The following is a 55,748-nucleotide window of genomic DNA, read 5'->3' on the forward strand; positions in this document are numbered from 1 at the left end:
CCAGGCTGTGCCTGCCCGGGGGATGACCCCCGGACCCCCAGCAGAGGCGTGTGTGAGCTGGGATCATGAGCGCAACTCCTTGCCGGTCAGCTCCAGGCTGTGCCTGCCCGGGGGATGACCCCCGGCCCCCCAGCAGAGGTGTGTGTGAGCTGGGATCATGAACGCAACTCCTTGCCGGTCAGCTCCAGGCTGTGCCTGCCCGGGGGATGACCCCCGGACCCCCAGCAGAGGCGTGTGTGAGCTGGGATCATGAGCGCAACTCCTTGCCGGTCAGCTCCAGAAAGACGTCTTCGAGGGTGTGCCGTTCCACTGAGATGCGGTCCGGCATCACCCCGTGCTGTGCGCACCACGAGGTGACCGTCGCCAGCAGTTGCGGGTCGATCTTGCCCATGACCCGGTAGGAGCCCGGGGTCAGCTCGGCGGCGGAGCTGTCGGCGGGCAGGGCCTTGAGCAGGGACTGCACGTCGAGGCCGGGGCGGCCGGTGAAGCGCAGCGTGTTCTCGGCGCCGCCGCGGCACAGCTCATCGGGGGAGCCCTGGGCGATGACCCGGCCCGCGTCGATGATCGCGACGTCGTCGGCGAGCTGCTCGGCCTCGTCCATGTAGTGGGTGGTCAGGATGACCGAGACGCCGTCCGCGCGCAGGTCCCGGACGAGGTCCCAGGTGGCGCGGCGGGCCTGCGGGTCGAGGCCGGCCGTCGGCTCGTCCAGGAAGACCAGTTCCGGGCGGCCGACGACGGCCATCGCCAGCGCGAGCCGCTGCTGCTGGCCGCCGGACAGGCGCCGGTACGTCGTCCGGCCGCAGGAGCCGAGGCCGAGGCGTTCGACGAGGGCGTCGACGTCCAGCGGATGCGCGTGCAGCTTCGCCACGTGCCGGAGCATCTCGTCGGCCCGGGCGCCGGAGTAGACACCGCCCGACTGGAGCATCACGCCGATGCGGGGGCGCAGGTCGGAGGCCTGTCTCACCGGGTCGAGGCCGAGGACGCGCACGGTGCCGGAGTCCGGCCTGCGGTACCCCTCGCAGGTCTCGATCGTGGTCGTCTTGCCGGCGCCGTTGGGTCCGAGGACGGCGGTGACGCCCGGACGGGCGCTCAGGTCGAGGCCGGCCACCGCCGTCTTCGTCCCGTACCGCTTCACCAGGGCCTGGACCCGGACGACAGGCTCAGTTCGCATGGCTCAAGAGTCTAGGTTCGTGGACGGGCGACCAGACCGGGGGGTACGGGAAGTGGCCATGTGCGACGGGTTCCGGGCCGCAAGGGTTCAGATCTCGCTCTCGCGGGACCGGTGCAGCGGCAGCCAGCGCTCGGCGTAGGCCACGGCCTCAGCGACCGGAAACAGCCGTGCGTCGGCCCCGCCCACCGCGCCCCGCACGACGTCACGATCGCGTTCGAAATCATGGCCGAGCTCGTCGAACCGGTCGGAGTCGATCGACACCTCGGTCACTCGCTCCCAGCCGTCAGCGCCGGGCCGGCCCACGTTCACGAGCGGGGCGGGTATCCGGTATTCGGCGAGGTGGAAGCTGGTGCACGCGTCGTATCCGGCGCCGAGGAGCAGCACCCGCGCGCCCAGTTGCTCCAGCCGGGCCAGCGGGCTGTGCTCTCCGAGCCGGCAGTTCGGCGCGTGCCCGTCCACGACCTCGGCCGCCCGGGCTCCCACGGCAGCGAAGGACGTCTGCGGGTGCGCGCTGCGCAGCGCGCCGGGCCAGGTGCGGACCGTTTCCGGGATCACGCCGACGCCGAGGCTGGGGGTGACGAGGGGGTCGTAGGCGGGCATGGTGGCCCGGATCGTCTCCCACCACTCCTCGGGCACGGGCGGATTGCGCCACACCGCCGGATCGGACAGGTCCCCGGTCTGGGTCGGGACCACCAGAGTGCCGTCCGGGCCGAGTACGTCCAGCAGCGCGCGCACGACCGTGACGGCGCCTCCGCTGACCCATCCGAGTGCGCTGAGCGAGGAGTGGACGAGGAGGATTTCTCCGGGTTCGGCACCCAGCGCGCGCAGATCTGCTGTGAGGGTGGTCCGGGTGACAAGTGGGCCGGTGGGAGGGGGTGTGGGCATGGTCCGGCAGTGTCCCCGAAGGGGTCTTGGGGAGCCAGTGATTTAATCGGCCGGCCGCCTCGCTTTGATCGATCAAAGATCGTTTCCCCAGGTCAGATTAGGTATGCCTAAGTGACGCAGGGCACCGTCCGGCCGTCCGGGCGCGGCTTGCCTGCCTCTGAGGAATTACGCAACAATGGCGTTGTGAAAAACGTCGGCGAGGTTCGGGAGGCCCCCACGGGCACCTCTCAGGAGGAGCTCGCGACCGGGGAGCGTTCCACACGCAACCGGGTCGCGCGATCCATCCTGGACCACGGGCCGTCGACCGTGACCGAGCTGGCCGGACGGCTGGGGCTCACCCCCGCCGCCGTCCGCCGCCACCTCGACGCGCTGGTCGCCGACGACGTCGTTCAGGCCCGCGAGCAGCGGGTGTACGGGGCTCGGACCCGCGGTCGCCCCGCCAAGGTCTTCGTCCTCACCGACTGCGGCCGTGACGCCTTCGACCAGTCCTACGACAAGCTCGCCGCGGACGCCCTGCGCTGGATCCAGGAGCGGTTCGGCGGGGACGAGGCGGTCGTCGCCTTCGCCCGCGCCAGGATCGCCGAGCAGGCCTCCGCGTACCGCAAGGCCATCGAGGCCGCCGCCCCCGAGGAGCGGACCGAAGCCCTGGCCAAGGCCCTGAGTGCGGACGGGTACGCTGCTACGGCGCGTAGCGCACCGGTCGGCGAGCAGCTGTGCCAGCACCACTGCCCCGTCGCCCACGTCGCGGAAAAGTTCCCGCAGCTCTGCGAGGCGGAGACCGAGATCTTCTCCCAGCTGCTCGGCACGCACGTCCAGCGACTGGCGACCATCGCCCACGGCGACGGCGTGTGCACGACGTTCATCCCCAAAGTTTCCACAGCCACCCACAACGCATCTGCAAGCACGGCCGGGAGGAACCCCGCATGACTCTCCCCACGGAGACTGCTCACCCCGAACTCGAGGGCCTGGGCAAGTACGAATACGGCTGGGCCGACTCCGACACGGCCGGCGCCTCTGCCAAGCGCGGCATCAACGAGGACGTCGTCAAGGACATCTCCGACAAGAAGTCCGAGCCGGAGTGGATGACGAAGCTGCGCCTCAAGGGCCTGAAGCTCTTCGAGAGGAAGCCCATGCCCAACTGGGGCTCGGACCTCTCGGGCATCGACTTCGACAACATCAAGTACTTCGTGCGCTCCACGGAGAAGCAGGCGGAGTCCTGGGAGGACCTGCCCGAGGACATCAAGAACACGTACGACAAGCTCGGCATCCCGGAGGCGGAGAAGCAGCGCCTCGTCGCCGGTGTCGCGGCCCAGTACGAGTCCGAGGTCGTCTACCACCAGATCCGCGAGGACCTGGAGGAGCAGGGCGTCATCTTCCTCGACACGGACACCGCTCTGAAGGAGCACCCGGAGCTCTTCAAGGAGTACTTCGGGACCGTCATCCCGGTCGGTGACAACAAGTTCGCGTCGCTGAACACGGCCGTGTGGTCCGGCGGCTCCTTCATCTACGTGCCGAAGGGCGTGCACGTGGAGATCCCGCTCCAGGCCTACTTCCGCATCAACACGGAGAACATGGGCCAGTTCGAGCGCACCCTGATCATCGTCGACGAGGGCGCCTACGTGCACTACGTCGAGGGTTGTACGGCCCCGATCTACAAGTCGGACTCGCTGCACAGCGCGGTCGTCGAGATCATCGTCAAGAAGAACGCCCGCTGCCGCTACACGACCATCCAGAACTGGTCGAACAACGTCTACAACCTGGTCACCAAGCGCGCCGTGGCGTACGAGGGCGCGACCATGGAGTGGATCGACGGCAACATCGGCTCCAAGGTGACGATGAAGTACCCGGCCGTCTACCTGATGGGCGAGCACGCCAAGGGCGAGACCCTCTCCATCGCCTTCGCGGGCGAGGGGCAGCACCAGGACGCCGGCTCCAAGATGGTCCACATGGCGCCGAACACCTCCTCCAACATCGTGTCGAAGTCCGTGGCGCGCGGTGGCGGTCGTACGTCCTACCGTGGTCTCGTCGAGATCGGCGAGGGCGCCCACGGCTCCAAGTCCAACGTGCTGTGCGACGCGCTGCTCGTCGACACCGTCTCCCGCTCCGACACGTACCCCTACGTGGACGTCCGCGAGGACGACGTGTCCATGGGCCACGAGGCCACCGTCTCCAAGGTCTCCGAGGACCAGCTCTTCTACCTGATGAGCCGTGGTCTGAGCGAGTTCGAGGCGATGGCGATGATCGTGCGCGGCTTCGTCGAGCCCATCGCGAAGGAGCTGCCCATGGAGTACGCCCTCGAGCTCAACCGGCTGATCGAGCTGCAGATGGAAGGCGCGGTCGGCTAAGCCCCGCCCCCACAGCAGCCAGCAATTTCTGACGTAGGAAGAGAGCAGACCGACAGCCATGGCTGAGGCTCAGAACATCCCCGTGGGCTCCACCACCGCGGGCCAGATCGCGGTGGCCGCCGAGTCGACCGTCGCCACGCGCATGAGCGCGCCCCCGTCCTACGACGTGGCGGACTTCCCGGTCCCGCACGGCCGCGAGGAGGAATGGCGGTTCACGCCGCTGGAGCGGCTGCGCGGGCTGCACGACGGCACCGCCGTCGCGACCGGCGAGGGCGTGAAGGTCGCCGTCGAGGCCCCCGAGGGCGTCACCGTCGAACTCGTGGACCGTGACGACCAGCGGCTCGGCAAGGCCGGCGCCCCCGTGGACCGGGTCGCCGCCCAGGCGTACTCCGCGTTCGAGAAGGCCGGCGTGGTCACCGTCCCCAAGGAGACGGTGCTCACCGAGCCGATCCGCGTCGCGGTGCACGGCGAGGGCGGGGTGGCCTACGGCCATCAGGTCATCGAGCTGGGCGCCTTCGCCGAGGCCGTCGTCGTCATCGACCACACCGGTGACGCCGTGCTCGCCGCCAACGTCGACTACATCCTCGGGGACGGCGCGAAGCTGACCGTCGTCTCCGTCCAGGACTGGGACGACAAGGCCGTGCACGTGGCCCAGCACAACGCGCTCATCGGGCGGGACGCGAGCTTCAAGTCGGTCGTGGTGACCTTCGGCGGCGACGTCGTACGGCTGCACCCGCGGGTCTCCTACGCCGGCACCGGCGGCGAGGCCGAGCTGCTCGGTCTGTACTTCACGGACGCCGGTCAGCACCAGGAGCACCGCCTCCTGGTCGACCACAACGTCCCGCACTGCAAGTCCAACGTCGTCTACAAGGGCGCCCTGCAGGGCGACAACGCCCACGCGGTGTGGATCGGCGACGTGCTCATCGAGGCCAAGGCCGAGGGCACGGACACCTACGAGATGAACCGCAACCTGGTGCTGACCGACGGCGCCCGGGTCGACTCCGTGCCGAACCTGGAGATCGAGACCGGCGAGATCGTCGGCGCCGGGCACGCCTCCGCCACCGGCCGGTTCGACGACGAGCAGCTCTTCTACCTGATGGCCCGCGGCATCCCGGCCGACGAGGCCCGTCGCCTGGTGGTCCGCGGCTTCTTCGCCGAACTGGTCCAGCAGATCGGTGTCGACGACATCGAGGAGCGCCTGCTCGCCAGGATCGAGACCGAGCTGGAGGCCACGGTCTGATGACGGCCTTCGTACGCGCCTGCGGACTGAGCGAGCTGGAGGAGGACACCCCGAAGCGGGTGGAACTCGACGGCACGCCGGTCTCGGTCGTCCGCACGGAGGGGGAGGTGTTCGCCATCCACGACGTCTGCTCGCACGCGAACGTCTCGCTCTCGGAGGGCGAGGTGGAGGACTGCCAGATCGAGTGCTGGCTGCACGGCTCCAGTTTCGACCTCCGCACCGGCAAGCCGTCCGGCCTCCCCGCGACGCGCCCCGTCCCCGTATACCCCGTAAAGATCGAAGGGGACGACGTGCTCGTCTCCCTCACCCAGGAGTCCTGAGGCACCCATGGCAACGCTTGAAATCCGAGACCTGCACGTCACCGTCGAGGCCGACAACGCCACGAAGGAGATCCTCAAGGGTGTCGACCTGACCGTGAAGCAGGGCGAGACGCACGCCATCATGGGCCCCAACGGCTCCGGCAAGTCGACCCTCGCCTACTCGCTCGCGGGTCACCCGAAGTACACGATCACCGGCGGCACCGTGCTGCTCGACGGCGAGGACGTCCTGGAGATGTCCGTCGACGAGCGCGCCCGCGCGGGCCTGTTCCTGGCGATGCAGTACCCGGTCGAGGTCCCCGGCGTCTCGGTCTCCAACTTCCTCCGTACGTCCGCCACGGCCATCCGCGGCGAGGCCCCCAAGCTGCGTACCTGGGTGAAGGAGGTCAAGGAGACCATGGAGCGCCTCTCCATGGACCCGTCCTTCGCCGAGCGCAACGTCAACGAGGGCTTCTCCGGCGGTGAGAAGAAGCGCCACGAGATCCTCCAGCTGGAGCTGCTCAAGCCGAAGGTCGCGATCCTCGACGAGACGGACTCCGGTCTGGACGTCGACGCCCTGCGGGTCGTCTCCGAGGGCGTCAACCGCGTCCGCGAGACCGGCGAGGTCGGCACCCTGCTGATCACGCACTACACGCGCATCCTGCGCTACATCAAGCCCGACTTCGTCCACGTCTTCTCCGCGGGCCGGATCGTCGAGTCCGGCGGCGCCGAACTCGCCGACAAGCTGGAGGAAGAGGGCTACGAGGCATACACGAAGGGTGGCGTATCAGCGTGACGCAGCTGCCGGGTCTCCTCGACACCGAGGCGCTCCGCAAGGACTTCCCCATCCTGGACCGACAGATCCACGACGGTAAGAAGCTCGTGTACCTGGACAACGCGGCGACCTCGCAGAAGCCGCGCCAGGTGCTGGACGCCCTGAACGAGTACTACGAGCGCTACAACGCCAACGTCCACCGCGGTGTGCATGTGCTCGCCGAGGAGGCCACGGCGCTGTACGAGGGCGCGCGTGACAAGGTCGCGTCGTTCATCAACGCGCCGAGCCGCGACGAGGTGATCTTCACCAAGAACGCCTCCGAGTCGCTCAACCTCGTGGCGAACATGCTGGGCTGGGCCGACGAGCCCTACCGCGTGGACTCCGAGACCGAGATCGTCATCACCGAGATGGAGCACCACTCCAACATCGTGCCGTGGCAGCTGCTGTCGCAGCGCACGGGTGCGAAGCTGAAGTGGTTCGGCCTCACCGACGACGGCCGCCTCGACCTGTCTGACATCGACGAGATCATCACGGAGAAGACGAAGATCGTCTCCTTCGTGCTGGTGTCGAACATCCTGGGCACGGTGAACCCGGTGGAGGCGATAGTGCGCCGGGCGCAGGAGGTCGGCGCGCTCGTCTGCATCGACGCCTCGCAGGCCGCGCCGCACATGCCGCTGGACGTGCAGGCGCTGCAGGCCGACTTCGTGGCCTTCACCGGCCACAAGATGTGCGCCCCGACCGGCATCGGCGTCCTGTGGGGCCGCCAGGAGCTGCTGGAGGACCTTCCTCCGTTCCTCGGCGGCGGCGAGATGATCGAGACCGTGTCGATGCACTCCTCGACCTACGCGCCGGCCCCGCACAAGTTCGAGGCGGGCACCCCGCCGGTCGCGCAGGCGGTCGGGCTGGGCGCGGCCATCGACTACCTGTCCGCGATCGGCATGGACAAGATCCTCGCCCATGAGCACGCGCTCACCGAGTACGCGGTGAAGCGGCTCGGCGAGGTCCCCGACCTGCGGATCATCGGCCCGACCACGGCCGAGGACCGGGGCGCGGCGATCTCCTTCACGCTCGGCGACATCCACCCGCACGACGTGGGCCAGGTGCTGGACGAGCAGGGCATCGCGGTCCGGGTGGGCCACCACTGCGCCCGCCCCGTGTGCCTGCGCTACGGAATTCCGGCGACCACGCGAGCGTCGTTCTATCTGTACTCCACGCCGGCCGAGATCGATGCTCTGGTCGACGGTCTGGAGCACGTACGGAACTTCTTCGGCTGAGGGGTTGGCGAGGGATCGCATGAAGCTGGACTCGATGTACCAGGAAGTCATCCTGGACCACTACAAGCACCCGCACGGGCGTGGTCTGCGCGATGGCGATGCCGAGGTGCACCACGTGAACCCGACCTGCGGCGACGAGATCACCCTGCGCGTGAAGTACGACGGCACGACGATCGAGGACGTCAGCTACGAGGGCCAGGGCTGTTCCATCAGCCAGGCGAGCGCGTCCGTCCTGAACGACCTCCTGGTCGGCAAGGACCTGGCCGAGGCGCAGCGGATCCAGGAGACGTTCCTGGAGCTGATGCAGTCCAAGGGCCGGATCGAGCCCGACGACGCGATGGAGGAGGTGCTGGAGGACGCGGTCGCGTTCGCCGGCGTCTCCAAGTACCCGGCCCGGGTCAAGTGCGCCCTCCTCGGCTGGATGGCATGGAAGGACGCGACGGCCCAGGCCCTGGGCGGAGCCGACGCCGAAAGGAAGACGGCATGAGCGAGACCGTTGAGATGAAGCCGGCCTCGGAGGAAGAACTCCGCGAGGCGCTGTACGACGTCGTCGACCCCGAACTGGGCATCGACGTGGTCAACCTCGGGCTGATCTACGGCATTCACATCGACGACGCGAACATCGCGACGATCGACATGACCCTGACCTCCGCGGCCTGCCCGTTGACGGACGTCATCGAGGACCAGGCGAAGTCCGCCACCGACGGCCTGGTCAACGAGCTGCGCATCAACTGGGTCTGGATGCCGCCGTGGGGCCCGGACAAGATCACGGACGACGGGCGCGAGCAGCTGCGCGCGCTCGGCTTCAACGTCTGACGAACGTCTGACGGCCTGACAGGTGTGGCCCCCCGGCAGCTGCCGGGGGGCCACACCTGTATGCGGCGCGGACCGCGCTCAGCCGAGGCCGTCGACGAGGCGGAACACGAAGTCCTGCCGGTTGGTCGTGTTGTAGCCGTACGGGTCCAGGCGCAGCTGGAAGTTCTTGTGACGCAGCGCGTAGTTGGGGTAGTTCACCGACTGGAGCAGCATCCCGCCCGAATACCCCGAGTACCCCGCGCAGAAGGTGGCGTCCTGCTTGAACAGCGTGGAGCCGTCGTTGCGTTCGGCGCGCAGGATGAAGTCGCGGTGGCGCAGGTACCTGCCGTCGTGCGTCTTGAACGTGTAACAGGAGCTGTTGTACAGCCCCTTGACCACGGTGAAGGTGGAGTCCTCGCGGGACTCCGAGCCGCCCGGCGCGTCGAGTCGCACCAGACCGTCGCTCACATGCCAGTAGCGGTCGGGGTAGTTGACCGCCTGTACCGACCGCTCGTAGCCGGACGACGCCGGGCTGGACGGCTTCGGCGCCGGCGGCGCCGGCGGCTTGGCCGAGGCGTGCGGAGACGAACTGCCCTGCGGCCTGGGGGAGGACGAGGACGAGGGCGTCGGCGACGTGGTCGCGGACGTGCTCGGCTTGCTCCCCGTCGGGCTCGCCGACCCGCTCGCGGAGGGCGTGGCGAAGGAGATCAGCCCGCCCGCCGTCTCGCCGTCCGACAGTGTCTGTCCCTCGCGAGCTTCCGTGTTCTTCTCGTCGACAGGCTTGTCGTTCAAGGCGATTGCGGTCACGCACGCCACGATGGTGGCCACGGCGAGAGCGCCGGCCAACCACAGACGTCGTGTTCCGGGTGCCCGGGAGGTGTCCGGGGCCCAGCCGTTCTCCCAGGGTTGGTCCTGGGACGGCCGGGACTTGTTTTCTGGCATGCGCTGTTCCTCCAGCGGCACTTCCCTGACGGTGGCCGCGGCTGCGATGGCCCGGTGTGTGAACGGTGAAACAGTAGTGGAACCTGTGGCTCGCGTTCAGCCGTTTGGTGGAGCGCTTTCTATAACGCTTTCAAATCATGGAGGCTCATGTGTACGGGTGTACGCATCGTTGTGTACGATCGTACACATGGGATATGTGACGTTGGTCGGCGCCATAGCCGCCGAGGTGGCGGCGACGACCGCCATGAAGTACAGCGAGGGATTCAGCAGGCTCTGGCCCTCGCTGATCACGGCCGTCGGCTACGTCGTCTCCTTCCTTCTCCTCGCCCAGACGCTGAAGACCGTGGGGATCGGTACGGCGTACGCGATCTGGGCCGGGGTCGGCACCGCGGCCATCGCCGTCCTGGGCCTGGCCCTGTTCAGGGAGGCCCTGACGCCCACCAAGGCCGTCGGCATCCTGCTGATCGTCGGGGGAGTCGTCGTGCTGAACCTCGGGGGCGCGCACTGATGCCCCGCCGCTACGACCCCGAACGGCGCCAGCGGATCATCGACGCGGCGATCCGGGTCGTCGGGGAGAAGGGGCTCGCCGGGCTGAGTCACCGCTCGGCCGCCGCCGAGGCGGACGTGCCGCTCGGCTCCACCACCTACCACTTCGCCACCCTCGACGAGTTGATGACGGCGGCCCTGCGGCAGGCGGGCGAGGGATTCACCAAGGCCGTCGCCTCGCGCGGCGGACTGACGGACCCGCGCGTCGACCTGCCCGCCGAACTGGCCGGGCTGCTCGGCGAATGGCTGGCGGGCGACCGCACCGGCGTCGAGCTGGAGTACGAGCTCTACCTGGCCGCCCTGCGCCGCCCGGCGCTGCGCCCCGTCGCCGCCGAGTGGGCCGACGACCTCGCCGCCCTCCTCGCCCCCCGCACCGACCCCCTCACCGCACGCGCGCTGGTCGCGCTGATGGACGGGATCTGTCTGCAGGTGCTGCTGACGGACGCGCCCTACGACGAGGAGTACGCACGCGAGGCGCTGGCGCGGCTCATGGCCCCGACCCGGGTGAACGGACCAGGTCGGCGGGGTCCGCAGCCCGCCCCCTGAGACACCGCTGTGCGGGTTGGCCTCGGCGGCCCCCCGCCGGTTAGGTTGCCCGTATGACCGACACGACTGCTCCCCGCACCACCGGCGCCGCGGCTGCCGGCCTCGCCACCATCGCCGCCGACGGCACCGTTCTCGACACCTGGTTCCCCGCGCCCGCGCTCTTCGCGGAGCCCGGCCCGTCCGGCACCGAGCGCCTGTCCGCCGAGAAGGCCGTGGAGCTGCTCGGCGAGGGCGCGGCGAAGGCGATCGGTCCGGACGCCCGTCGGGGCGTCGAGGTCGTCGCGGTCCGCACGGTCATCTCCTCCCTCGACGAGAAGCCGATCGACACGCACGACGCCTACCTGCGTCTGCACCTGCTCTCGCACCGGCTCGTGAAGCCGCACGGGCAGAGCCTGGACGGCATCTTCGGCCTCCTCGCCAACGTCGCCTGGACCTCGCTCGGCCCGGTCGCCGTCGACGCCGTCGAGCAGGTCCGCCTGAACGCCCGCGCCGAGGGCCTGCACCTCCAGGTCACCTCCCTCGACAAGTTCCCGCGCATGACGGACTACGTCGCCCCGAAGGGCGTCCGCATCGCCGACGCCGACCGGGTCCGTCTCGGCGCCCACCTCGCCGAGGGCACCACGGTCATGCACGAGGGCTTCGTCAACTTCAACGCGGGCACGCTCGGCACCTCGATGGTCGAGGGCCGCATCTCCGCGGGCGTCATCGTCGGCGACGGCTCGGACATCGGCGGCGGCGCCTCCACGATGGGCACGCTGTCCGGCGGCGGCAACGTGATCATCGCCATCGGCGAGCGCTGCCTCATCGGCGCCGAGGCGGGCGTCGGCATCGCGCTGGGCGACGAGTGCGTCGTCGAGGCCGGCCTGTACGTCACCGCGGGCACCCGGGTCACGATGCCCGACGGTCAGATCGTCAAGGCCCGCGAGCTCTCCGGCGCCTCCAACATCCTCTTCCGCCGCAACTCGGTCACCGGCGCGGTCGAGGCCCGCCCGAACAACGCGGTCTGGGGCGGCCTGAACGAAATCCTGCACAGCCACAACTGACAGCCGCAACCGGTACCGACCGCATCGACCGCGTCTGACACGCGCAGCGTCCTCCCGCCCACCGCGGAAGGGCGCTGTGTCATGTGGGCAGTCCCGCCGCGAACTCCGCCAGTGCTGCGAAGTCCTCCTCGCGCAGGCCGACGCGGGGGTCGACGTGGTGCAGCAGGGCCGGGGCGAGGTGGTGGGCGGTGACGTAGGCCGCGTCGGCGGGGGACTGCTCGTCGTCCACCCAGGCGAAGGGGCGGCCCGCCGCGTGGGCGACGATCGCCTCCGTCTTCCAGTGGACGCCGTCGGGCCGATGGGCGAACAGCACCGCGCCGAAGTCGACGTACGGAAGCTCGGGCAGCCCGATCACGGGGGCGATCCAGCGGTTGGCCTCGGCCATCCAGGTCGTGGCCCAGCACAGGTCGTAGGGGAGGCGGAGCAGGGCGGCGCCGTGCCCGGGGTGCAGCCAGACCCGCAGCGGCCCCGCACGGCCCACAGACGCCCTGATCGTCGTATAGCCCACCGGCCGCTTCGTCGGCTTGGCGGCGTACGGGTTCAGGGGACCGTCGACATCGAGGTAGAGCACCGGCCGACTCATGCGCTCACCGTACGACAGCACGGCCGCACGCCCGACGGAATTACCCGCGGGCCGTGGGCATAGCGGGGGCGGACCCCGCGCGTCACAAGGGGCACAGGGACCGGACAGCCGGGTCCGCTCCCGGGGGAAGAGAAGGTGACGATGGATGCCGAAGCGCTGGAGAGCTTCCGGGAGTTCGTGGACAGCAGGTCGCCGGCCCTGCTGAGGACGGCCGTCCTGCTCAGCGGCGGCGACCGGCACACCGGGGAGGACCTGCTCCAGAACGCCCTGGTTAAGGCCGCGGGCCGCTGGCGCCGCATCGACGAGCCCGAGGCCTACGTACGCCAGGTCCTCTATCGTCAGCAGATCAGCCGGTGGCGTCTGAAGTGGCCGCGACGCGAGGTGAGCGTCGCCGAGCCGCCGGACGGCGGAGCCGGCCCGGACGCCTCCTCGGCCGCCGACCTGCGCGTGGTGATGCGCGCGGCCCTGTCCCGGCTGACCGCGCGTCAGCGCACGGTGCTCGTCCTGCGCTATTTCGAGGACCTGCCGGAAGCCGAGGTCGCCGCCCTGCTGGGCGTCTCCGTGGGCACCGTACGGTCCACCGCCCACCGCTCCCTCGCCCGACTGCGCGCCCTCGCGCCCGAACTGGCCGCCCTCGGCCCCGCGGACGCCGAGCAGGCGTCGTCCCGTGACTTCTCGCCCGTGGAGGTGCGTCCGTGAACGTCGACGAAGTCGTGCGCGACTCCCTGCGCGAGCTGGCCGACGGGCAGCAGCCGGCCAGGGCCGGGCTCGCCGACCGGGTGCTGGCCGTGCGCCGGCGCCGCCGTACCCGCCGACTGGTAGCCGTCGCCGCCGCGACCGCCGCCGTGGTCGCCGTCACCGCGGCGGTGCCGATGCTGGACTCCGGCGGCACTACGGACGTACGCCCGGCGGACGTCACCGCGCCGAACCGGATCTCCCCGCACCCGGACCAGTCGCCCCCGCGCGACATGATCGCCGCCGGCCGGACCGCGCTGGCCGCGTACTACGGCACGACTCTCGTCCGGCGGTCCGCCGACGAGGCGGTGGCGGTCCGGACGTACTGGCTGCTCAACCCGGCGACGCAGAAGTACGTGAAGACGACCCGGTGGTCATGGGTCGCCGTCGCCCCGGGGCTGAAGACCGCCGCCGTACTGGAGCAGAACCTCCCCGCGCGCCGGATCGGTCTCCTCGATCTGGCCAGCGGCGAGGTCAAGCGGTGGATAGCGGTCGACCACCCCGTGGGCGGACTCGCCTTTTCCCGCGACGGACGGGAACTCCTTGCGACGACTTACAGCCGCAACCCCGATCTGCGGGTCAAGTGGCCGGGCGACGACAGCTGGATGCCGTATTCGGAGAAGTCGTACCGAACCGGTTTCCACATCCTCGACGTCGTCTCCGGGAAGGACTCCTGGACCGAGGTCGGCCCCGACGTGGACCGGCTGGCGTCCGTCCGCGTCAACAGCCGTCAGGACTTCGCCTTCAGCCGGGACGGCAGCCGTGTCTGGGCCGACATGCCCATGCCCCCGGGCTACTTGTGCGTCGACCGCAAGGGCTCCGGGGCCGACCAGCCGGCCGCCGAGAAGTACGTGTCCTGGTACGTTCCGGCGGGTCTCTCCCCGGACGGGAAACGCCTCGCCGGCGACTTCGCGGGCGAGAAGTACAAGACGTCGTCCTGGATCCTCGACCCCCTCACCGGAAAGAAGGTCACCGAGACGCACGGCCGGCAACTGCTCGCCTGGGCGGACGACTCCTCGCTCGTCGCCTGGGATGACAGCCCGGACGGCGATGAGTCCCGCCAGCGGCTGGTGCTGGTGACACCGGACAGCGAGAAGGTCGTGCCGCTCAGCGGCTACCGCTCCACCGAGGTCGACACCCCGGGACGTTGGGAGCCGATCTTCGCTGACCGCTGACCGCTGACCGCTGACCGCTGACTGGCCCTCGCCGGGCATCCACTGGGCATCCACCGGGCATCCACCGGGCGGTTCAGCCCACCAGCCGTTCGTAGGCCGCGCGCAGCCCGTCGACCGTCTCCTGGTCGGCGGGCCGCAGCGGTGCGCGGACCGGGCCGGCCGGCAGGCCCAGGGCGCCGAGGAGACCCTTGGCGGTGACGGCGCCGGGCAGACCCGAGGCCATCATCAACTCCACCAGTTCTGTGGCCCGTTGCTGGAGCCGGGCGGCCTCGGCGGTATCGCCCGCGTCGAACGCGTCGAGGACGGCGCGGAGTTGGGCGGGAACCACGTTGGCGACCGTGCTGACGTAGCCCGTCGCACCGACCGCGTACAGCGCGAGATTGTGCTCGTCGCAGCCCGCGTAGTACGCCAACCCGGTGCGGCGGAGCACCTTTTGCGCGCCGAGGAAGTCGTAGGAGCAGTCCTTGACCGCGACGATCCGGGGGTGCTCGGCGAGCCGGATCAGGGTGTCGGGCTCGATCCGGACACCGGTGCGGCCGGGGATGTCGTACAGCATGACCGGCAGCCCGGACGCGTCCGCGATCTCCCGGAAATGCGCCTCCAGGGCGTCTTGCGGGGGCCTGCTGTAGTACGGGCTGACGACGAGGACGCCGTCCGCGCCGGCCTTCTCGGCGGCCGTCGCGAGGTGGACGGTGTGGCGGGTGTCGAAGGTCCCCACGCCCGCCACGACCGACGCCCGCTCGCCCACCGCCTCCCGCACCGCCGCCACCAGCTCCGCCTTCTCGGCGTCGGAGGTGGTCGGCGACTCGCCCGTCGTCCCGGAGAGCACCAGCCCGTCGCAGCCGGCCGACACCAGCCGGTCGGCGAGCCGCTGCGCACCGTCCAGGTCGAGCGCGCCGGACCCGGTGAAGGGCGTGATCATCGCGCAGAGCGCGCGGCCGAAGGGAGGGGGAGCGGAGGATGTGGTCGCCATGGGGGTAGTCTCGGCCGGGCCACGGCGAAGCTCCACTTAAATTTCGTACGAGGTATCGGTAAGGGTTTCTACGAAGTCGTGAGGGTGTCGCTGTCGTGTCCGTGCCCGAACTCGCCGCGGAGGGGGCCCCGTTGCAGGACTGCCCCGACCGGTTCCGGCGCCGGCCGGCCAGGCTCGGCGGGCCCGGTCCCGGGGTCGCCCCGCAGGGGTAACGGACTCCGGCCGGGGTACCCGGATGTCTCCGGAACCGACAGTGCCAGAACCGACAGGACCGGAGAACCCACAGGACCGGAACCGAGAGGAGGCGGAACCCCGTGACCGGGACCACGGAGATCCGGCCCGTCCGCGACCACGTCCGCGACGACGGGCACCACAGCGTCGGCGAACTCGTCGGCCGGGCCACCGAGCAGCTCTCCCGGCTCGTACGGCAGGAACTAGCCCTCGCCAAGGAGGAGTTCGCCGAGAAGGGGCGGCGCGCCGGGCGCGGTGGCGGCCTGCTCGGCGCCGCGGGCGCGTTCGCCTACGCCGGCCTGCTCGGCCTCGCCGGCGCGGCCGTCGCCGCCCTCTCGCTGACGCTGCCCGTCTGGGCGGCGGCGCTCATCGTGACGGCGGTGCTGTTCGCGATCGCCGGCGTGCTGGCCGCGGCCGGCCGCACCCAACTGCGCCGGGCCGCGCCGCCCACTCCCGAGGAGACCCTCGGCAGCGTCCGGGCCGACGTCGAGGAGATCAGGGAAAGGGCGCACCGATGACGGACAGGACAGCAGCTGCGGACCTGCGGCGGCAGATCGAGCAGACCAGGCACCAACTCGGTGCCACGGTCGAGGAGTTGGCGGCCAAGGCGGACGTGCGCGGGCGCACCCGGGCGCGCGCCGCCGACCTCATGGACCGGGCCGGAGCGATGACCGTGCAACTGCGCAGCACGGCGTCCCAGGCGGGGTACCACGTATCCCAGGCGGGACACCACGTGCAGGAGCGCGCGATCCGCGCCGGCGACACCGTCCACACCGTCCAGGACCGGGCGGCGCACGCCGGTCACGCCGTGGAGCACCGGGTCCCCGCCCCGGTCCGGGCGCCCGTGCGGTTCGCGATGCGGCACCCGCGGCCGATCGTGATCGTGGGCGCGGCGGGCGTGGCCCTCGTGGCGGCCGGGTGGCTCGGGAGGCGACGGGCCAGGCGCTGACCACCGGCCAAGGCGCGCGCACGGCGCAAGGAGAACGGGTTCGGCCCGGCACCTGACAGGAGGGTGCCGGGCCGAACCCGTTCCGGCGCCGACGCCCCGCCCCCGAACACTCAATTGTCCTGGACAAAAAAAGTATTCGGTGAGACGGTGGACGCATGCTGGACGTCACCGTGATCGAGGACCCCGAGGCCGCAGCCGTCTCCCTGGACCCCATACGGGCCAGGCTGCTCGCCGAGCTCGCCGCCGGACCCGCGTCGGCCGCGATGCTGGCCGGCAAGGTCGGGCTGCCCCGGCAGAAGGTGAACTACCACCTCAAGGCGCTGGAGCGGCACGGCCTGGTCGAGCTGGCCGGCGAGCGCCGCAAGGGCAACGTCACCGAGCGGCTGATGCGGGCGACCGCTGCGTCGTACGTGATCTCGCCGCTCGCGCTCGCCGCCGTGCAGCCGGATCCGGACCGCTTCCGGGACCAGCTGTCCGCGCGCTGGCTGCTCGCGCTCGGCGCCCGGCTGGTGCGGGACGTCGGCTCGCTGATCACCGGCGCCGCGAAGGCCCGCAAGCGGCTCGCCACGTACGCGCTGGACGGCGAGGTGCGCTTCGCCTCGGCGGCCGAACGGGCCGCGTTCATCGAGGAGTTGACGGCCGGGGTGAGCGCGCTGATCCGCAAGTACGACGCGCCCGACGCGGAGGGCGGACGGGACCACCGGATCGTCGTCGCCGTGCATCCCTCGGTCAAGGACCAGCAGCCCGCCCAGGAAATCGACCAGTAGGACTCAGGAGCCCGCCATGACCAAGGAAACGTCCAAGGAAACGTCCAAGGAAACCTCCAAGGAAACGTCCAAGGAGTTCGAGATCGCCCGCGAGTTTGAGGTCGACGCCACGCCCGAGGAGGTGTGGGCGGCGATCACCACGGGGACCGGAGGGTATCTGTGGCCGATGGAGCCGCCCGAGCCGCGGGTCGGCGGCGCCGGGCCCTTCGGGTCCAAGGTCACCGCCTGGGACCCGCCGCACCGCTACACCAACCGCGTCGAGGACGTCGACGGCATCGCCGAGCAGACCCTCAACCAGCTCGACTACACCATCGAGCCGCGGGACGAGGGCCGGCGCGCCTGGGTGCGGTACGTGCACAGCGGCATCTTCGTCGACGACTGGGACAACCAGTACGACGGCGCCGCCAAGCACACCGACTTCTATCTGCACACCCTGCGGGAGTACCTGGTGCACTTCGCGCCCCGGCCCGCCGCCTTCGCTGCCTTCGACGGGCCCGAGGCCTCGAAGGCCCCCGACGCCCTCGCCGCGGTCGGACGGGCGCTCGGCGTCGGGGAGGACATGGCGGCGGGCGCCCGGGTGACGGTCCGCGGACCCGACGAGTTCGACGCCGTGGTCGACTTCCGCGACCCGTACTTCATCGGGCTGCGCACGGACCGGGGACTCACCCGCGTCTTCGGGCGCAACCACTGGGGCCACCCGGTCGGCGTCTCGCTGCACGACTTCACACCGGGCGCCGACGTCAAGGAGTGCGAAGCCGCCTGGCAGGGCTGGCTGAACGGCGTGTTCGACCAGCCCTGACCGAGCTGTGGACCGCGGTGGTCACGGCTCGAAGCGCAGCACCTGCGGGTCGTGGTCGCTGATCTGGTCGTGGAACTCCGAGTTGATGTGCACGCTGTCGTACGCGAGGTCGCAGCCGCGCCGGATCGAGGGGCTCACCAGGATCTGGTCCAGGACCTGCTGGTTGCCCTGGTAGTCGTAGGTGTAACGCTCGCTCTTGGGCAGCGACTTGATCGCCGACCACAGCTCGCCGTCGCCTTCGAGGATCTTCGCGGTGTCGGAGAACTCGAAGTCGTTCATGTCGCCGAGCGCGATGACGTCCGCGTTCTTCTGGACGTCGAGGATGCTCTTGACGAACGCGTTGACCAGCGTCGCCTGCGCGTGGCGCTGGGTCTCCGAGCTGCGCACCACCGGCTGGAACTGCGAGGTCAGACCCTGGTCGCCGCCCTTGGAGTTGAGGTGGTTGGCGATCACGAAGACCGTCCTCCCACGGAAGACGAACTCACCGGCCAGCGGCTTGCGGCTGGACTTCCAGGCGTCGTTCGCGGGGTCGATCCGGCCCGGGGAGGCCGTCAGCTGCGCCTTGCCGTGCACCTTCGTGACGCCGACGGCGGTGGTCGCGTCGCCGCCGGCGCGGTCGGTGAAGGCGACCCGCTCCGGGTTGAACAGGAACACCTGACGGATGTTGCCGCCCGGCTCGCCGCCGTCGGTGTCGTTGGCCGGGTCGATCGAGCGCCAGGCGTACGTCGGGCCGCCGGCCGCCGCGATCGCGTCGATCAGCTTGTTCACCGTCACGTCGGCGGCGACCGTGCCGTCGTCCTTCGCGCCGGTGTTGTCCTGGATCTCCTCCAGGGACACGATGTCGGGCGACTTCAGGTTGTTCACGATCGCGGACGCGTGCGCCGCGAACGTGGTGTCGGACGGGTCGAGGTTCTCGACGTTGTACGTCGCGACCGCGAGCTCGCCCCTCCTCTGCTTCTGCGTCGTCTCCCGCTGCAGACCGCCGCTCTTCAGCGTGCCGAGCTGGTTGGCGACGACCGTGTAGCCGCCGAACTGGTTGTAGTCCAGCGGGCCGGCCGTGACGCCGGTGAGGGTGTCGCCGACGTTCGCGACGGGGAAGTCGGCCGTCGCGCCCAGCGACTGGACCTGCAGCCTGCCGGTGTTCTGCGAGCTGTAGGAGCCGTACAGCGTGCCCCCGCGGCGGGTGGTGTTCTCCCGCGGCTTCACCGTGACCCACAGCTCGGTGAAGGGGTCGGTGGCGGTGACCACGCGCGCGTCGGCGACCTGGACGTTCATGCCCTCCAGGGACTCGTAGTAGTCCAGGGCGTACGTGGTGGGCCGCAGGGTCAGGCCGTTGATCGAGTTGCTCGCGGCGGTGTCGCCGGCCGGGGCGTACGCGGCCGGCACCGACTTCGCGTTTACGACGGTCGCGGCCGGAACGGCGTTGCCGCTGGAGAGGACCGTCACCGTCGGCTTGGTGATCTCGGTGATCGACTGGTTGCCGGTCGAGGCGCCGCCCGGGACGAACTCCGAGACCGTGCCGGTGACCGTGACGGAGTCGCCGACGGCGACCTTCGGGGTGGAGCCGGTGAAGACGAACACGCCCTCACTGGTGGCCGGGTCGGCGTCCGGGTTCGGATCCTGGATCCAGAACCCTCTGGACGAGCCGTAGGTGCGTACGCCGGTGACGATTCCGGCCACACCCGTGACCGCCTTGCCGGCGTACGGCGATATCCGGGTCGTGCCCTGGATGTCGTGAATGGCCACCGTGTCCGCCTGCGCGGGCAGGGCGAGGGCGACGGTGGAGGCCGCGGAACAGACGGCGGCGACGGTGAGCGCGGCGAGACGCGCGGACTTCTTGCTCGGCAACGGAATCCCTCCGGGGACGTACGTGAGCGCCGGAACGAGGAGAAACGAGGGGTCGCGACCGGTGGGGCGGAGCGCGACGCGCGTAGAAATCCAGTGCACAGGTGTCCAGTGGATTTCTACGCGCGTCAATCTCCTGCCTGGTCAGGCCAGTTGTCAAGGTTTCAGCCATGTACGCAGGCCGACGGGGAGATGAACCGGGCGGCATGGGTCCATATCCGTCTAGGCTGAGTGGCCCAGTGCCCCCAGCGGGCCGGTGGCACGACGCGCCCGAGGAGAACCAGCCGATGTCAGACAGCTCCCCCCTGCCGCCGGTGCGGCTGCACACCGAAGCGGAGCTGGCGCGCGACGCCCTGTCCACGCCGTTGCTCTCCCGGGCCGCCCTGCTCGCCCGCTGGGCCGGCCCCGACACCCGGGTCGACGCGGGCGGCCAGCTCGTCGAGGAACAGCTGCCGGCCGCCGCGGAGGCGCTCGGACTGACCGGGGACGACGCCGCCGCCGACGCGAGCGAGGCCTGGCGGGTCGCCATGGACAGCGGGCTCGTGGAGGTCGTCGACGAGCAGGCCGACACCGTCACGACCGGCGAGGACCTGGCCCTGCTCACCGGCGGCGCCCCGCACGACGTCCTCGCCGTCTGGCTCGGCGCCCTGGAGTCCGTGATCGCCGACGCGGCCGTGCCCGACCTCGACGCGCTGATCGACGTCATGGACGAGGGCGGCGCGGTCGACTTCTCCCAGCTGGACTGGGACCCCGAGGCCGAGGCCGAGTTCCTCGACGGCGTGCTCGGCAACCTCTACCTGCTGACCGCCACCGAGGACGGCCCCGGCGACGCCCCCGTCCCGCTCCCCGCGCTCGCCGCCTCGATGCTCATCCCCGGCGACATGAACGAACCCACCAACGACGTCCTGGAGCAGGTCTCCGACGCGATGATGCGGCTCGACGACCAGTTCCGGCTGCTGGAGCCGATCGGCCTGGTCGCCTACCAGCCCGTCGACGACGCCCTGCTGGAGGACATGGACGCGGACGAGCCCGCCGCCCCGGTCGACGAGACCGACGTCACCCGCTACGGCCTGGTCCGCCTCACCCCGCTCGGCCTGTACGGGCTGCGGGCCCGGCTGCTGGAGGCCGGCTTCGAGGCCCCGGCCGTCGGCGACCTCGCCGACAAGGGCGCCGACGCCCTCCTCGACGGCAGCGCCGGCTACGGCTCGCGCGCCGCCCTCGCCGAGACCGAGCAGTGGCTCGCCCGCCGCGAACCCCTCGCCGCCGCACGGGAGTTGCTGGCCGCCGCCCGCGGCGCGGACCCCGGCGCCCCGCTGCGCCGGCTGCGCTGCCAGCAGGCCCTCTCCCTCGTCGGCGCCCACGCCGAGCCCGCCGTGCGCGAGGTCCTCGACGACGCCGAACTCGGCGGCCTCGCCCGTGTCTGGCTGAGCGAACTCGGCGCGACGGACGTCCCCGCGCCGTCCGAGGACCTGGTCTTCTGGCTCACCATCGACACCCTCGCCGCGCAGCTCGCCGCAGAGGGCAACTCCGACGAACTCCAGGCCCTCGTCGAGGGGCTGGCCCAGCAGCACAGCGGCTTCTTCGCCGCGGCCTGGCGCGTCGACCACCCGGCGACCCCGGAGGTCCTGGAGGCGATGGGACGCCTGCATCCGGACAAGCGCATCGCGAAAGAAGCACGCAAGGCGGCGTTCAAGGCACGTTCCCAGCAGGGCGGCTGACTCTTTCCGGGTGCTTCCTTTGGGCTCCCGTGGTGTGATCCGTACGGGTTCATGGAACCGGGTCCCTCGACGTCGCTCGCCGTTCAACTCCCGTTCAGGCATGGGCGGGACGGTGGCGCCGAACCGAGGTCCGCCACCCTCCACGGCACTTTTCGAGTCTCAGGAGACACACCATGTCGCTCACCCGCAGGGACTTCGCCAGAAAATCCGCGGTCACCGGTGCCGGGGTCGCGCTGGCGGGCAGCGTCAGCGCCCTCGCCACCGCGCCGAACGCCCTCGCGTCCTCGGACGTCGACTCCGCGGCGGACACGGCGGACACGGCGCAGGAGTCAGCGGCCGGACACCGCGGGGTCGGCTACGGACCTCTGCTCCCCGACCCCGACGGCCTCCTCGCGCTGCCCGCCGGGTTCAAGTACCGCGTCATCACCTACAGCGGCAGGACCACGCTGGAGTCGGGCGAGATCACCCCGTCCAACCACGACGGCACCGCCGCCTTCTGCGGCCCGCGCGGCGCGACCCTCCTCGTCAACAACCACGAGCTCAAGGGCCCGCGGGCCGGCTGGAAGTACCCGGTCCCGCTCACCGAGAGCCTCGTCTACGACCCGGCCGCCTCCGGCGGCTGCACGGTCGTCGAGGTGCGCCCCGGCGGCCACGTCGCCGAGTGGGTCGGCATCGCCGGCACCTCCACCAACTGCGCGGGCGGCAGCACCCCTTGGGACACCTGGCTCACCTGCGAGGAGACCGAGGACAAGGCCGGCCAGAACGGCATGACCAAGGACCACGGCTACGTCTTCGAGGTCGACCCCGAGGACCGCCGCGCCAACCGCGACCCGAAGCCGATCAAGGCGCTGGGCCGGTACGCCCACGAAGCCGTCGTCATCGACCCCAAGCGCGGCCACGCCTACCTCACCGAGGACGCCTCCGGCCCCAACGGCCTGCTCTACCGCTGGACCCCGCCGGCCGGCTTCCACCACGGCCGCGGCAAGCTGCGCACCCTCGCCGACGACGCCGGCGTCCTCGAGGCCTTCAAGTGCTTCGACTCCGGCGGCAAGTTCATCGACGACCTCTCCCGCGCCACGAAGATCGGCACGGTGTACGGCGTCGACTGGGTCACCGTCCCCGACCGCGACGCGAAGACGACGCCCGTCCGCAAGCAGTTCACCGACGGCCAGGTCACCCGCGCCCGCAAGCTGGAGGGCATGTGGTGGGGCGACGGCGGCACCTACATCGTCTCCTCGTACGCCCGTGCCGAGAGCCCCGTGCAGCACGACGGCGCCGTCTGGTTCTACGACCCCAAGCGTCGCACGCTGACCCTGAAGGTCCTGCTCGGCGTGAACCCCGACCCGTCCGTCGACGGCGCCTTCGACGGCCCCGACAACATCACCGTCTCCCCGTACGGCGGTCTCGTCATCGCCGAGGACGGCGAGGGGATCCAGCACCTGTTCGGCGCCACCGACAGCGGCCGCACCTACCCCATCGCCCGCAACGAACTCAACATCGGCACCGCGGAGAGCCCGGAGTACAGCGAGTTCACGGGCGTCACCTTCTCCCCCGACGGCCACACCCTGTACGCCAACATCCAGACCCCGGGCATCATGCTGGCGATTACCGGCCCCTGGAAGCGCCAGAAGCGCGGCTGAACGTAATTCGCTGGCTCCTTCCGAGCTGTGCCTCCTACAGTGAGATCACGAAAGCGCACCTCCCGGTGCGAAGGCAGCGGCTACTTCTTTGCAACAGAAATTCACGCCGCCGCCGACTTGATCTCGGGAGGCGCAGCACGGGGTGGATGCCCGGTGCGCAGGCAACGGTTACTTCATTGGATCGGACGGTTGCGGGTTCGAGTCCCGTCATCGACTTCGGGTCGGTGTAGCTCAATTGGGTAGAGCATCTGGCTAAGTCCGTCGCCGACTTCTGATCTCGGGCATCCACCTTTTGCCGTGCCTCTCTCCGAAACTCCATTGAATTCGGGGGGAATTCACCATGGCTCGATTCAACACCCGTGCCGCCAAGGCGCAGCCCACCTCGCGCGTCACGTCGACGGGCCGGGTGCTGCATACCTTCGAGGGCGGCCGCGGCCGTGAGCGCGAAGCGCGCTCCGAGCTCTTCCTGCTGGCGGTCTCCCACTTCGTGTCGCAGCAGACCTTCTACGAGACCGGCGCCGACCGCGACGACCGCTTCACGAACCTCGTGCGCGAGCTCGCCGTGAGCGACCCGTCCTGGACGGCCGGTCTGCTCGGCTGGCTGCGCGGCGAGGGCAACCTCCGTACCGCCTCCATCGTGGGCGCCGCCGAGTACGTGAAGGCACGCCTCGACGCGGGCGCCGTCGACGGCCCGTCCAACCGGCAGGTCGTGGCCTCCGTGCTCCAGCGGCCCGACGAGCCCGGTGAGCTGCTCGCGTACTGGACGGCCGTCCACGGCCGCAATGTCCCCAAGCCCGTCAAGCGGGGCATCGCCGACGCCGTACGGCGGCTCTACAGCGGCAAGTCGCTGCTGAAGTACGACACCGCGTCCAAGGGCTACCGTTTCGGCGACATCCTCAACCTGGTGCACGCGGCCCCGGACCCGGACAAGCCGTGGCAGGGCAAGCTGTTCCAGTACGCCCTGGACCGCCGGCACCACCCGGACACCGCCGTGCCGCCTGCCTCGAGCCGGGTCCTGACCGCGCACCGTGAGCTGATGGCGCTGCCCGTCGAGGACCGGCGTGCGGTGGTGACGTCAAAGGGCGGCGCCGAGCGGCTCGCGGCGGCCGGGATGACGTGGGAGGCGCTGGCGGGCTGGCTGCAGGGGCCGATGGACAAGGCGGCCTGGGAGGCCGTGATCCCGTCCATGAGCGCCATGGCGCTGGGGCGCAACCTGCGCAACTTCGACGAGGCCGGCGTCTCGGACGAGGTGGCGGCCCAGGTCGCCGCGCGGATCAGCGACCCGGCCGAGGTCGTGCGCTCGCGGCAGTTCCCCTTCCGGTACCTCGCCGCGTATCAGCACGCGCCCTCGCTGCGCTGGTCGTACCCGCTGGAGCAGGCGCTCGGCCACTCGCTGGCCCACGTGCCCGCGCTGCCGGGCCGCACGCTGGTGCTGGTCGACCGTTCGGGCTCGATGTTCTACTCCCGGCTGTCCGACCGCTCCGAGCTCAACCGGGCCGACGCGGCGGCGATCTTCGGCACGGCGCTCGCGCTGCGGGCGGCGCAGGCGGATCTCGTCGAGTTCGGGACCACGAGCCGGCGCCTCACGTTCGGCAAGGGCGAGTCGGTGCTCAAGATCCTCGGCCGCTTCGGCGACCTGGGCGGCACCGACACCACCAGCGCGGTCCGGGCGCACTACCGCGGGCAGGACCGGGTGCTGATCGTCACCGACGAGCAGTACGCCTTCAGCCACCACGGCGACCCGACCGGGCAGGTCCCGGCGAACGTGCCGGTCTACACCTGGAACCTGGCCGGGTACCGCGTGGGCCACGGCCCGTCGGGGACGGCGAACCGGCACACCTTCGGCGGCCTCTCGGACGCGGCGTTCCGGATGGTCCCCCTGCTGGAGGCCGCCCGGGACACGAAGTGGCCGTGGGCGGCCTGAGCGCCGACGGGAGCCGACCGAGCCGCGCGGCTTGGCGGGGGGCCGGGCGCCGCCCCTGAACCGGTGGCCGGCCGTCATCCCGAGGGGACAGGGCGACGGCGGGGCACGGGTTGCGGACGCGGGGGGCGGCCGAGCGGCCGGCCCCCGCTCCCGTCTCCGCTTCCGTCTCCGCTTCCGTCTCCGCTTCCGGCACCGGGGCTTCGCCGGCCGGCCCGCCGGCCGTCACGGGGCGGAGGATCTCAACGCGCGTCCGCGGGCGGCCTGCGGGGCGAGTGCAGACTGTGCGAAGGCCAGGACCACGAGCAGAGCCGACACCGCGGTCACGGCGGCCAGGGTCGTCAGGACCCGAGCTCGTTCCACCCCCCAGGACGCCGACGTGACCCAGGGAACGGCTGAGAGCAGTGTTGCGTCTGCGGCCGGAGAGCCGGAGAGCCGGAGAGCCGGAGAGCCGGAGAGCCGGAGAGCCGGAGAGCCGGAGAGCCGGAGAGCCGGAGAGCCGGAGAGCCGGAGAGCCGGTGGGCGACGGGCCCTGCGGTGCTGCTCCCCTTGTGTGCGCCCGAACTGATATCTAACATTTCAGTCCATGGAAGCCGTGCCCCGCACTCTGCTCAGGGACCGCGCCTACGCGGCGATCCGGGACGCCATCGTCGCCGGGGACATCGCCCCCGGCGCGGTGGTGCGCGACGCCGATCTCGCCGAGCGGCTGGGGCTGTCCAGGGCCCCGGTGCGGGAGGCGTTCGCGCGGCTGGTCGACGAGGGGCTGCTGGAGAGCAAGCCGCAGAGCTACACGCGCGTCACCCCTGTCGTCGCCTCCGACGTACGCGACGCGGCGGCCGTCGTCGGCGCCATGCACGAGCTGGTCGCCCGGGTCGCGGTGCGCCGGCTGTTCGCGGCGGACGTCGAGGGGATGCGCGCGGCCAACGAGCGGTTCGCCGCCGCCGTGCGCACCGGGAACGTGGACGCCGCCCTGCGCGCCGACGACGAACTGCACGACATCCTCGTCCGCGCCGCCGCCAACCGCGCGGCCGCCGCCACGATCGCCCGCTACACCCCGCTCATCCGGCGACTGGAGCGACGGCGCTTCGGGGAGGGCGGCGCCTGCCGTTCGGCAGGGCTGCACGGACAGCTGATCGAGGCCTGCGCGGCCGGCGACGTGGACGAGGCGGTCCGCGTCACGGCCGAGATCTGGCGGACCCTGGCCGACCTGGCCGACACCGACTGAGCCAAGGAGGCTCCATGGCCCCGAAGTCCCTTTCCTCCTACGGCCGCTACCCGCTGCTCTTCGGCCCGTCGCCCGTCCACCCCCTGGAACGGCTCACCGCTCACCTCGGCGGGGCCGCCCTCTGGGCCAAGCGTGAGGACTGCAACTCCGGCATCGCGTACGGCGGGAACAAGACCCGCAAGCTGGAGTACCTGATCGCCGACGCGCTCGCGCAGGGCTGCGACACCCTCGTGTCGATCGGCGGGGTGCAGTCCAACCACACCCGCCAGGTCGCCGCCTGCGCCGCCCGCGCCGGACTGAAGTGCGTGCTGGTGCAGGAGAGCTGGGTGGAGTGGCCCGACTCCGTGTACGACAAGGTCGGCAACATCCTGATCAGCCGCCTCGCCGGCGCCGATGTGCGACTCGTGCGGGCCGGGTTCGGGATCGGCTTCAAGGAGAGCTGGGAACAGGCGCTCCGGGAGGTCGAGGAGTCGGGCGGCAAGCCGTACGCCATCCCGGCCGGGGCGTCCGACCATCCGCTCGGCGGGCTCGGCTTCGCCGGCTGGGCGTACGAGGTCGCCGAGCAGGAGCGGGAGACGGGCGTCTTCTTCGACACCGTCGTCGTGTGTTCGGTGACCGGGTCGACGCAGGCCGGCATGGTCGCCGGGTTCGCCGCGCTGGAGCAGGCGGGCGGGCGCCCCCGGCGCGTTCTCGGGATCGACGCCTCGGCCGAGCCTGCCCGGACCCGCGAGCAGATCGCCCGCATCGCGCAGAGCACCGGGCAACTGATAGGGGTCGAGCGGGAGTTGACGATCGAGGACGTCGAACTCGACGAGCGTTACCACGCGGGCGTCTACGGCGTCCCGGACGAGACCACGCTGGAGGCGATGCGACTCGCCGCGCGCACGGAGGGCATAATCACCGACCCCGTCTACGAGGGGAAGTCGATGGCCGGGCTCGTCGACCTGGTCGCACGCGGTGAGATCGCCGCCGACTCCACGGTGCTGTACGCGCACCTGGGCGGCCAGCCCGCGCTCAACGCCTACAGCGCGCTGTTCTGACCGTCCGCGAGCGATGTCCCGCACCGCACCGCACCGCGCCGCACCCCACCGCACCGGGCCGCACCGGGCCGCGCCGCGCCGGGCCGGGCCGGGCCGGGCCGCGCCGCGCCGGGCCGCGCCGGGCCGCGCCGCGCCGGGCCGCGCCGCGCCGCGCCGCGCCGCACCGCGCCGCGCCGCGCCGCACCGCGCCGCGCCGCACCGCGCCGCACCGCGCCGCACCGGGCCGCACCCCACCGCGCCGCGCCGCGCCGGGCCGCGCCGCGCCGGGCCGCGCCGCGCCGCGCCGTGCCGTGCCGTGCCGTGCGGGCGGGCACGGGCACTCCCCGTCTGGTGTCCCCGCGGGATGTGGTGGAGCATGCGGGCAGCACGGCCGGTCCGGGGCGTGCTGCCCGCAAGGAGTAACTGGATGACGCGAGGACGACCCATGCGCGCGGACGCTCGCCGCAACTACGAGCGCTTGCTGAAGGTGGCGGCGGAGGCCTTCGCCGAGCATGGGGAGGGCGCCTCCCTCGACGACATCGCCAAGCGGGCGGGCGTCGGATCCGGCACGCTGTACCGGCACTTCCCGACCCGTCAGGCGCTGCTGGAGGCGGCCTACCTCGACCGGATCGAGGCGCTCGCCGTGCGGGCCGACGAACTCGCCGGGGAACTCCCGCCGGGCGAGGCGCTGGTGGCGTGGCTCAACGAGCTGTGCGTCGGCACGATCCAGGTCCGCGGCATGAAGGCCCTGCTGGGCTCCACCGTCACGGACGGCAGCGCGACCGCGGTCACCGCCTGCGGCACGCATATGAAGGACGCGGCGGCCCGGCTGGTGGAGGCGGCCCAGCGGGAGGGGACGCTGCGGGCGGACGTCGAGCCGATCGACGTACTGCGCCTCGCGCACGGGGTGGCGACGGCGTCGGAGCTGGCGAAGGGGGACAGCGGCGCCATCCGCCGGTATGTGTCGCTGCTGACCGAGGGGCTGCGACCCGCGCGGTGACGGCGGCGGGCGCCCCCGTGTCGGCGGGCGCCCCCGGCCGGGTCCTACAGCGCCTGGGCGCCCGGCTTCACCATGTTCCGTACCGTGCGGGCCTTGACGAAGTCGCCCATGGCCGTCATCTCCCACTCGCCGGAGAACTGCCGGATCAGCTTGGCCATCAGCACGCCCGTCTGCGGTTCGGCGGCGGTGAGGTCGAAGCGGACGAGCTCCTCGCCGGTCGCGGCGTCCAGCAGCCGGCAGTAGGCCTTGGCGACCTCCGTGAACTTCTGGCCGGAGAAGGAGTTCACCGTGAAGACCAGACCGGACACCTCCTGCGGGAGGCGGCCGAGGTCGACGACGATCACCTCGTCGTCTCCGCCGCCCTCCCCGGTGAGGTTGTCGCCGGAGTGCTTGATCGCGCCGTTGACGATGGAGAGCTTGCCGAAGTAGCAGCTGTCGATGTGGTTGCGCTGGGGGCCGTAGGCGATGACCGAGGCGTCCAGGTCGATGTCCTTGCCGCGGAACGCGGGCTCCCAGCCGAGACCCATCTTGACCTGCGAGAGCAGCGGGCGGCCGCCCTTGACGAGGGACACGGTCTGGTTCTTCTGCAGGCTGACGCGGCCCTTGTCGAGGTTGATCTTCCCGGTGCCCGGGGCCGCGGCGGGCGGCGCCGGGGGAGCGGCCGGCGGTGCGGGGGCGGTGAGCCGCGGATCCATGGGCGGGGCCGGCGGCGCGACCGGGGCCTGCATCGGCGGCGGGGGCGGGGCGACCGGCTGGGCCGGGGCGGCGGCCGGCGCCGGCTCCTCCACCGTCACACCGAAGTCGGTGGCGATGCCGGCCAGACCGTTGGCGTACCCCTGGCCGACCGCGCGGGCCTTCCAGGCGCCGCCTCGCAGATAGATCTCCACGACCACCAGCGCCGTCTCGCTGCCGAGCTGCGGGGGCGTGAAGGTGGCCAGCACGTGGCCGTCGTCCGCGCTGCGGATCGTCGCCGTCGGCTCGACGCCCTGGAACGTCTGGCCCGTGGCGTCCGGGCTCGCGGTGACGACGATCTTCTCGATGCCGGGCGGGAGCGCGGCCGTGTCGACGATGATCGCGTCGGGCGCCGTGCCCCCGCCGGAGCGGTACGTCACGCCCGGGCCGTGGGGCTGGTTGTAGAAGATGAAGTCGTCGTCCGAGCGCACCTTGCCGTCTGCGGTGAGCAGCAGGCCCGAAACGTCGAGTCGCACCGGGGCGGCGACGTCCACCGTCACGCGGGCGACGGAGAGAGGGATGTTCGAGCCGGGGGTCATAGCTGTCATGCCCCATGAACGACTGAGACCACTTTGCCGTTCCCTTACCCGCGCCCGAAGCCGCTGCGCGGGTGAGGGAACCGGAGAACGCCTGGTCAGGGCACCACCACGATCTTGCGCCCGACCCCCGCCGCGAACTGCTCCAGCGCCTGCGGGTAGCGCTCCAGCGGGATCCGGTCGCTGATGAAGACCTCCGGGTCCAGCACCCCGTTCGCGAACAGCTCGGCCGCCCGCTCGAAGCTGTGCAGGACCGCCATGGACCCCGTGACGGTGATCTCCTGGTTGTAGATCCGGTACGGGTCGATCGTGACCCGGGTCGCGTAGTCGGCGACGCCGAACTGCAGGAACGTCCCCGCCTTCGCCACCCGGTCCAGGCCGTCCTGGATCGCCGCCGCGTTGCCCGTCGCGTCCACGACCAGGTCCCAGCCCTGCGGACGCTCCAGCTCGTCGGGGCTCGCCGCCGCCCCGGAGACGCCGAGGCGCCGGGCCGTCTCCAGGCGCGCGGGGTTCACGTCCACCACGTCCACGCTGGCCGCGCCCGTGCGCTTGGCCAGCTCCAGCATCATCAGCCCCATCGTCCCGGAGCCGTAGATCAGCACGTGCGCGCCCAGCCGCGCGCGGAGCACGTCGTAGCCGCGCACCGCGCACGACAGCGGCTCCACCAGCGCCGCGTCCTGCGTGCGCACGTGCTCGGGCAGCCGTACGCAGTTCGCCACCGGCGCCACCGCGTACTGCGCCGCGCCGCCGGCCGTGGTGACGCCGATCGCGGCCCACCGTTCGCAGAGGTTGTTGTGGCCGGTACGGCAGTAGCGGCACTCGTGGCAGTAGAGGGACGGGTCGACCGCCACCCGGTCGCCGACGGAGACCTCCGTGACCTGGGCGCCCGTCCCGACCACCTCGCCCGCGAACTCGTGCCCCGGCACGATCGGCAGCTCGGGCGCGAACTCGCCCCCCAGGATGTGCAGATCGGTGCCGCACAGACCGCAGGCGGCGACCTCCACGACCACCTCGCGCGGCCCGGGCGCCGGGTCGGGGACCTCGGTGACGACGGCGCGGCCCACGGACTCGATGACGGCGGCCTTCATTTCACGGCTCCCAAGGACAGGCCCTGGACCAGTTTGTCCTGGGCGGCGAACCCCGCGGCGAGCACCGGCAGGGAGATGACGAGCGACGCGGCTCACACCTTCGCCAGGAACAGCCCCTGGCTGGTGATGAAGCCGGTGAGGAAGACGGGGGCGGTCTCCGCGACCACGCCCGTGAGCACCCGCGCGAACAGCAGTTCGTTCCAGCTGAAGATGAAGCAGATCAGGGCCGTCGCCGCGATGCCCGGGAGCGCGATCGGGGCGACCACGCGCGCGAGGATCGTCGGCAGCCGGGCCCCGTCCACCCGCGCGGCCTCGATGATCGCCACGGGGACCTCGGACAGGAACGACTGCATCATCCACACCGCGATCGGCAGGTTCATGGAGGTGTACAGGACGACCAGCAGCCAGATGTTGTCCAGCAGGCCCGCGTTCTTCGCGAACAGGTAGATCGGCAGCAGGCCCGCCACCACCGGCAGCATCTTCGTCGACAGGAAGAAGAACAGGACGTCCGTCCACTTCTTCACCGGACGGATCGACAGCGCGTAGGCCGCCGGGAGGGCGAGGAGCAGGACGAGGACGGTCGATGCGAGGGACGCCACCGTCGAGTTGGCCAGCGCCGGCCAGGGGCTCGCGCCGCCGCCCGTGCCGAAGAACTCGCGGTAGCCGTCGAGGGTGAGCGACGCGGTGAAGGACGGCGGGTTGGTCGCCGCGTCCTGTTCGGAGTGGAAGGACGTCAGGGCCATCCAGGCGACGGGCAGGAAGAACACGATCCCGGCTGCCCAGGCCAACAGCCCGAGGCCGCCTCGGCGTACGACGTTCATGAGCGGGACGCCTCCTCGCGGAACAGGGACGACACGACCCGCAGGGCGAAGGTCGCGATGACGATCGAGCCGATGACCACCAGGACGCCCGCGGCCGAGGCGAGGCCGTTCTCGTGGGCCTGGTAGAAGCTCTGGTAGACGGTGTAGGGCAGGTTGGCGGTGCCCAGGCCGCCGGAGGTGATGGTGAAGACGGCGTCGAAGTTCTGCACGATGTAGATCGAGCCGAGCAGGGCGCCCAGCTCCAGATACCGGCGCAGGTGGGGCAGGGTGAGGTGGCGGAAGATCTGCCAGTCGCTCGCGCCGTCCACCCGCGCCGCCTCGATCTGCTGCTGGTCCCGGCTCTGCAGTCCGGCCAGCAGGATCAGCATCATGAACGGCGTCCACTGCCAGACGAGAGAGGCCTCGACGGCGAGCAGCGGGGTGTCGGAGATCCAGTCGGGCTGCGGACCGCCCACGTAGTGCAACAACCCGTTGAACAGGCCGTATTCGGGGTTGTAGAGGACGTGCTTCCAGAGCAGGGCCGCGGCCACCGGGACCACCAGGAAGGGCGCGATCAGCAGCGTGCGGACCACGCCCCGGCCGCGGAACCGGCGGTCCAGGAGCAGCGCCAGCGCCAGCCCGAGCACCAGGCTGACCAGCACCACGGCCGCCGTCAGCAGCACGGTCGTCCACACCGAGTGGCGCAGGTCGGCGTCGGTGAGGACCTGGTGGTAGTTGTCGAGGCCGGTGAAGCGGCGGGCCTTGGGGTAGAGGGCGTTCCAGTCGAAGAAGGAGATCACCAGCGTGGCCACGAAGGGGAGCTGGGTGACCACGATCATGAAGACCAGGGTGGGCAGCAGCGGGGCCCGGGTCGCCCAGGCGCGCAGCCGGGCGGAGGGCTGCCGCAGGGGGCGTACGGGTGCGGTGGCCGGCGGGGCCGTCGTCGTCGCGGTCATCGTCCCTCGTACTCCTCGGAGATCCGCTCGGCGATCTTCTGGGACTTCTTCAGGGCCGACTCGACGGACTGGCGTCCGGCGATGGCCGCGCTGATCTCCTGGGAGACCTTGGTGCCGAGGTCGGTGAACTCGGGGATGCCGACGAACTGGATGCCGGGCGCGGGCCGCGGCTGCACTCCGGGGTCGTTGGGCTTCGCCGCCTCGATGGCCTGTTTCGTCATCTCCTGGAAGGCGGCGGCCTCGTTCACGTAGGCGGCGTTCGTGTACGTCGACGCCCGCTTGCCGGCCGGCACGTTCGACCAGCCGAGCTGCTCGCCGATCAGTTGCCTGCTTGTGGGCAACAGGCCCCAGAAGGCCTATCTGGCATATATGCTGGGCGAGTCGCGGCGGGGTACGCCGGAGGGGTGACATCACAGCAGTGGTCGAGCGCCCGTGAACCTCAGCCTGAGAGGGTTGGAATCCTTCGGCTCCGGCCGGGGAGGATGCCAAATGGCGACCTTGCCCTGACGAGGTCATGCAGTTGAGGAACCCGGCGGGGCCAGAACGGGCACGCCGGGCTCAACGTGCGTCGTGCACCAAACCGGTGCAGAGTTTCGTCGCCTTCTCGAAACTCCGGTGAATTCCAGCCGTGCCTTCCAGTCCTTGTCGAACCAGGTGCCGCCGAAGGTGTTCACGACGGTCGTCAGCGGCGCCATCACCTCGCCCCAGCCGGGCAGTCCGCGCAGACAGATGCCCTTCATGCCGGGTTCCGCGCCGTCCGCCTTCGCCGCGAGGTCGGCGACCTGCTGCCAGGTGGGGTGCGCGGGCATCGTCAGGCCCTTCGCCGCGAACACGTCCTTGCGGTACACCAGGAAGGACGACTCGCCGTAGAAGGGCTGGCCGTAGAGCTTGCCGTCGTCCGCGGTGAGGGAGTCGCGCATCGGCTTCAGGACGTCCTGCTCGTCGTAGCCGGGGTCCTTCGCGACGTAGGCGTCCATGGCCTGCAGCCAGCCGTTGCGGGCGTAGATCGGTATCTCGTAGTTCGACAGGGTCGCCACGTCGTACTGGCCCGCCTGGTTGGCGAAGTCCTGGCTGATCTTGTCGCGGACGTCGTTCTCCGGCAGGACGGTGAAGCTGACCTTGATGCCGGTCTCCTTGGTGAAGTGGTCGGCGGTGAGCTTCTGCAGCTCCGTCATCTGCGGGTTGTTGACCATGAGGACGTTGATGGAGTCGCCGCCGGAACCCGCCCCGCCGGCTCCGGCCCAGCAGCCGGAGAGCAGCGGGGCGAGCAGCGTCCCTGCGGCGACCGCGGCGAGCGTGGCTCGCGGCCTCCGTCGGCTCTGGGTTCGCATGGATCACTCCTGGACGTAAGGGGAGATCTAGGGCGTGATGAGGCATGGAGGTGCCCTAGGGGTGGGTGAGTTGGCTTCACGAACCGGGTCGGGTAGGGGTGAGTCGGAATTTCAAACCCGGATGACCTGGGGCCCCAGCAGTGCGTAGCGGTGGGCCTCGGCCGTCGGGAGAAGGGTGCTCGTCACGATCGTCTCCAGCACGCTCACCTCGGCGAACCGGCAGAAGCTGACCGCGCCGAACTTGGTGTGGACGCCCGCGAAGACCACGCGCCGCGCGGCCCGCACGGCCTGTGCCTTGACCTCGCCCACGGCCGGGTCCGGGGTGGTCAGACCGTGCTCGCGGGAGATGCCGTTGGCGCCGAGATAGGCGAGGTCGACGACGAAGCCGGCCAGCATCTTCGTCGTCCAGTGGTCGACCGTGGCCAGCGTGCCGGAGCGGACCCGGCCGCCGAGCAGCAGCACGGACGTGTTCTCCCTCCCGGCGAGCGCGCCCGCGACCGGCAGGGACGCGGTGACCACGGTCAGCGGCCGGTCCCTGGGCAGCGCCTCGGCGATGAGCTGCGGGGTGAAGCCCTCGTCGACGAAGACGGTCTCCGCGTCCTGGACCAGCCCGGCCGCCGCGGCGGCGATCCGGCGCTTCTCGGGTACGTGGCTGGTGGCGCGGAAGGCCAGCGTGGTCTCGAAGCCGGCGCTCTCCACGGGATAGGCGCCGCCGTGCGTACGGCGCACCAGCCCGTGGTCCTCCAGGGCGCGCAGATCCCGCCGTACGGTCTCCCTGGCCACGCCCAGCTCGGCGGCGAGCGCGGCGACGTCGACCGAGCCGGTGGCCCGCGCGGTGCGCACGATCTCGCGCTGGCGCTCCTCCGCCGTCCTCGGGGTCATGCCGTCACCTCGCTCTCCCGCCGTTCTGCCCGTTCGGGCCCGGTGTGGCCCATGGGGGAAGTTCTACAGCGGGTGCGCGGCACTGACCAGGCCTGTTGCAGGCCCGTCACTGCCCGTGTCGGCCCGTTTCCCGTCCCGGCCGCCCGCCTCGGACCTGCGGCGCAGCCGGGGGACGGGTGGGTTCGGGCAGCGCGCGTGCCCGGATACGGCGGCGGGCGGGCCCGTTCGGCGCCCGCCCGCCTCCCGCGAGGTGTGCTTCTCGGCCAGTGCGGCCAGTGCGGCCAGTGCGGTCAGTACGGCCAGATCGGCGGGTCGCTGACGAAGTGGCCGCCCAGATGGGCGTGGGCGATGTTCTCCGGGTCCAGCTCGCCCTGCTCGGCGATCAGTTTCTCGGCGTACGGCTCCGAGTCGTCCTGCGGCTCGTAGCCGAGCGCCCGCGCGGAGCTCAGGTCCCACCACAGCCGGGTGTTCGCGGAGGAGCCGTACGCGATCGTGTGGCCGACGTTCTCGGCGGTCAGGGCCGCGTGGAAGAGGCGGGCGCCGTCGGCGGGGCTCATCCACACCGACAGCATCCGCACGCCGGTCGGCTCGGCGAAGCAGGAGCCGATGCGCACCGACACGCTCTCCAGACCGTGCTTGTCCCAGTAGAGCTGGGCGAGGTCCTCGCCGAAGGACTTGGACAGGCCGTAGAAGGTGTCCGGGCGGTGCGGGGTGTCGACCGGGATGAGGGGGTCGTCGCCCTGGGGGCGGGGGGTGAAGCCGACCGCGTGGTTGGACGAGGCGAAGACGATCCGGCCGACGCCCTCTTCGCGGGCGGCCTCGTACAGGTGGTAGGTGCCCTCGATGTTCGCCTTGAGGATCTTCTCGAAGGGGGCTTCCAGGGAGATGCCGGCGAGGTGGAGGATCGCGTCGACGCCCCGCACGGCCTCCCGGACCGCCTCCCGGTCGGCCAGGTCCGCGACGATCGCGTCCGGCTCGCCGTCGATCGGGCGCAGGTCGAACAGGCGCAGTTCGTAGCCGTAGGCCGGCAGCAGGTCCCGCATCAGGGTGCCGAGGCCGCCTGCGGCGCCGGTGAGCAGGACGGTGCGCGGAGCGGGCATCCTCGGGTCTCCTTGGATCGGTCGCGGGACTGTTCGCAGCGACGGACGCATGCATGGGCATAGTTCACATTCGTGGACACGCTAAGGAGATGCGGCGGCGCCCGTCAAGTGTCCTACAGGCCTGGCAAAACTGCTGGTGTCTCGGGGGTTGGTCGGCTTGACCGGGCTCGATCGGGCACCTTAGCGTGAGCTTGTTCAGGAATATGGACGCCGCTCAAGAATATGGACTCGGGAGAGCCTGTGACGTCAGCCCCGCTCGCCGCCCGCCTCCGCGTCCCCAGCGGACCGCTGTTCTTCCCCGTCACCGCCTACGGCCCCGACGGCTCCCTCGACCTCGACGTCTACCGCGCCCATGTCCGCCGCGGAGTGGACGCCGGCGCCGCGGCCGTCTTCGCCTGCTGCGGCACCGGCGAGTTCCACGCGCTCACGCCGGAGGAGTTCGAGCGGTGCGTCCGGGCGGCCGTCGAGGAGACCGACGGGCGGGTGCCGGTGATCGCCGGCGCCGGCTACGGAACCGCCCTCGCCGTGCGCTACGCCCGGCTGGCGGAGGCGGCCGGAGCGGACGGCCTGCTCGCCCTGCCGCCCTACCTCGTCGTCGCCGCCCAGGAGGGCCTGCTGCGCCACTACCGGGAGGTGACGGCGGCGACCCGGCTCCCCGTGATCGTCTACCAGCGCGACAACGCCGTCTTCACCCCGGAGACCGTCGTCGGACTCGCCCGCACCGAGGGGATCATCGGCCTCAAGGACGGCCTCGGCGATCTCGACCTGATGCAGCGGATCGTCAGCGCCGTCCGCACCGAGGTCCCCGGCGACTTCCTCTACTTCAACGGCCTGCCGACCGCCGAACAGACCCAGCTCGCCTACCGGGCCCTCGGCGTCACCCTGTACTCCTCGGCCGTGTTCTGCTTCGCCCCCGAGATCGCCCTCGCCTTCCACCGGGCCCTCGCCGCCGGCGACGACACCACCGCCCACCGCCTCCTCGACGGCTTCTACCGGCCGTTCGTCGAACTGCGCGCCCAGGGCCGCGGGTACGCCGTCTCCCTCGTCAAGGCCGGCGTCCGGCTGCGCGGGCTCGACGTCGGGGAAGTCCGCCCGCCGCTGCACGAACCGAGCGAGGATCATGTCAAGCGACTCGCCCAGGTGATAGAACGCGGCCACGCGCTGCTGGAGGAGGACAAGTAGTGAAGGCGTCGACATTCGTCTACCCCTGGGACGTCATCGGTGATCCCGCGGCCCCGGCCCGTATCGCCGCGCTCGGCGTGGAGCAGGTGACCCTCGCCGCCGCCTACCACTCCACCCGCGCGCTCACCCCCCGCCACCCGCGCCACCGCATCGTCACCGCCGAGCACGCCGCCGTGCTGTATCCGCCGGACGCCCGCTGGGAGGGCCGCGCCCTGCGCCCGTACCCGGCCGGCGACTGGGCCCCGGGCGACGCCTACGGGGAGGCCGCCGAGGCACTCGCGGGGGCCGGGCTCGACGTGCACACCTGGGTGGTCCTCGCGCACAACTCCCGCCTGGGCGCCGACCATCCGGACACCTCGGTCGTCAACGCCTACGGCGACCGCTACCCGTGGGCCCCCTGCATCGCACAGCCCGCCACGCGCGCGTACCTCGTCGACCTCGCCGCCGAGGCCGCCGTACGCCCCGGCGCGGGCGGCGCCGAACTGGAGTCCCTCGGCTGGTACGGGCTGCAGCATCTGCACGCCCACGACAAGACCGGCGGAGTCGGCCTCGGGGACGCCGGCCAGTACCTGATGGCGCTCTGCTTCTGCCCCGCCTGCCGGGCCGGCTACGGCGCACAGGGCCTGGACGCCGACGCGCTCGCCGCCGCCGTACGGGAGGCGCTGGAGCCGCTCTGGCAGGGGGCGCCCGACGACGGGGGCTGGGCGGGCGTCGAGAAGCTGCTCGGGGAGGAGACGGCGGCGGCCACGCGCGCGTGGCGCGACGACACCGCCCGCACGCTCCAGGAGACGGCGGTCAGGGCGGTGCGCGCCGCCGCGCCCGACGGCTTCCAGGTCCTGCTGCACGCCGACCCCGTCACGTACCACGTGGGCGCCAACGCGGGCGTCGACCCCGCGCACATCCTGTCCGTCGCGGACGGCGTCGTCGTGCCCTGCGCGGGCGGGCCCGGCCTGCTGACGCCCTTCGCCGAACAGGGCCGCGCGGACGCGGTCGTCGCCGCCAACTTCGGCGTCGTCTCCGGCATGGGCGGCAGCCCGGGCGCCCTCGCCGCCGACGCCGCGCGGGCCCGGGACCTCGGCGCGACGGAACTGCGGCTGTATCACGCCGGGTTGGCGTCGGACGGCGACCTGGAAGCGGTGCGCTCGGCGCTCGCCGCGCGCTGAAGGAGCGGGGCGGCGGTCGCCGTCAGGCATCCGCCCACGGCGAGCAACAGGGGGCGGTGGCCGACGAGTTCGACCAGTGCCGCCCCCGCCGCGAGCCCGACGGCGTTCGGCGCGTACATCAGCGTCCCGGCCGTGGCGGTGACCCGGCCGAGCAGCGCGTCCGGCGTCTCCCGCTGTACGGCGGTCAGCGCGGCGATCAGCACACAGGGCAGCCCCGCCCCGACGGCCGCGCCGCACACCAGGGCGAGCGGCTCCGAGGGGACGGCCCGCGCGGCGACCGCCACCGCCGTCAGACCGATCCCGTACGCGGCGAACCGGCGTTCCCCCAGTCGCCGCAGCGCGGGCCCCGACAGCAGCCCCACCGCGACCGAGCCGGCGCCCTGGACGGCGTACAGCGCGCCCGCGTACGAGGGGGAGCGGCCGAGGCCCTCGACGACGGCGTAGACCAGCGCGCCGTTGACACCCGCGAACAGCATCGTCGTACCGCCGGCCAGGATCAGCGGGCGCAGCGCCGGGTGCCCCCACAGGTAGCGCGCGCCCTCGGCGGTCCGCGCCCGCAGGCCGCCCGTGGCCCGCCGCGGCCGTTCCTCACGCACCCGCACGCACGCGTACAGCGCCGCCGCGCCCACGAAACTCGCGGCGTCCAGCAGCGCCACGCTCGGGCCGCCGTACGCCGCGTACAAGCCCGCGCCCGCCAGGGGAGCGACCAGCTTCATGCCCTCCACGGCCGTCGTGCGCAGCCCGTTGAAGTCGCCGAGCAGCTCCGGGGCGACGGCGGCTGCGACGAGCCCGGACTCGGCCGCGTCGGCCACCACCGAGGCGGCGCCGTACAGCACCAGCACCGCGAACAGCAGCCACAGCCGGCCGGGGGAGTCGACCGCGAGGACGGTGAGGAGCAGGGCGGCCGGGCCCAGGTTGAGCGCGACGAGCAAGGGTCTGCGACGGGCGCGGTCGGCGAGCGTGCCCAGCAGCGGACCGGCCAGGGTGGGAACCCACAGCGCGAGCACACAGAGCGCCGCAAGCCCGTTCGAGCCGGTGAGGTCCTTGACCCACACCCCGGACGCCAGCCACAACGCCGACGTACCGAAGCCGGAGACCACCAGCGCCGCCAGACAGATCGCCGCATCGCGGTCCCGCAGGACGCGCACCACGGACCAGTTCTTCGTCATGCCTGGTCATCGTGGGTCTAAGGAGGTCCTCCCCGCATCGGGCAGGTGCCCTATGCGCGGCGGGCGGACCCCGGACGAACCCCGGGCTGACTCCGGCCGATGAGTTCTCGGCGGGCGGCCGGTCTACCCCGTATGACCGACACGACGACTCTTGACCTCGAACCGCAGGCCCGGATCATCGCGCGCCTCGCGGCGGGCGTCCGTGACGAGCAGCTCGCGGATCCGACGCCCTGCCCGGGCACCGCGGTCCGCAACCTGCTCGGGCATCTGACCGGTCTCGCCGGCGCCTTCCGCGACGCCGCCCGCAAGGACCTGGGGTCCACGACCGACACCCCGCCGGACAGCGCCGCGACGGACATCGGCCCCGGCTGGCGCGAGGAACTGCCCAAGGCGCTCGACGAACTCGCCGACGCCTGGCGCGACCCGGCCGCCTGGACCGGCATGACCCGCGCGGGCGGCGTGGACCTGCCCGGCGCGGTCGCGGGCGCCGTCGCCGTCGACGAACTCGTCATCCATGCATGGGACCTGGCCCGGGCCACCGGGCAGGAGTACGCGCCCGACCAGGCCGCCCTGCGGGCCTCGCACGAGTTCCTGCTGGCGGCCGCCGGGGAGTCGGACCGCGGGGACGGCGTCTTCGGCCCCGTCGTGCCCGTCCCGGGCGACGCCCCGCTGCTCGACCGGGCGGTCGGGCTGAGCGGTCGCGATCCGGGCTGGACGCCGTAGGACCTGTCCGGCCGACCCGATGACCATGTCGTAGACGGACCCGATCAGGGCGTGCCCGGCAGGCGGGAAACGTACGCTCCCCGTATGCCCCTCAGCCTCACCGTCCTCGGCACCGCCTCTCCGCACCCGGGGCCGGGCCGCCCCTGCTCCGGCTATCTGCTGCGCGGGGCGGGGGCCGAGGTCTGGGTGGACGCGGGGTTCGGGACGTTCGCGGAGTTGCGACGGCACACGGATCCCGACCGGCTCACGGCGATCTGGATCTCCCACCTCCACGCCGACCACAGCGCCGATCTCCTCGCCGCCGCCTACGCGCTCGCCTTCGGCGGGATGACCCCGCCGGCCCCGATCCCGGTGTACGCGCCGCTCGACTGCGCCCGTCGCCTGGCGGGCTTCCTCGGCCGCTCGGACGTACGGTTCCTGAGCGAGGTCCTCGACTTCAGGCCCCTGTTCGACGGGCACACCGTACGGCACTGGAACCTGCGCCTGACCTCGCGCGCGATGGCGCACGACACCGAGGCGTACGGGCTGCGCGCCGAGTGCCAGGGAAGCGTCTTCGCGTACTCGGGGGACAGCGGACCGTGCGACGCGCTCACCGAACTCGCCTCCGGGGCAGATCTGTTCCTGTGCGAGGCGGATCTCGACCGGCATCGCGAAGGCGAACACGAGCAGCAGGTCCATCTCACGCCGGAGGACGCTGGCGACGCCGCCCGCAAGGCGGGGGTGCGGGAGCTGTACATCACCCACGTCGGGCCCACTGTGACCCGGAAGGCCGCGACCGAGCGGGCCGCCGTCGTCTTCGACGGCCCCACCCGCACCGCACGCGAGGGCGAGACCATCCCCTTCTGACACCCCCTCCGACACCCCTTTTGACACTTCCTTTGTCAGAAGCATTGACGAATCACAGGGGCCCTCCTACCTTCAACGCGTCGTACTTCGTACGTCATATATGAGACGCGATACGCGAGATCTGAGATCAGACACGCGACTTCCGAGAGGCGCGCATGACCTCTGTGCCCACGCCGATCCCCTCCCGCACGCAGTACGTGCTGGAGGAGATCAAACGCCGCATCCTCACCGGGCGGCTGTCGCCCGGTCAGGCCCTGGTCGAGACCGAGCTCGCCGCGCAGTTCGGGGTGTCCAAGACCCCGGTGCGCGAGGCCCTCAAGACCCTGGCCGGCACCGGCCTGGTCGTCATGAGCCAGTACAAGGGCGTCACGGTGCGCATGGTGGACGCGGACATGGCGCGCGAGGTCTACGACGTCCGGCTGCTCCTCGAACCCGAGGCGCTGCGGCGGGCGGTACGGCGCGGAGCCTCCCTGGACGCCGCCCGCGCTGCGCTGACCAGGGCCGACGAGGCGACCGACACCGCCGAACGGTCCCTGGCCAACCGGGAGTTCCACCGCGCGCTCTACCTGCCGTGCGGCAACCCGCTGCTCGGCCGGATGCTCGACGAGGTCCGCGACCAGGCCGCCCTGGTCTCCGCCGTCGCCTGGGCCGCCTCGCCCTCCTGGGAGCGGGAGGCCGGCGAGCACCGCGAGATCCTGCGGCTCGCCCTGGGCGGCGACGCGGACGGCGCGGCCCGCGCCCTGCACGCACACATCGCGTCCTTCGTGCACCGGGCGTTCCCCGAGACCGACGACGGGACCCTCGACGGGGTCCAGGCAGAGGAAGGTCAGGAATGAGCAGCGTGGCGTTCGAGACCCAGCGTGCGGCCCTGGCCGACGTGGTGGCCATCCCGGTGACCCCGTTCGCCGAGGACGGCTCCATCGACCAGGACGCCCACCGGGCCCTGCTGCGCCGTCTGCTCGACGGCGGGATCACCACCCTCACCCCGAACGGCAACACCGGCGAGTTCTACGCCCTCACCCCCGAGGAGCGCCGCCTGGTCACGGAGTTGACGATCGAGGAGGCGGGAGACCGTTCGGTCATCCTCGTCGGCGTCGGACACGACGTCCCCACCGCCGTCGCCTCCGCCCGGCACGCCCGGGAGCTGGGCGCGCAGATGGTGATGGTCCACCAGCCCGTCCACCCCTACGTCTCGCAGAGCGGCTGGATCGACTACCACCGGGAGATCGCGCAGGCGGTGCCCGAACTCGGCGTCGTCCCCTACATCCGCAACACGCAGCTGCACGGCGAGCGCCTCGCCGAGCTCGCCGACGCCTGCCCGAACGTCGTCGGCGTCAAGTACGCCGTCCCGGACGCCGCCCGCTTCGCCGCCTTCGCGCGCGACGCCGGCCTGGAACGCTTCGTCTGGGTCGCCGGCCTCGCCGAGCCGTACGCCCCCTCCTACTTCTCCGCGGGCGCCACCGGCTTCACGTCCGGGCTGGTCAACGTCGCCCCGGCCGTTTCGCTGAACATGATCGAAGCGCTTCGATCCGGGGACTATCCGGCCGCGATGAAGGTGTGGGAACAGATCAGGCGCTTCGAGGAGCTGCGCGCCGCCAACGGCTCCGCCAACAACGTCACCGTCGTCAAGGAGGCCCTTGCCTCCCTTGGCCTGTGCCGCCGCGAGGTGCGCCCGCCGAGCCGGTCGCTGCCCGAGGACGAGCGCGCCGAGGTCGCCGCCATAGCCGCCGGATGGTCCATATGAAGCGCTTCGACGATCATGCCTCCAGCCACACGGACGACAGTGCCGCAAGCGAGCGGCCGCCGGTGAAGCGTCCGGAGGAACTCCGAAGCCACCAGTGGTACGGCACCGACGGCCTGCGCTCCTTCAGCCACCGCGCCCGCACCCGCCAGCTCGGCTATCTCCCCGAGGAGCACCTCGGCAAGCCGGTCATCGCGATCCTCAACACCTGGTCCGACATCAACCCCTGCCACGTCCACCTGCGCGACCGCGCCCAGGCCGTGAAGCGGGGCGTGTGGCAGGCGGGCGGTTTCCCGCTGGAGTTCCCGGTCGCCACGCTCAGCGAGACCTTCCAGAAGCCGACCCCGATGCTCTACCGCAACCTGCTCGCCATGGAGACCGAGGAGCTGCTGCGCTCCTACCCGGTCGACGGCGCCGTGTTGATGGGCGGCTGCGACAAGACGACCCCGGCGCTGCTCATGGGCGCGGCGAGCGTGGACCTGCCCACCGTCTTCGTGCCGGCCGGGCCCATGCTGCCGGGCCACTGGCGCAACGAAATCCTCGGCTCGGGCACCGACATGTGGAAGTACTGGGACGACAAGCGGGCCGGCCTGATCGGCGACTGCGAGCTGGCCGAGCTGGAGAACGGCCTCGCCCGCTCGCCGGGTCACTGCATGACGATGGGCACGGCGTCCACGCTGACGGCCGCGGCGGAGGCGCTGGGCGTGACGGTGCCGGGTGCGTCGAGCATCCCGGCCGTGGACTCCGGGCACGATCGGATGGCCGCGTCGTCCGGCATGAGGATCGTGGAACAGGTCCACAAGGGGCGCGTCCTCTCCGACATCCTCACCCCCGAGGCGTTCGAGGACGCGGTGACGACCGTCCTCGGCCTCGGCGGTTCGACGAACGCCGTCATCCACCTCATCGCCATGGCCGGCCGCGCGGGCGTCACGCTCACCCTCGACGACTTCGACCGGATCGCCCGCACGGTCCCCGTCCTCGCCAACGTCCGCCCCGGCGGCCAGAAGTACCTCATGGAGGACTTCCACTTCGCGGGCGGCCTGCCCGGCTTCCTCTCCCGGATCCCGGACCTGCTCCACCTCGACCGCCCGACGGTCTCGTTCGACACTCTGCGCGAGCAGCTCGCCGGCGCCCAGGTCCACCACGACGACGTCATCCGGCTCCGGGACGACCCGGTCGCCGCGGAGGGCGGGGTCGCCGTGCTGCGCGGCAACCTCTGCCCGGACGGCGCCGTCATCAAGCACATCGCCGCCGAGCCGCACCTGCTCAAGCACACCGGTCCCGCGGTCGTCTTCGACGACTACAGGACCATGCAACGCACCATCAACGACCCCGAGTTGGGCATCACCGCCGACACGGTCCTGGTGCTGCGGGGCTCCGGCCCCAAGGGCGGCCCGGGCATGCCCGAGTACGGCATGCTGCCCATCCCCGACCACCTGCTCAAGCAGGGTGTGCGGGACATGGTGCGGATCTCCGACGCCCGGATGAGCGGGACGAGTTACGGCGCGTGCGTGCTGCACGTGGCGCCCGAGTCGTACGTCGGCGGGCCGCTGGCCCTGGTGCGCACGGGCGACTCGATCACCCTCGACGTCGAGGCCCGCTCCCTCCGACTCAACGTGGACGACGAGGAGTTGGAGCGGCGCCGGGCTGACTGGACGCCGCCGCCCACCCGTTACGAGCGCGGTTACGGAGCGCTCTACAACGAACAGATCACCCAGGCCGACACCGGCTGCGACTTCGAGTTCCTGGCCCGACCGGGCAAGGTCGCGGACCCGTACGCGGGCTGAACCGCAGCACAGCACAGCACTGCCCTGCACTGCCACAGCGCGGCCGAGGACGCACCGCGCCCGACGAGAAAGCGCTTCCTGCACGACGCACCGACGCACCGCCCGACGTACCGAGAACGGAGAACAGTCATGGCCCAAGCCGCAGCCGTGGCGAAACCGCCCGCGCCACCCCGGCGGCGCCGTGCCTCCGCCACGCCGCGCAGACTGCCGTATCTGCTGATCGCGCCGGCGGCCCTGCTGATGCTGGGCTTCATCGCCTACCCGGTCATCAGCGTCTTCTACTACAGCCTGCAGAACTACAACCCCACCAAACCGTGGCGGAACGGCTACGCGGGCTTCGACAACTTCGTCCACGCCTTCACCGACGACCCGCAGTTCTGGGACACCCTGACCTTCAGCGCCAAGTGGGTCTTCGTCGAGGTCGGACTACAACTGCTGTTCGGCCTGGCGCTGGCGCTGATCGTCAACCAGACCTTCGTGGGGCGCTCGCTCGGCCGCGCCCTGGTCTTCTCGCCGTGGGCCGTCTCCGGCGTGCTGACCTCCGCGATCTGGGTGCTGCTCTACAACTCCCAGACCGGCATCACCCGTTACCTCGCGGACATGGGCATCGGCGAGTACGGCACCAGCTGGCTGTCGGACACCTCCACCGTCTTCCCGGCGGCGATCGTCGCCGACCTGTGGCGCGGCGTCCCCTTCTTCGCGATCCTCATCCTCGCCGACCTCCAGTCCGTCTCCAAGGACCTGTACGAGGCCGCCGAGGTCGACGGGGCCAGCAGGCTCAAGCAGTTCTGGCACATCACCCTGCCCCACCTGAAGGACGCCATCGTCCTGTCCACGCTGCTGCGCGCGGTGTGGGAGTTCAACAACGTCGACCTGCTCTACACGCTCACCGGCGGCGGCCCGGCGGGGGAGACCACCACCCTCCCGCTCTACATCGCCAACACCAGCGTCGACGCCCACAACTTCGGCTACGCGTCCGCCCTCACCACGGTCGCGTTCGTGATCCTGCTCTTCTGCTCGATGGTCTATCTGCGGCTGAGCAAGTTCGGAGGAGGCGACAAGTGATCACCAAGGAGGCCACCGAGGTCACACCCGCCCCCGTGCGTGTGCCCACCGCAGCCGACCGACGACCGCCTGGGAAGAAGCGCGCCTGGGACGAGGCGCCCCGCTGGCAGATCTACGTCCCGCTGGGGATCTACCTGGTCTTCACCCTCGTCCCCTTCTACTGGATCCTGCTCTTCGCGCTCCGCCCGGCCGGCTCGACCTCGCTCGTGCCCTGGCCGATGACCTTCGACCACTTCGAGAAGGTGTGGAACGAGCGGGACTTCGGGATCTACTTCCAGAACAGCGTGATCACCGGCGTGGCGACCCTGCTGCTGACGACCGGCGTCGCCCTGGCCGGCGGCTACGCCCTGGCCCGCTTCGACTTCAAGATCAAGCGCGGGTTCATGCTCGCCCTGCTGTGCACCCAGTTCGTGCCGGGCGCGCTGCTCCTGGTCCCGCTCTTCCAGATCTTCGCCGAGCTGAAGATGATCAACTCGCTGTCGAGCGTGATCATCGCCGAGACCGTCTTCCAGCTGCCGCTGTCGATGATCCTGATCAGCGGCTTCATCCGGAACGTGCCCTACTCCCTGGAGGAGGCCGCCTGGGTCGACGGCTGCAACCGGTTCACCGCCTTCCGCATCGTCGTCCTCCCCCTGCTGCGCCCGGGCCTGATCGCCGTCGGCTCCTTCGCCTTCGTGCACGCCTGGAACCACTTCCTGTTCGCCCTGATGTTCCTGTCCGACCAGACCAAGCAGACGATTCCGGTCGGCCTGAACACCCTGATGAGCGCGGACAGCGTCGACCTGGGCGCGCTGGCCGCGGGCGGCATCATCGCCGCCGTGCCCGTGGTGATCGTCTTCGCCTTCATCCAGAAGTGGCTGATCACCGGGTTCAGCGCGGGGGCGGTGAAGGGATGAGGAAGCGTCAGGTGAGACTCCGTCAGACAGTGGTAGCGGCCGTGGCGTTGGGCACCCTCTGCGTCCCCGCCCACGCAGAGTCCCGCGACATCAGCCGCGACACCCTCGCCGCCGACGACGGCTGGGCCGCGTACGGCGCCGGCACCACCGGAGGCGCGGCGGCCGACGACGCCCACGTCCACACCGTCACCGACCGCGCCGGACTCGTCCGCGCCCTCGACGGCGGCAGCGACACCCCGAAGATCATCAAGGTCGCCGGGACGATCGACGCCAACACCGACGCGGACGGCGACCGCCTGGACTGCGCCGACTACGCTGCCGACGGCTACGCCCTGAAGCGGTACCTGACCGCCTACGACCCCCGCACCTGGGGCTCCGCCAAGCCGAGCGGCCCGCAGGAGGAGGCCCGGCAGGCGTCGGCCGCCCGGCAGGCGGAACGGGTCGTGCTGCCGGTCGGCTCGAACACCACCATCGTCGGCCTCGGCAAGGGCGCCGTCCTCAAGGGCGCGAGCCTCCAGGTCAGGAACGCCGACAACGTCATCCTGCGCAACCTCGACCTACGCGACGCCTACGACTGCTTCCCCGTCTGGCAGCCCAACACCGGCGGCCTCGGCGACTGGAAGACGGCGTACGACAACATCTGGCTGACCGGCGCGACCCATGTCTGGGCAGACCAGGTCACGGCGAGCGAAATTCGAACGTCCGATCGGCATTCCATCCTTCAGGAGGGACGGGCCGGGTATCTCGCCCTTAGCGACCCCAAGGGGCGTGCTCCCGGGGCTGACATCGGCTTGTCTCACCACGGCGCTGGTGGATCTACCGCCGGGCGGGCGGAAGGTGACGCCTGTGGAGGCCCATGTAAGACCGATCTCCGCGGAGACCGGCAAGGGCCTGTGAAGCAGGAACCCATGGTGATGCCGCGTAGCGGTACGGACCGAAATCTTCAGCCTCAGGGCTGGGGAGGACGTCAATCGCTGGGCGTGTCGACCGAGCGGGCGTTCTACGCGCAGGGCTGCCTCTTGGCCAAGCCCTCGCGCGTAGAGGCCGCCGACCTGGTGAAGAGCTGGAACGGCACCGCGCTGCACCAGACCGGCACCCTCTTCAACGGGTGGCCCGTCGACCTCCTGGCGATCCACAACGCCTACAACAGCGGCAGCGAGCGTGATCTCACGGCGGACGTCGGCTGGACGCCTACCCTGCACCAAAAGATCGACAGCGCCGCGGCGGCCGACCGTGAGGTGGCACGCGGCGCGGGCGCAGGGAGGATCCCATGAACACCACAGGCACCGCCGTCCCCATCGTCCTCGCGGGCGCGCGCGGCCACGGCCGCTGGCACCTGGACAACATCCGCCGGCTCCAGGACAAGGGGATCGTCCGACTGGCGGGCATCTGCGAGCTGACCCCGCTGACCCCGGGCGAGATCCCCGAGGGCCTCGGCACACCCGAGCAGTCCGCCGACTTCGGGGCCCTGCTGGACGCCACCGGCGCCCGGATCGCCGTCGTCTGCACCCCCATCCCCACCCACACCGACCTGGCCCTGACCGCGGCCCGCAAGGGTGTGCACCTGCTGCTGGAGAAGCCGCCCGCGCCGTCCTACGCCGAGTTCCGCCGCATGGCCGACGGGGTCGCCGAGGCCGGCGTGGTCTGCCAGATCGGCTTCCAGTCGCTGGGCTCGCACGCCGTGCCGGCGATCCGCACCCTGATCGCCGACGGTGCGATCGGCGAGGTGGCCGGCGTCGGCGGAGCCGGGGCCTGGGCGCGCGCGCAGGCGTACTACCGGCGGGCGGCCTGGGCGGGCAAGCGGCGCCTGAACGGCGTCGACGTGATCGACGGGGCGCTCACCAACCCCCTCGCGCACGCCGTCGCCACCGCCCTCGCCCTGGCCGGAGCGACCCGCGCCGAGGACGTCACCGGCATCGAGACGGAGCTGGCGCACGCCAACGCCATCGAGTCCGACGACACCTCCTGCGTCCGCGTCACCACGGCCGACGGCGGTCGCATCGTCGTCGCGGCCACGCTGTGCGCCGAGGACCCCGACGACCCGTACGTCGTCGTCCACGGCAGCCGCGGCCGGATCACGTACTGGTACAAGCAGGACCGCGTCCTGCTCCAGCGCGCCGACCACGGCCCCGAGGAGTACGAGTACGGCCGCACCGACCTGCTGGAGAACCTCGTCGACCACCTCACCGACGGGGCCGAACTGCTCGTCCCGCCCGCCGCGACCGAGTCGTTCATGCGGGTCGTCGAGGCGATCCGGACCGCCCCCGACCCGGTCCAGCTGCCCGACGACGCCTGGCGCCTGCTGCCCGACGAGGACCGGCGGGTCGTCCCCGGCGTCGACGGTCTCGTCGCCGCCGCCGCCGAGACCCTCGCCCTCTACTCCGAACTGGGCGCCCCCTGGGCGTTCACGACCGTGCATCCGAAAGAGGTGAGCCCCTGATGACCGCACCGGCACCCGACGCACCGGTCGTCCTGCGCGTCGCCGGCCGCCCGGTCGGCCGCTACGTCACCCGGCCCGAACTGCCCGCCCGGCTCTCCCCGCGCCCCTACCTGCACCCCGTCACCACCCTGGCCGGCACGACGGTCACCGAACTGAGCCCGGCCGACCACACACACCACCTCGGCGTCGGTGTAGCCGTACCCGACGTCGAGGGGCACAACTTCTGGGGCGGCCGGACCTACGTCCAGGGTCAGGGCCCGACCGAGCTCGACAACCACGGCGCCCAGCGCCACGGCTCCTTCCAGCTGCGCGACCCCGACGGCTTCGTCGAGGAGCTGCGCTGGATCGCCGCCGGGGCCGAGCTGCTGCGCGAGCGGCGTACGGTCGCGGCCACCGAACTCACCGACACCGCCTGGGCGTTGGACTTCACCTTCTCCCTCACCAACGTCACGTCCGGCCCGCTGTCGATCGGCAGCCCGGCGACGAACGGCCGCCCCGGCGCGGCCTACGGCGGCTTCTTCTGGCGCGCCCGGAAAGAGGCCGGGGCTCCGCAGGGTCCGCAGGTCTTCACCGCCGACACCGAGGGCGAGGCGTCGGTCCACGGCGAGCGCGCCGACTGGCTCGCCCTGGCCGGCGCCGGCTGGACGCTCGTCTTCGCGGGCGCCACCGACACCACCCGCCGCGACCCCTGGTTCGTGCGCACCGGCGAGTACCCGGGCGTCGGCTCCTCGCTGGCCTCGGCCGAGCGGCTGCCGATCCCGCCCGGCGAGACGGCCGTACGCCGCGTCGTCACCGTCGTCGCCGACGGCCGCCTGGACCGGGACGAGGCGGCGGCGCTGGTCCGGAAGGCGGTCAGCCAGTGACCCACGAGCAGCCCGGCACGTACACGAACCCGATCCTGAACGCCGACTGGTCCGACCCCGACGTCGTGCGCGTCGGCGACGACTTCTACCTCACCGCCTCCAGCTTCGGCCGCGCCCCCGGCCTGCCGTTGCTGCACTCGCGCGACCTGGTCAACTGGACCCTGGTCGGCCACGCCCTCGAACGCCTGGAACCCGCCGAGGAGTTCAGGACTCCCCGCCACGACTGCGGGGTCTGGGCACCGGCGTTGAGATGGCACGACGACCGCTTCTGGATCTTCTGGGGCGACCCCGACCAGGGCGTCTTCCAGGTCAACGCCCCCGAGATCAGGGGCCCTTGGACCCGCCCGCACCTGGTGAAGGAGGGCAAGGGACTCATCGACCCCTGCCCCCTGTGGGCGGACGAGACCGGCGAGGCGTATCTCGTCCACGCCTGGGCGAAGTCCCGCGCGGGCGTGAAGAACCGGCTCACCGGCCACCGGATGCACCCCGAGGGGACCGCCGTCCTCGACGAGGGCAAGCTGATCGTCGACGGGGACCGCATCCCCGGCTGGTTCACCCTCGAAGGCCCGAAGCTCTACCGGCACGACGGCTGGTTCTGGATCCTCGCGCCCGCCGGGGGAGTGGAGACCGGCTGGCAGGGGGCCTTCCGCGCCCGGGACTTCTTCGGCCCGTACGAGGAGCGCGTCGTCCTGGAACAGCAGGACACCCAGGTCAACGGCCCCCACCAGGGCGGCTGGGTGCGCACCCCGTCCGGCGAGGACTGGTTCCTGCACTTCCAGCAGCGCGGCGCGTACGGCCGCGTCGTCCACCTCCAGCCGATGCGCTGGGGCGCGGACGGCTGGCCGGTCATCGGCGACGAGGGCGCCCCGGTCCTTGAGCACCGGCGGCCCGACCTGCCCGCGCAGCCGTCCGCCGCGCCCGCGGCCGACGACGACTTCCCCGGCGGCCGTCTCGGCCGTCAGTGGTCGTGGACGGCCAACCCCCAGGACGGCTTCGCCACCCAGCACTCCGCCGACGGACTACGCCTGACCTGCATGCGGACGGCCGACGCGCACGACCTGCGCACCCTGCCGAACATCCTCACCCAACGACTGCCCGGTGTTCCGTCGGCCGTGGAGGTGGAGCTGCGGCTGCACAGCGAGGAGCCGGGCGCCCGCGCCGGACTCACGGTCCTCGGCGACGCCTTCGGCTGGATCGGCCTCCAGCGCGGCGCCGACGGCGCCGTCCACCTCGTGCACCGGTTCGCCGAACAGGTCGCCGATCGGGAACGCGACGCCGCCCACCCACGGCTCGCCCCCGACGGGCGGGCCCGACTGCGGATCGAGATCGGCGCGGGCGCCCGCTGCCGTTTCGCCTACGACGTCGGCGACGGCCTGCGCTGGTCCGGCCCCGTCTTCGCCGCCACCCCCTGGCGCTGGGTCGGCGCCCTGCTCGGCCTCTTCGCCCTCGCGCCCGTCGGAACCGGGCACGCCGGGGCCGCCACGTTCAACGAGTTCCGGATCAGACCCCTTTAACTCACCTGTTCTGTACGCCTGTTGGGAGACGCAATGACGCACTTCCCTAGCAAGCGCTTGCCGAGACCCGGGGTGGTCATGGCGGCCGTGGCCGGCCTGGTGGCGGCGCTCGGCCTCGGCGCGGTCGGCGAGGCGAGGGCCGCCGCCGAGCCGACGGCAGCCGTCGCCTCGACGTCCTCGGCCTCCTCGACCGCCGCGTCGGCTTCGACGTCCTCGGCGGCTCGCTGGACCGACCGGGCCCACGGTTTCGCCTCCCTCGCCGGGGGCGCCACCGGAGGCGCCGGCGGCAAGGTCGTCACCGTCACCGACCAGGCGCAGCTCGCGAAGTACGCCGCCGCCGAGGAGCCCTACGTCATCCGGGTCAAGGGCGCGGTGGCCGTCGAGCCCTTCGGCTCCGACATCGTCGTGACCTCGAACAAGACGATCATCGGCGTCGGCGACACCGGCGAGATCGTGCACGGCGAACTGCACCTGAACCCCGGCACGCACAACGTGATCATCCGCAATCTGACGATCCGGGACTCCTACGTCGAGGGCGACTGGGACGGCAAGACGACCGACTTCGACGCGATCCAGATGGACACCGTCGACCACGTCTGGATCGACCACAACACCTTCACGCACATGGGCGACGGACTGCTCGACATCCGCAAGGACAGCCAGTACGTCACCGTTTCCTACAACCGTTTCAGCAACCACAACAAGGCGTTCGGCATCGGCTGGACGACCAACGTCCGCACCCAGATCACCATCGACCACAACTGGTTCTCGGGCACGAAACAGCGCAACCCCTCGGCGGACAACTGCGCCTACGCCCACCTCTACAACAACTACCTCTCGGCACAGGTGGCCGACGGGGACCCGGTGTGGACGTACGGGAACTGGTCGCGGGGCCACACCAAGATGGTCATCGAGAACAGTTACTACGACGGCGTCCAGCATCCCTACCAGGCCGACGCGACGGCCGAGCTGGTCGAGCGCGGGTCGATCCTGCGCAACACGAGCGGGCGCACCGACGAGTGGGGCGCCGCCTTCGATCCGCGGGAGTTCTACGCCTACCGGCTGGACCCGGCGGCGGCCGTTCCCGCGCTGGTCACCCGCTTCTCCGGGCCGCAGGCGCGGATCGGCGCCGCGGTCACGCTGAACGTGCCGGGCGACTACCCGACCGTCCAGTCCGCCGTCGACGCCGTGCCCGACGGCAACGCCGACGACATCACCGTCGCCGTCGCGCCGGGCACGTACCGCGAGAAGGTCTTCGTCCCCACGACCAAGCCGCACGTCCTGCTGCAGGGCACTGGACACGACCGCGCGGACACCGTCATCGTCTACGACACGCCTGCGGCGTACGGGGGTTCGACGGGGAGCGCCACCGTCCGGATCGCCGCGAACGACGTCACGGCCCGCAACCTGACCTTCAGCAACGACTTCGACGAGGCCGCCGTCGAGCTGAACGGCGAGCAGGCGCTCGCCATGAAGACGACCGGCGACCGGATCGTCTTCGAGAACACCGCCTTCCTGGGCAACCAGGACACGCTCATGACCGACAGCCCGAAGCTGACCACCGTCAGCCGGGTGTACGTCCGCGACTCCTACATCCAGGGCGACGTCGACTTCGTCTACGGGCGCGCGACGACCGTCATCGAGCGGTCGGTGATCCGGCTGCTGAGCCGGGGATCGGACACCAACAACGGTTACCTGACGGCCGCTTCGACCTGGACGGGCAATCCGTACGGATTCCTGATCACCCGGTCGAAGGTCGTCAGCGACGCGCCCGACGACTCCTTCCACCTGGGGCGGCCGTGGCATCCGGGTGGGGAGCCGGAGGCGGTCGCGCAGGTGCTGATCCGGGACACCGAGCTGCCGGCGGCCATCAAGTCGTCGCCGTGGACCGACATGAGCGGGTTCTCGTGGCGCGACGCGCGGTTCGCCGAGTACCGCAACTTCGGGCCGGGGGCGGCCACTTCAATCGATCGGCCGCAGCTGGGACACGCCGACGCGCGAACCCGCACCGTCGCGGACTACCTCAAGGGCCCCGACGGCTGGGCGCCGTACGCCCACCGCACCGGCGCCACCCACTGAACCACCCCATGACCCCCCACAACTTCATACCTCCGTTGGGATCCAGAAGAAGAGAGCCGACTATATGAAGAGCAGCATCCGCAGAAGCAGGCGCGCCGCCCTGGCCGTCGCCCTGGGCTCCGTGCTCGCGCTGACCGCCACCGCGTGTGGTGACGACGGCAGCGGCGCCGCGGGGGACAAGGGAGGCGAGGGCTCCGGCAAGGGTGAGATCACCTTCTGGGACAACAACGGCGGTGTCCGTACCGACATCTGGAAGGAGATCATCGCCGACTTCGAGAAGGCCAACCCGGACATCAAGGTCAACTACGTCGGGGTGCCCGCCGACAGCGTCCAGTCCAAGTACGACACCGCCATCCAGGGCGGCGGCCTGCCCGACGTCGGCGGCGTGGGCACCGCGATGCTCGCCGAGGTCGCCGCGCAGAACGCCCTCGAACCGCTGGACAGCCGGATCTCCAAGAGCTCGCTGAACGGCAAGCTCAACCAGAAGTTCCTGGACGGAGTGAAGGCGGCGGGCCTCGACGGCAAGACGTACTCGGTGCCGACCTCCGCGAACAACGGCACCCTGTGGTACCGCACCGACCTGTTCCAGAAGGCCGCCCTGGACGCGCCGACCACCTGGACGAAGTTCTACGCGGCGGCCGACAAGCTCACCGACGCGAGCAAGAACGCGTTCGGTTACACCATCCGAGGCGGCGCGGGCTCCATCGCCCCGGCACTGGACGCCACGTACGGGCAGAGCGGTGTCACCGAGTTCTGGAACGGCGACAAGACCACGGTCAACGACCCGAAGAACGTGGCCGCGCTGGAGAAGTACGTCGGCCTGTACAAGAAGGACACCCCGTCCGCCGACGTCAACAACGACTTCACCAAGATGGTCGCCCAGTGGGACTCCGGCACCATCGGCATGCTGAGCCACAACCTGGGCTCCGGCAAGGACCACCAGAAGGCCCTGGCCGGCAAGTTCAAGGGCATCCCGGCGCCGACGCAGGACGACGGCACCCGGGTGCAGGTGTCCAACCCCGTCGACGGGCTCGGGCTGTTCAAGTCCAGCAAGAACAAGACCGCCGCCTGGAAGTTCATCGAGTTCGCCGCGTCGCACGAGTCGAACAGCAAGTGGAACGAGTCGGCGGGGCAGGTGCCCGCCAACTCCGAGGCGGCGAAGGACGGTTGGGTGCAGGCGTCGGAGCCGACGAAGCTCGCCGCCGAGGCGCTGGCCGGGACCACCACGAAGATCGTGCAGCTGCCCTACTACCTGCCCGACTGGAACACGATTTCCAAGGCGGACAACGAGCCGAACTTCCAGAAGGTGCTGCTCGGAAAGATGAGCGCGAAGGAGTTTCTGGACACGTTGGCCAAGCAGCTGAACGCTGCGCAGGCCGACTGGAAGAAGAACCACGGATAGCTCGTGCGGTTTCGGTTTGTGGGGGACTGCCGGCCGGTTGGGGCCGGCCGCGCAGTTCCCCGCGCCCCCTCACATCCATGCCCCCTGTTGAAAGGTGCACGTTCGTGTCCCTTAGCCGCAGACAGGTCACCTCGGCGGCCCTCGCCGCCCTTCCTCTCGGGCTCGCAGGAGCCGTTCCCGCCCATGCCGGTGCGTCTCGGCCCCGCACGCTCTTCATCGCCGGGGATTCCACCGCCGCCCAGAAGTACTCCGACGCCGCTCCCGAGACCGGGTGGGGAATGGCGTTTCCGTTCTTTCTGCACAAGGACCGGCCCGTCGCCAACCATGCCGTGAACGGGCGCAGTTCCAAGAGCTTCGTCGACGAAGGCCGGCTCGACGCCATCCTCGCCGCCATCCGGCCGGGGGACTTCCTGCTGATCCAGTTCGCGCACAACGACGAGAAGACCACCGACCCGACGCGGTACACCGAGCCCTGGACGACGTACCAGGACTACCTGCGGATGTACATCGACGGCGCCCGTGCGAAGGGCGCGCGGCCCGTGCTCGCCACGCCGGTCGAGCGCCGCAGGTTCGACGCCGAGGGAAACGCCGTGCCGACGCACGGCGAGTACCCGGCCGCCATGCGCGCGCTCGCCGAGTCGGAGCGGGTGGCGCTGCTCGACGTCCAGGCGCTCTCGCTCGCGCTGTGGCAGCGGCTCGGGGTCGAGGCGACGAAGACGTACTTCAACTGGACCGCGACCGAGCAGGACAACACGCACTTCAATCCGCCGGGCGCGATCGCCGTGGCGCGGCTCGTCGCCCGGGAGCTGCTGCGGACGCGGGTGCTCGCGCCGCGTGACGTCGTCCGGCTGCACGACGAGATTCCCACGTCCTGGATCACCTGGCCCGCGCCGCTTTCGTAACCGCTCTCGCTCCACGCACCGCTCTTTCATGCAGAGGAGACCCGCACAGTGCGTACTCAGTCATGTCATGGACGCGTCACAGCTGCTCTGGTGGGGTGCACCGCGCTGGTGCT

Annotated in this window: 53 protein-coding genes and 2 pseudogenes (1 of these 55 cut by a window edge); 40 read left to right on the forward strand and 15 right to left on the reverse strand. The window is 71.2% G+C overall.

The window, feature by feature from the left end; translation table 11 throughout:
- Positions 1–247 precede the first annotated feature (247 nt).
- Positions 248–1,171, reverse strand: a complete 924-nt coding sequence (locus ACIBAF_RS19510; RefSeq protein ID WP_399464449.1) for an ABC transporter ATP-binding protein — start codon at positions 1,169–1,171, stop codon at positions 248–250.
- An 87-nt stretch (positions 1,172–1,258) separates the two neighbouring features.
- Positions 1,259–2,056 (reverse strand): aminoglycoside N(3)-acetyltransferase, encoded by a 798-nt coding sequence (locus ACIBAF_RS19515; RefSeq protein ID WP_399464450.1) that lies wholly within the window; start codon positions 2,054–2,056, stop codon positions 1,259–1,261.
- Between the two features lie 183 nt (positions 2,057–2,239).
- On the opposite strand from ACIBAF_RS19515, the gene ACIBAF_RS19520 reads away from it, so the two are divergent.
- From ACIBAF_RS19520 to ACIBAF_RS19555, 8 genes are read left to right on the forward strand one after another with little or no spacing between them, the layout of a single operon-like run.
- The gene (locus ACIBAF_RS19520) at positions 2,240–2,983 is read left to right on the forward strand and encodes a helix-turn-helix transcriptional regulator (RefSeq protein ID WP_399464451.1); all 744 of its coding nucleotides are present in this window, start codon (positions 2,240–2,242) and stop codon (positions 2,981–2,983) included.
- A complete protein-coding gene (sufB, locus tag ACIBAF_RS19525) occupies positions 2,980–4,401 on the forward strand; it encodes a Fe-S cluster assembly protein SufB (RefSeq protein WP_399464452.1) in 1,422 nt (473 codons plus the stop codon). Before ACIBAF_RS19520 ends, sufB begins: the two co-directional genes overlap by 4 nt.
- Before the next feature lie 58 nt (positions 4,402–4,459).
- Positions 4,460–5,641 carry a Fe-S cluster assembly protein SufD gene (gene sufD / locus ACIBAF_RS19530; RefSeq protein WP_399464453.1) on the forward strand — a complete coding sequence of 394 codons (1,182 nt, stop codon included), beginning with the start codon at positions 4,460–4,462 and terminating at the stop codon, positions 5,639–5,641.
- On the forward strand, positions 5,641–5,961 hold the full coding sequence (locus tag ACIBAF_RS19535; RefSeq protein WP_079663081.1) for a non-heme iron oxygenase ferredoxin subunit: 321 nt from the start codon (positions 5,641–5,643) through the stop codon (positions 5,959–5,961). The genes sufD and ACIBAF_RS19535 overlap by 1 nt, the downstream gene beginning before the upstream one ends.
- A gap of 7 nt (positions 5,962–5,968) precedes the next feature.
- A complete protein-coding gene (gene sufC / locus ACIBAF_RS19540) occupies positions 5,969–6,733 on the forward strand; it encodes a Fe-S cluster assembly ATPase SufC (protein WP_319338477.1) in 765 nt (254 codons plus the stop codon).
- Positions 6,730–7,986 carry a cysteine desulfurase gene (locus ACIBAF_RS19545; RefSeq protein ID WP_399464454.1) on the forward strand — a complete coding sequence of 419 codons (1,257 nt, stop codon included), beginning with the start codon at positions 6,730–6,732 and terminating at the stop codon, positions 7,984–7,986. Before sufC ends, ACIBAF_RS19545 begins: the two co-directional genes overlap by 4 nt.
- 19 nt (positions 7,987–8,005) lie before the next feature.
- Positions 8,006–8,473 (forward strand): Fe-S cluster assembly sulfur transfer protein SufU, encoded by a 468-nt coding sequence (gene sufU, locus ACIBAF_RS19550; protein ID WP_399464455.1) that lies wholly within the window; start codon positions 8,006–8,008, stop codon positions 8,471–8,473.
- Positions 8,470–8,802: a metal-sulfur cluster assembly factor gene (locus ACIBAF_RS19555; protein ID WP_037743875.1), complete on the forward strand. Its 333-nt coding sequence runs from the start codon at positions 8,470–8,472 to the stop codon at positions 8,800–8,802. The genes sufU and ACIBAF_RS19555 overlap by 4 nt, the downstream gene beginning before the upstream one ends.
- A gap of 78 nt (positions 8,803–8,880) precedes the next feature.
- Here ACIBAF_RS19555 and ACIBAF_RS19560 read toward each other — a convergent pair whose 3' ends face one another.
- Entirely contained in the window at positions 8,881–9,723 is an 843-nt protein-coding gene (locus ACIBAF_RS19560) for an AbfB domain-containing protein (RefSeq protein WP_399464456.1), read from the reverse strand.
- Between the two features lie 187 nt (positions 9,724–9,910).
- Between ACIBAF_RS19560 and ACIBAF_RS19565 the strand changes: the two genes are divergently transcribed.
- The 3 genes from ACIBAF_RS19565 to dapD are packed head-to-tail and all read left to right on the forward strand — an operon-like array spanning position 9,911 to position 11,858.
- Positions 9,911–10,231, forward strand: coding sequence for a DMT family transporter (locus ACIBAF_RS19565; RefSeq protein ID WP_399464457.1), 321 nt, complete (start codon positions 9,911–9,913; stop codon positions 10,229–10,231).
- On the forward strand, positions 10,231–10,815 hold the full coding sequence (locus ACIBAF_RS19570) for a TetR/AcrR family transcriptional regulator (protein WP_399464458.1): 585 nt from the start codon (positions 10,231–10,233) through the stop codon (positions 10,813–10,815). Before ACIBAF_RS19565 ends, ACIBAF_RS19570 begins: the two co-directional genes overlap by 1 nt.
- A gap of 53 nt (positions 10,816–10,868) precedes the next feature.
- Positions 10,869–11,858, forward strand: a complete 990-nt coding sequence (dapD, locus tag ACIBAF_RS19575) for a 2,3,4,5-tetrahydropyridine-2,6-dicarboxylate N-succinyltransferase (protein WP_399464459.1) — start codon at positions 10,869–10,871, stop codon at positions 11,856–11,858.
- A gap of 79 nt (positions 11,859–11,937) precedes the next feature.
- On the opposite strand, the gene ACIBAF_RS19580 is transcribed toward dapD, so the two are convergent.
- Complete coding sequence (locus tag ACIBAF_RS19580; RefSeq protein ID WP_399464460.1) at positions 11,938–12,441, reverse strand: hypothetical protein; 504 nt, start codon at positions 12,439–12,441, stop codon at positions 11,938–11,940.
- A 141-nt stretch (positions 12,442–12,582) separates the two neighbouring features.
- Between ACIBAF_RS19580 and ACIBAF_RS19585 the strand changes: the two genes are divergently transcribed.
- Both ACIBAF_RS19585 and ACIBAF_RS19590 read left to right on the forward strand, forming a co-directional pair.
- Positions 12,583–13,140, forward strand: coding sequence for a SigE family RNA polymerase sigma factor (locus ACIBAF_RS19585; RefSeq protein ID WP_399464461.1), 558 nt, complete (start codon positions 12,583–12,585; stop codon positions 13,138–13,140).
- Positions 13,137–14,351, forward strand: coding sequence for a WD40 repeat domain-containing protein (locus tag ACIBAF_RS19590; RefSeq protein WP_399464462.1), 1,215 nt, complete (start codon positions 13,137–13,139; stop codon positions 14,349–14,351). The genes ACIBAF_RS19585 and ACIBAF_RS19590 overlap by 4 nt, the downstream gene beginning before the upstream one ends.
- 73 nt (positions 14,352–14,424) lie before the next feature.
- Here ACIBAF_RS19590 and dapA read toward each other — a convergent pair whose 3' ends face one another.
- Positions 14,425–15,324, reverse strand: coding sequence for a 4-hydroxy-tetrahydrodipicolinate synthase (gene dapA, locus ACIBAF_RS19595; RefSeq protein WP_399464463.1), 900 nt, complete (start codon positions 15,322–15,324; stop codon positions 14,425–14,427).
- Between the two features lie 314 nt (positions 15,325–15,638).
- Here dapA and ACIBAF_RS19600 point away from each other — a divergent pair, with 314 nt between their 5' ends.
- The 4 genes from ACIBAF_RS19600 to ACIBAF_RS19615 all read left to right on the forward strand — a co-directional run bounded on the left by ACIBAF_RS19600 (position 15,639) and on the right by ACIBAF_RS19615 (position 18,070).
- Positions 15,639–16,073 (forward strand): phage holin family protein, encoded by a 435-nt coding sequence (locus ACIBAF_RS19600; RefSeq protein ID WP_399464464.1) that lies wholly within the window; start codon positions 15,639–15,641, stop codon positions 16,071–16,073.
- Positions 16,070–16,504 carry a DUF3618 domain-containing protein gene (locus ACIBAF_RS19605; protein ID WP_399464465.1) on the forward strand — a complete coding sequence of 145 codons (435 nt, stop codon included), beginning with the start codon at positions 16,070–16,072 and terminating at the stop codon, positions 16,502–16,504. The genes ACIBAF_RS19600 and ACIBAF_RS19605 overlap by 4 nt, the downstream gene beginning before the upstream one ends.
- Before the next feature lie 155 nt (positions 16,505–16,659).
- The gene (locus tag ACIBAF_RS19610) at positions 16,660–17,271 is read left to right on the forward strand and encodes an ArsR/SmtB family transcription factor (protein WP_399464466.1); all 612 of its coding nucleotides are present in this window, start codon (positions 16,660–16,662) and stop codon (positions 17,269–17,271) included.
- Between the two features lie 16 nt (positions 17,272–17,287).
- Positions 17,288–18,070 carry an SRPBCC domain-containing protein gene (locus ACIBAF_RS19615; protein ID WP_399464467.1) on the forward strand — a complete coding sequence of 261 codons (783 nt, stop codon included), beginning with the start codon at positions 17,288–17,290 and terminating at the stop codon, positions 18,068–18,070.
- A 21-nt stretch (positions 18,071–18,091) separates the two neighbouring features.
- On the opposite strand, the gene ACIBAF_RS19620 is transcribed toward ACIBAF_RS19615, so the two are convergent.
- The gene (locus tag ACIBAF_RS19620; RefSeq protein ID WP_399464468.1) at positions 18,092–19,918 is read right to left on the reverse strand and encodes an endonuclease/exonuclease/phosphatase family protein; all 1,827 of its coding nucleotides are present in this window, start codon (positions 19,916–19,918) and stop codon (positions 18,092–18,094) included.
- 284 nt (positions 19,919–20,202) lie between these two features.
- On the opposite strand from ACIBAF_RS19620, the gene ACIBAF_RS19625 reads away from it, so the two are divergent.
- The 5 genes from ACIBAF_RS19625 (at position 20,203) to ACIBAF_RS19645 (ending at position 27,459) form a co-directional block, all read left to right on the forward strand.
- Entirely contained in the window at positions 20,203–21,633 is a 1,431-nt protein-coding gene (locus ACIBAF_RS19625; protein ID WP_399464469.1) for a hypothetical protein, read from the forward strand.
- 173 nt (positions 21,634–21,806) lie between these two features.
- The gene (locus tag ACIBAF_RS19630) at positions 21,807–23,273 is read left to right on the forward strand and encodes an alkaline phosphatase PhoX (protein ID WP_399464470.1); all 1,467 of its coding nucleotides are present in this window, start codon (positions 21,807–21,809) and stop codon (positions 23,271–23,273) included.
- A gap of 340 nt (positions 23,274–23,613) precedes the next feature.
- The gene (locus ACIBAF_RS19635) at positions 23,614–25,197 is read left to right on the forward strand and encodes a TROVE domain-containing protein (RefSeq protein ID WP_399464471.1); all 1,584 of its coding nucleotides are present in this window, start codon (positions 23,614–23,616) and stop codon (positions 25,195–25,197) included.
- A 583-nt stretch (positions 25,198–25,780) separates the two neighbouring features.
- Positions 25,781–26,419 carry a GntR family transcriptional regulator gene (locus ACIBAF_RS19640; protein ID WP_399464472.1) on the forward strand — a complete coding sequence of 213 codons (639 nt, stop codon included), beginning with the start codon at positions 25,781–25,783 and terminating at the stop codon, positions 26,417–26,419.
- 14 nt (positions 26,420–26,433) lie between these two features.
- On the forward strand, positions 26,434–27,459 hold the full coding sequence (locus ACIBAF_RS19645) for a 1-aminocyclopropane-1-carboxylate deaminase (protein ID WP_399464473.1): 1,026 nt from the start codon (positions 26,434–26,436) through the stop codon (positions 27,457–27,459).
- Here the strand turns inward: ACIBAF_RS19645 and ACIBAF_RS19650 are convergent.
- Complete coding sequence (locus ACIBAF_RS19650) at positions 27,441–27,779, reverse strand: hypothetical protein (RefSeq protein WP_399464474.1); 339 nt, start codon at positions 27,777–27,779, stop codon at positions 27,441–27,443. The genes ACIBAF_RS19645 and ACIBAF_RS19650 overlap by 19 nt on opposite strands.
- A gap of 86 nt (positions 27,780–27,865) precedes the next feature.
- Between ACIBAF_RS19650 and ACIBAF_RS19655 the strand changes: the two genes are divergently transcribed.
- Positions 27,866–28,438 (forward strand): TetR/AcrR family transcriptional regulator, encoded by a 573-nt coding sequence (locus tag ACIBAF_RS19655; protein WP_399464475.1) that lies wholly within the window; start codon positions 27,866–27,868, stop codon positions 28,436–28,438.
- Between the two features lie 44 nt (positions 28,439–28,482).
- On the opposite strand, the gene ACIBAF_RS19660 is transcribed toward ACIBAF_RS19655, so the two are convergent.
- The 7 genes and pseudogenes from ACIBAF_RS19660 to ACIBAF_RS19690 all read right to left on the reverse strand — a co-directional run bounded on the left by ACIBAF_RS19660 (position 28,483) and on the right by ACIBAF_RS19690 (position 35,863).
- Positions 28,483–29,709 carry a TerD family protein gene (locus ACIBAF_RS19660; RefSeq protein ID WP_399464589.1) on the reverse strand — a complete coding sequence of 409 codons (1,227 nt, stop codon included), beginning with the start codon at positions 29,707–29,709 and terminating at the stop codon, positions 28,483–28,485.
- A 95-nt stretch (positions 29,710–29,804) separates the two neighbouring features.
- Positions 29,805–30,794 (reverse strand): zinc-dependent alcohol dehydrogenase family protein, encoded by a 990-nt coding sequence (locus ACIBAF_RS19665; protein WP_399464476.1) that lies wholly within the window; start codon positions 30,792–30,794, stop codon positions 29,805–29,807.
- Positions 30,791–31,615 (reverse strand): annotated as a pseudogene (locus ACIBAF_RS19670) (carbohydrate ABC transporter permease). Before ACIBAF_RS19670 ends, ACIBAF_RS19665 begins: the two are co-directional and overlap by 4 nt.
- Positions 31,612–32,550, reverse strand: coding sequence for a carbohydrate ABC transporter permease (locus tag ACIBAF_RS19675; RefSeq protein WP_399464477.1), 939 nt, complete (start codon positions 32,548–32,550; stop codon positions 31,612–31,614). The pseudogene ACIBAF_RS19670 and the gene ACIBAF_RS19675 overlap by 4 nt, the downstream one beginning before the upstream one ends.
- A pseudogene (locus ACIBAF_RS19680) lies at positions 32,547–33,881 on the reverse strand (extracellular solute-binding protein). Before ACIBAF_RS19680 ends, ACIBAF_RS19675 begins: the two are co-directional and overlap by 4 nt.
- A gap of 111 nt (positions 33,882–33,992) precedes the next feature.
- On the reverse strand, positions 33,993–34,763 hold the full coding sequence (locus ACIBAF_RS19685; RefSeq protein WP_399464478.1) for a DeoR/GlpR family DNA-binding transcription regulator: 771 nt from the start codon (positions 34,761–34,763) through the stop codon (positions 33,993–33,995).
- Between the two features lie 290 nt (positions 34,764–35,053).
- Entirely contained in the window at positions 35,054–35,863 is an 810-nt protein-coding gene (locus tag ACIBAF_RS19690; RefSeq protein WP_399464479.1) for an NAD-dependent epimerase/dehydratase family protein, read from the reverse strand.
- A 222-nt stretch (positions 35,864–36,085) separates the two neighbouring features.
- Here ACIBAF_RS19690 and ACIBAF_RS19695 point away from each other — a divergent pair, with 222 nt between their 5' ends.
- A complete protein-coding gene (locus tag ACIBAF_RS19695) occupies positions 36,086–37,045 on the forward strand; it encodes a 5-dehydro-4-deoxyglucarate dehydratase (protein ID WP_399464480.1) in 960 nt (319 codons plus the stop codon).
- Positions 37,045–38,208: a hypothetical protein gene (locus tag ACIBAF_RS19700; RefSeq protein ID WP_399464481.1), complete on the forward strand. Its 1,164-nt coding sequence runs from the start codon at positions 37,045–37,047 to the stop codon at positions 38,206–38,208. The genes ACIBAF_RS19695 and ACIBAF_RS19700 overlap by 1 nt, the downstream gene beginning before the upstream one ends.
- Here the strand turns inward: ACIBAF_RS19700 and ACIBAF_RS19705 are convergent.
- Positions 38,145–39,377: an MFS transporter gene (locus ACIBAF_RS19705; RefSeq protein WP_399464482.1), complete on the reverse strand. Its 1,233-nt coding sequence runs from the start codon at positions 39,375–39,377 to the stop codon at positions 38,145–38,147. The genes ACIBAF_RS19700 and ACIBAF_RS19705 overlap by 64 nt on opposite strands.
- A gap of 132 nt (positions 39,378–39,509) precedes the next feature.
- On the opposite strand from ACIBAF_RS19705, the gene ACIBAF_RS19710 reads away from it, so the two are divergent.
- The 15 genes from ACIBAF_RS19710 to ACIBAF_RS19780 form a co-directional block, all read left to right on the forward strand.
- On the forward strand, positions 39,510–40,100 hold the full coding sequence (locus tag ACIBAF_RS19710; RefSeq protein ID WP_399464483.1) for a TIGR03086 family metal-binding protein: 591 nt from the start codon (positions 39,510–39,512) through the stop codon (positions 40,098–40,100).
- An 84-nt stretch (positions 40,101–40,184) separates the two neighbouring features.
- Positions 40,185–40,946: an MBL fold metallo-hydrolase gene (locus ACIBAF_RS19715; protein ID WP_399464484.1), complete on the forward strand. Its 762-nt coding sequence runs from the start codon at positions 40,185–40,187 to the stop codon at positions 40,944–40,946.
- 155 nt (positions 40,947–41,101) lie between these two features.
- Positions 41,102–41,782: a GntR family transcriptional regulator gene (locus tag ACIBAF_RS19720; protein ID WP_399464485.1), complete on the forward strand. Its 681-nt coding sequence runs from the start codon at positions 41,102–41,104 to the stop codon at positions 41,780–41,782.
- Positions 41,779–42,690 carry a dihydrodipicolinate synthase family protein gene (locus ACIBAF_RS19725; protein WP_399464486.1) on the forward strand — a complete coding sequence of 304 codons (912 nt, stop codon included), beginning with the start codon at positions 41,779–41,781 and terminating at the stop codon, positions 42,688–42,690. The genes ACIBAF_RS19720 and ACIBAF_RS19725 overlap by 4 nt, the downstream gene beginning before the upstream one ends.
- Complete coding sequence (gene araD, locus ACIBAF_RS19730) at positions 42,687–44,474, forward strand: L-arabinonate dehydratase (RefSeq protein ID WP_399464590.1); 1,788 nt, start codon at positions 42,687–42,689, stop codon at positions 44,472–44,474. Before ACIBAF_RS19725 ends, araD begins: the two co-directional genes overlap by 4 nt.
- 129 nt (positions 44,475–44,603) lie before the next feature.
- Complete coding sequence (locus tag ACIBAF_RS19735) at positions 44,604–45,539, forward strand: carbohydrate ABC transporter permease (RefSeq protein WP_399464487.1); 936 nt, start codon at positions 44,604–44,606, stop codon at positions 45,537–45,539.
- Positions 45,536–46,435: a carbohydrate ABC transporter permease gene (locus ACIBAF_RS19740; RefSeq protein WP_399464488.1), complete on the forward strand. Its 900-nt coding sequence runs from the start codon at positions 45,536–45,538 to the stop codon at positions 46,433–46,435. Before ACIBAF_RS19735 ends, ACIBAF_RS19740 begins: the two co-directional genes overlap by 4 nt.
- Positions 46,436–46,446: 11 nt before the next feature.
- Positions 46,447–47,709, forward strand: coding sequence for a pectate lyase (locus ACIBAF_RS19745; RefSeq protein WP_399464489.1), 1,263 nt, complete (start codon positions 46,447–46,449; stop codon positions 47,707–47,709).
- Positions 47,706–48,875: a Gfo/Idh/MocA family protein gene (locus ACIBAF_RS19750; RefSeq protein WP_399464490.1), complete on the forward strand. Its 1,170-nt coding sequence runs from the start codon at positions 47,706–47,708 to the stop codon at positions 48,873–48,875. Before ACIBAF_RS19745 ends, ACIBAF_RS19750 begins: the two co-directional genes overlap by 4 nt.
- Entirely contained in the window at positions 48,875–49,738 is an 864-nt protein-coding gene (locus ACIBAF_RS19755; protein WP_399464491.1) for a PmoA family protein, read from the forward strand. The genes ACIBAF_RS19750 and ACIBAF_RS19755 overlap by 1 nt, the downstream gene beginning before the upstream one ends.
- On the forward strand, positions 49,735–51,252 hold the full coding sequence (locus ACIBAF_RS19760; RefSeq protein ID WP_399464492.1) for a family 43 glycosylhydrolase: 1,518 nt from the start codon (positions 49,735–49,737) through the stop codon (positions 51,250–51,252). Before ACIBAF_RS19755 ends, ACIBAF_RS19760 begins: the two co-directional genes overlap by 4 nt.
- A 33-nt stretch (positions 51,253–51,285) precedes the next feature.
- Positions 51,286–53,331, forward strand: coding sequence for a pectinesterase family protein (locus ACIBAF_RS19765; protein ID WP_399464493.1), 2,046 nt, complete (start codon positions 51,286–51,288; stop codon positions 53,329–53,331).
- A gap of 64 nt (positions 53,332–53,395) precedes the next feature.
- Entirely contained in the window at positions 53,396–54,733 is a 1,338-nt protein-coding gene (locus tag ACIBAF_RS19770; protein WP_399464494.1) for an ABC transporter substrate-binding protein, read from the forward strand.
- Positions 54,734–54,837: 104 nt separating this feature from the next.
- Positions 54,838–55,635, forward strand: coding sequence for a rhamnogalacturonan acetylesterase (locus tag ACIBAF_RS19775; protein WP_399464495.1), 798 nt, complete (start codon positions 54,838–54,840; stop codon positions 55,633–55,635).
- A gap of 48 nt (positions 55,636–55,683) precedes the next feature.
- Positions 55,684–55,748: the 5' end (the start) of a polysaccharide lyase family 1 protein gene (locus ACIBAF_RS19780; RefSeq protein ID WP_399464496.1), read on the forward strand. The gene runs 1,303 nt beyond the window's last position; only the first 65 of its 1,368 coding nucleotides appear in the window; its start codon is at positions 55,684–55,686; the stop codon falls past the right edge of the window.

This window comes from Streptomyces sp. NPDC051677, assembly GCF_044453465.1.
Lineage (GTDB): Bacteria > Actinomycetota > Actinomycetes > Streptomycetales > Streptomycetaceae > Streptomyces.

Excerpts from the sequence above, each read along its gene's own strand:
- ACIBAF_RS19755 (WP_399464491.1), top strand. The coding sequence starts at position 48,875 with ATGACCGCACCGGCACCCGACGCACCGGTCGTCCTGCGCGTCGCCGGC.
- ACIBAF_RS19570 (WP_399464458.1), top strand. The coding sequence starts at position 10,231 with ATGCCCCGCCGCTACGACCCCGAACGGCGCCAGCGGATCATCGACGCG.
- dapD (WP_399464459.1), top strand. The coding sequence starts at position 10,869 with ATGACCGACACGACTGCTCCCCGCACCACCGGCGCCGCGGCTGCCGGC.
- ACIBAF_RS19655 (WP_399464475.1), top strand. The coding sequence starts at position 27,866 with ATGACGCGAGGACGACCCATGCGCGCGGACGCTCGCCGCAACTACGAG.
- ACIBAF_RS19625 (WP_399464469.1), top strand. The coding sequence starts at position 20,203 with ATGTCAGACAGCTCCCCCCTGCCGCCGGTGCGGCTGCACACCGAAGCG.
- ACIBAF_RS19675 (WP_399464477.1), bottom strand. The coding sequence starts at position 32,550 with ATGACCGCGACGACGACGGCCCCGCCGGCCACCGCACCCGTACGCCCC.
- ACIBAF_RS19630 (WP_399464470.1), top strand. The coding sequence starts at position 21,807 with ATGTCGCTCACCCGCAGGGACTTCGCCAGAAAATCCGCGGTCACCGGT.
- ACIBAF_RS19555 (WP_037743875.1), top strand. The coding sequence starts at position 8,470 with ATGAGCGAGACCGTTGAGATGAAGCCGGCCTCGGAGGAAGAACTCCGC.
- ACIBAF_RS19705 (WP_399464482.1), bottom strand. The coding sequence starts at position 39,377 with ATGACGAAGAACTGGTCCGTGGTGCGCGTCCTGCGGGACCGCGATGCG.
- ACIBAF_RS19515 (WP_399464450.1), bottom strand. The coding sequence starts at position 2,056 with ATGCCCACACCCCCTCCCACCGGCCCACTTGTCACCCGGACCACCCTC.
- araD (WP_399464590.1), top strand. The coding sequence starts at position 42,687 with ATGAAGCGCTTCGACGATCATGCCTCCAGCCACACGGACGACAGTGCC.
- ACIBAF_RS19720 (WP_399464485.1), top strand. The coding sequence starts at position 41,102 with ATGACCTCTGTGCCCACGCCGATCCCCTCCCGCACGCAGTACGTGCTG.
- ACIBAF_RS19715 (WP_399464484.1), top strand. The coding sequence starts at position 40,185 with ATGCCCCTCAGCCTCACCGTCCTCGGCACCGCCTCTCCGCACCCGGGG.
- ACIBAF_RS19510 (WP_399464449.1), bottom strand. The coding sequence starts at position 1,171 with ATGCGAACTGAGCCTGTCGTCCGGGTCCAGGCCCTGGTGAAGCGGTAC.
- ACIBAF_RS19695 (WP_399464480.1), top strand. The coding sequence starts at position 36,086 with ATGGACTCGGGAGAGCCTGTGACGTCAGCCCCGCTCGCCGCCCGCCTC.
- ACIBAF_RS19640 (WP_399464472.1), top strand. The coding sequence starts at position 25,781 with ATGGAAGCCGTGCCCCGCACTCTGCTCAGGGACCGCGCCTACGCGGCG.
- ACIBAF_RS19765 (WP_399464493.1), top strand. The coding sequence starts at position 51,286 with ATGACGCACTTCCCTAGCAAGCGCTTGCCGAGACCCGGGGTGGTCATG.
- ACIBAF_RS19580 (WP_399464460.1), bottom strand. The coding sequence starts at position 12,441 with ATGAGTCGGCCGGTGCTCTACCTCGATGTCGACGGTCCCCTGAACCCG.
- ACIBAF_RS19770 (WP_399464494.1), top strand. The coding sequence starts at position 53,396 with ATGAAGAGCAGCATCCGCAGAAGCAGGCGCGCCGCCCTGGCCGTCGCC.
- ACIBAF_RS19710 (WP_399464483.1), top strand. The coding sequence starts at position 39,510 with ATGACCGACACGACGACTCTTGACCTCGAACCGCAGGCCCGGATCATC.
- ACIBAF_RS19725 (WP_399464486.1), top strand. The coding sequence starts at position 41,779 with ATGAGCAGCGTGGCGTTCGAGACCCAGCGTGCGGCCCTGGCCGACGTG.
- ACIBAF_RS19660 (WP_399464589.1), bottom strand. The coding sequence starts at position 29,709 with ATGACCCCCGGCTCGAACATCCCTCTCTCCGTCGCCCGCGTGACGGTG.
- ACIBAF_RS19565 (WP_399464457.1), top strand. The coding sequence starts at position 9,911 with ATGGGATATGTGACGTTGGTCGGCGCCATAGCCGCCGAGGTGGCGGCG.
- ACIBAF_RS19635 (WP_399464471.1), top strand. The coding sequence starts at position 23,614 with ATGGCTCGATTCAACACCCGTGCCGCCAAGGCGCAGCCCACCTCGCGC.
- ACIBAF_RS19560 (WP_399464456.1), bottom strand. The coding sequence starts at position 9,723 with ATGCCAGAAAACAAGTCCCGGCCGTCCCAGGACCAACCCTGGGAGAAC.
- sufB (WP_399464452.1), top strand. The coding sequence starts at position 2,980 with ATGACTCTCCCCACGGAGACTGCTCACCCCGAACTCGAGGGCCTGGGC.
- ACIBAF_RS19735 (WP_399464487.1), top strand. The coding sequence starts at position 44,604 with ATGGCCCAAGCCGCAGCCGTGGCGAAACCGCCCGCGCCACCCCGGCGG.
- ACIBAF_RS19690 (WP_399464479.1), bottom strand. The coding sequence starts at position 35,863 with ATGCCCGCTCCGCGCACCGTCCTGCTCACCGGCGCCGCAGGCGGCCTC.
- ACIBAF_RS19585 (WP_399464461.1), top strand. The coding sequence starts at position 12,583 with ATGGATGCCGAAGCGCTGGAGAGCTTCCGGGAGTTCGTGGACAGCAGG.
- ACIBAF_RS19750 (WP_399464490.1), top strand. The coding sequence starts at position 47,706 with ATGAACACCACAGGCACCGCCGTCCCCATCGTCCTCGCGGGCGCGCGC.
- ACIBAF_RS19615 (WP_399464467.1), top strand. The coding sequence starts at position 17,288 with ATGACCAAGGAAACGTCCAAGGAAACGTCCAAGGAAACCTCCAAGGAA.
- dapA (WP_399464463.1), bottom strand. The coding sequence starts at position 15,324 with ATGGCGACCACATCCTCCGCTCCCCCTCCCTTCGGCCGCGCGCTCTGC.
- ACIBAF_RS19610 (WP_399464466.1), top strand. The coding sequence starts at position 16,660 with ATGCTGGACGTCACCGTGATCGAGGACCCCGAGGCCGCAGCCGTCTCC.
- ACIBAF_RS19685 (WP_399464478.1), bottom strand. The coding sequence starts at position 34,763 with ATGACCCCGAGGACGGCGGAGGAGCGCCAGCGCGAGATCGTGCGCACC.
- ACIBAF_RS19535 (WP_079663081.1), top strand. The coding sequence starts at position 5,641 with ATGACGGCCTTCGTACGCGCCTGCGGACTGAGCGAGCTGGAGGAGGAC.
- ACIBAF_RS19645 (WP_399464473.1), top strand. The coding sequence starts at position 26,434 with ATGGCCCCGAAGTCCCTTTCCTCCTACGGCCGCTACCCGCTGCTCTTC.
- ACIBAF_RS19665 (WP_399464476.1), bottom strand. The coding sequence starts at position 30,794 with ATGAAGGCCGCCGTCATCGAGTCCGTGGGCCGCGCCGTCGTCACCGAG.
- ACIBAF_RS19605 (WP_399464465.1), top strand. The coding sequence starts at position 16,070 with ATGACGGACAGGACAGCAGCTGCGGACCTGCGGCGGCAGATCGAGCAG.
- sufC (WP_319338477.1), top strand. The coding sequence starts at position 5,969 with ATGGCAACGCTTGAAATCCGAGACCTGCACGTCACCGTCGAGGCCGAC.
- sufD (WP_399464453.1), top strand. The coding sequence starts at position 4,460 with ATGGCTGAGGCTCAGAACATCCCCGTGGGCTCCACCACCGCGGGCCAG.
- sufU (WP_399464455.1), top strand. The coding sequence starts at position 8,006 with ATGAAGCTGGACTCGATGTACCAGGAAGTCATCCTGGACCACTACAAG.